The sequence below is a fragment of the Salmonella sp. 32082101201600294FB01SM01 genome (genome assembly GCF_017572865.1).
Lineage (GTDB): Bacteria > Pseudomonadota > Gammaproteobacteria > Enterobacterales > Enterobacteriaceae > Salmonella > Salmonella enterica.
Window position 1 is genome coordinate 115,344 of record NZ_JAGESB010000003.1, and the last position, 57,671, is coordinate 173,014.

Below are 57,671 nucleotides of genomic sequence, written 5' to 3' on the forward strand. Positions count from 1 at the left end.
TGGCCCTGGAAGTAAACCAGGTCGCCGCCATCCTGTTCGTTGCGCGCACGGAAGAAATGGTTGAAACAGACATCATAGATCGTGGCGGAAGACTGGAAGGACGCCATGTGGCCGCCCAACTCAAGGTCTTTTTTAGACGCGCGCAGCACGGTCATGATGGCGTTCCAGCGGATAGCAGAACGAATGCGACGTTCCAGCTCCAGATTGCCCGGGTATTCCGGTTCGTCTTCAACGGCAATAGTGTTGATGTAATTACTGGCCCCTGCGCCTGCCGCGACTTTCACGCCGCCTTTGCGAGCTTCAGAAAGCAGTTGGTCAATCAGATACTGAGCGCGCTCAACACCTTCTTCACGGATGACCGATTCGATCGCCTGTAGCCAGTCGCGAGTTTCGATCGGATCCACGTCATTTGGGAAACGTTCTGACATGGGGGTATTCCTTATCTATCTAATACGTTGAGTTATCTGGAACCTGTCCCATTAAACTTTCGTCAGAAAGCTTAATAAGACAGGTTCTGCGTTTAGTTGCCGCGCACATTTTTGCGCGTTATTCACAACATCTTCTGGTTAACGTTCTGCCAGAAAAAACTAATTCTTGCGCTGTTCCAGGCGGCGTAAAGCGCGTTCACGACGGCTCTCCTCACGGCTTCTGTCCAGCATAATCTCTTCGATAAACGCCAGATGTCGGTGTGACGCTTCACGCGCTTCTTCTGGTTTTCCGGCCATAATGGCTTCAAATATACGGGTGCGATGCGTACTCACCAGCGGCAGCATCTCCCGACGCGCATACAGCAATTCGAAGTTCTGCCGCACGTTTTGCGCCAGCATCGGCTCCATACACCTTAGCAGATGAAGCAATACCACGTTGTGCGCCGCTTCGGTGACGGCGATTTGATACTGGAGCACGGCTTCGGACTCGGCATCCAGATCGCCGGACTCTTGCGCCAGCTCAATAGCATGGTGCAGCTCGCGAATACGGTCTTTATCTTCATCGGTGCTGCGCAGCGCCGCGTAATAAGCCGCAATGCCTTCCAGAGCATGGCGCGTTTCGAGCAGGTCAAACTGGGATTCAGGGTGATCGGAGAGCAGTTCCACCAGCGGGTCGCTAAAGCTCTGCCACAGGCTGCTCTGCACGAAGGTTCCGCCGCCCTGACGACGAAGCAACAATCCCTTCGCTTCGAGACGTTGAATCGCCTCGCGCAAGGAGGGACGGGAGACGTCGAACTGTTTTGCCAGTTCACGTTCCGGTGGGAGTTTTTCTCCGGGACGCAATGTTCCCTCAAGGATTAAAAACTCCAGCTGCTGCTCGATCACATCGGAGAGTTTTGGTTGGCGGATTTTGCTGTAGGCCATGATTTCCTGTCTTAAGCCATTTGCCTGGAGTCAATTGGTCTTACCAATTTCATGTCTGTGACGCTAAAGTAACAAAGTATTCACCTTCTGTCCATACAGGTTTTGATTGAAATCAGTAAAGGAGGCACATTTTAACAATTTTACAGAAATCATGTTTCAAAACTGTAACTGTGCACAAATGTTAAATTTACCCACCAGGAGGTAGATTTAACGTATTTGAAACGATAAAAAATCTCATCTGAACCGATTCAACAGTAGATTAAATGCATTTTTATGCATAAATAATGAATAAAAACAAATTAACATCTGTAAGGGAAAATAAAAGGAGGTATTTACAAGTGCTTTCTTTTTACGCAACTCGTCATCACCCCTGCACAAAGCAGGTGCATTCGCGGCCACATACCATTATTCTGATCAAGACGAAAGAGTTGAAGTGACATTTTAAAAAACGATCTTGTAAATAAATCAATACAAAAAGCGGAATTGCAAACTTACACACGCACTACTGCATCGTTCAAAATAAGCGCGTTATGAATAAACCGCGCCCGATACACGAGGTTTTATAATGGACAGTCAGCAGCACGGCGAGCAGCTCAAGCGCGGCCTGAAAAACCGCCATATTCAGCTTATCGCATTGGGCGGCGCGATAGGGACAGGCTTGTTCCTGGGAAGCGCCTCCGTTATTCAGTCGGCGGGGCCAGGAATTATCCTGGGCTATGCGATTGCAGGCTTTATTGCCTTTCTGATTATGCGCCAGCTGGGGGAGATGGTGGTTGAAGAACCGGTCGCCGGCTCTTTTAGCCACTTCGCCTATAAATACTGGGGCGGCTTTGCCGGATTCGCTTCCGGCTGGAACTACTGGGTGCTGTACGTATTAGTTGCCATGGCGGAACTGACCGCAGTGGGTAAATATATCCAGTTCTGGTATCCGGAGATCCCCACCTGGGCTTCTGCGGCAGCCTTCTTTGTGATTATCAACGCCATCAACCTGACCAACGTTAAAGTGTTCGGTGAGATGGAGTTTTGGTTCGCCATTATTAAAGTGATCGCCGTCATCGCTATGATTCTGTTCGGCGCGTGGTTACTCTTCAGCGATACCGCTGGTCCGCAGGCAACCGTGCGCAACCTGTGGGAACAGGGCGGCTTTCTGCCGCATGGCTGGACCGGGCTGGTGATGATGATGGCCATTATTATGTTTTCGTTTGGCGGACTGGAGCTGGTAGGGATCACCGCCGCTGAAGCCGATAACCCGGAACAGAGCATCCCCAAAGCTACCAATCAGGTTATCTATCGCATCCTGATTTTTTATATCGGCTCGCTGGCGGTCCTGCTTTCGCTGCTGCCATGGACTCGCGTCACCGCCGATACCAGCCCGTTTGTCCTTATCTTCCATGAACTGGGCGATACGTTTGTCGCCAATGCGCTGAATATCGTGGTTCTCACCGCCGCGCTATCGGTTTATAACAGCTGCGTTTACTGCAACAGCCGTATGCTGTTCGGTCTGGCCCAGCAGGGAAATGCGCCGAAAGCGCTGCTGAACGTCGACAAACGCGGCGTGCCGGTGAGCTCCATTTTGGTTTCCGCCGTCGTGACGGCGTTGTGCGTGCTGCTCAACTACCTGGCCCCAGAGTCCGCATTCGGACTGCTGATGGCGCTGGTGGTCTCCGCGCTGGTCATTAACTGGGCGATGATTAGCCTTGCCCATATGATGTTCCGTCGCGCAAAACAGCAGCAGGGCGTGAAAACCCGCTTCCCGGCCCTGTTTTATCCGTTCGGCAACGTTCTCTGTCTGCTGTTTATGGCGGCGGTATTGATCATTATGCTGATGACGCCAGGTATGGCGATCTCCGTGTGGCTGATTCCGGTATGGCTGCTCATCCTGGGCGTCGGCTACCTGTGTAAAGAAAAAACGGCAAAAACGGTGAAAGCCCACTGATCGTGGCGTTACTTTTCCGCCCTCCCCGTCCGGGGAGGGTGTTATCTGTCTCACAGTTTCCCACGTATAACCATTTTATCCATATCAGCGGCGTGATCCTGCTACGCAAATAAAAGCTCGCAGGCGAATAATTACCGCCATCATCTGATGGGGAGAAGTCTCAATGGATAAGGGCAGACTTTCGGTAAGAGAGAAAATCGGGTATGGCATGGGTGACGCCGGATGTAACATTATTTTTGGCGCTATCATGCTGTTTGTTAATTATTTTTATACGGATATTTTTGGTCTTGCCCCGGCGTTAGTCGGTGTTTTACTCCTTTCAGTACGCGTTATCGATGCCGTTACCGATCCGGTGATGGGCGCGCTTGCCGATCGTACCCAAAGTAAATATGGTCGTTTCCGCCCCTGGCTACTGTGGATTGCATTTCCCTACGCGCTGTTCAGCGTGCTGATGTTCACGACGCCGGACTGGGGCTATAACAGCAAAGTTGTCTATGCTTTCGTCACCTATTTTCTGCTTTCCGTGACCTACACCGCCATCAATATTCCCTATTGCTCACTGGGCGGCGTGATCACCAACGATCCAAAAGAGCGCGTGGCCTGTCAGGCTTATCGCTTCGTGTTAGTCGGCATCGCGACGCTGTTGTTATCGTTAACGCTATTGCCGATGGTGGACTGGTTTGGCGGCGGCGACAAAGCCAAAGGCTATCAGTTGGCGATGACCGTGCTGGCGATTATCGGCATGGGTATGTTTCTGTTCTGCTTTGCCAGCGTCCGCGAACGCGTTCGCCCTGCCGTTCCGACGCACGATGATATGAAGAATGATTTCAAAGACGTGTGGAAAAACGATCAATGGGTACGCATTCTGCTATTGACCTTATGTAACGTCTGCCCGGGGTTTATCCGTATGGCGGCGACCATGTATTACGTCACCTGGGTGATGGGACAAAGCACCCATTTCGCTACGCTTTTTATTAGCCTTGGCGTGGTCGGTATGATGATCGGCAGTATGCTGGCAAAAGTCTTAACCGATCGCTGGTGTAAATTGAAGGTATTTTTCTGGACCAATATCGCGCTGGCGATTTTCTCCTGCGCGTTCTATTTCTTTGATCCGAAAGCTACCGTGATGATAGTGGCGCTCTACTTCCTGCTCAATATTCTGCATCAGATCCCTTCCCCGTTGCACTGGTCGCTGATGGCGGACGTCGATGATTACGGCGAATGGAAAACCGGCAAACGCATTACCGGTATTAGCTTCTCCGGTAATCTGTTCTTCCTGAAACTGGGCCTGGCGATTGCCGGGGCGATGGTCGGCTTTTTGCTCTCCTGGTACGGTTATGACGCCAGCGCCAAAGCGCAAAGCGCTTCGGCGATGAACGGTATTATGCTGTTGTTTACCGTTATCCCTGGCGTTGGCTATCTGATTACCGCAGGCGTGGTACGTCTGCTGAAAGTTGACCGTGAACTGATGAAAAAAATCCAGGACGATTTGGAAAAACGTCGCACTAATTACCGCGAATTGAGTGAGTTGCAGGAGCTCAAAGCCGCTGAAAGCGTAAGGAAAGCCTGATGGCAAACTGGCCAAACCCGTTTATTGAACAACGTGCCGATCCGTTTATTTTACGCGACGGCAGCGATTACTACTTTATTGCCTCCGTACCGGAATATGACAGGCTGGAAATCCGCCGGGCTGATTCGCTGGAAGGGTTGCGCGCCGCCGACCCCGTTGTCGTCTGGCGCAAACCGGAAAGCGGCCCGATGAGCCAGCTCATCTGGGCACCGGAAATGCACCGCATCAACGGTAAGTGGTACATCTATTTTGCCGCTACCCATACTCAAGCGCTTGATAAGCTGGGAATGTTCCAGCACCGCATGTTTGCCCTGGAGTGCGCCGATGCCGACCCACTCACCGGCAAGTGGACGGAGAAAGGTCAAATTAAAACACCGTTTGATACCTTCGCCCTCGATGCCACCACTTTTTATCATCAGGGAAAACAGTGGTATCTGTGGGCGCAAAAAGCGCCGGATATTGCCGGTAACTCAAATATTTATCTGGCTGAACTGGAAAACCCGTGGACGATTAAAGGCGAGCCGGTAAGACTCAGTAAGCCAGAGTACGACTGGGAGTGTCGGGGTTTTTGGGTTAACGAAGGTCCGGCCGTCGTGGTGCATGGCGACAAGCTGTTTATCAGCTATTCGGCCAGCGCCACCGATGAAAACTACTGTATGGGGTTACTGTGGATTAACGTAAACAACGATCCGCGCGATCCGGCCAACTGGCATAAATCACCGCGCCCGGTCTTTACCACCAGCTATGAAAATCGCCAGTATGGGCCGGGACACAACAGCTTTACGCAAACGCCGGAAGGTGAAGATGTACTGGTGTACCACGCGAGAAATTACACCGAAATTGAAGGCGATCCGTTGTACGATCCCAACCGCCATACGCGTCTGAAACGGGTGCGCTGGGACGAAAACGGGATGCCTGATTTTGGCGTACCGCCAGCCGATACGATCTAAGCCGTTGCACTGCCCGGTGGCGCTAACGCTTACCGGGCCTACAGATTTTTCCATTGTAGGCAGCATAAGCGTTAGCGCCATCGGCACAACGCTATACTAATGCCCCATAAATGGTGAGCAACGCAATAATCACCACCACCACAAACGAGGCCTTCTTCGCCATCGACACCGCCGCTTTGGGGGTTTCTACTTTGTCAGTATGTGGTTCGCGCGCCAGTGAGAACTGCGCCAGACGTGTGAGCACCTGATATTGCGAAGTATGCAGATCCGCCAGCGAGGCAAACCAGGCCGGCAACGCTTTCTCGCCATGCCCCAGTAATGCATACACTACGCCCGCCAGACGTACCGGAATCCAGTCCAGCACATGAAGAATAGCGTCAATGCCGGATTGCAAACGTTGGTGTGGCGTCTGATAGCGCGCCAGCCAGCTCTGCCAGGCCCGTAAAAACGCATAGCCCACCAGCGTTACCGGCCCCCACGGACCGCCAACGATAAACCAAAATAGCGGTGCGAGGTAAAAACGGAAATTTATCCATAACAACGCATTTTGCAGCTCACGCAAAAATTCACGCTCATTACAATCCGGCGGCACGCCGTGAATCAGCGTAAGCTCGCTGGCCATCGCCTCGCAAGGATGCGGATCGTTACGGGACGCCGCTTTCAGCCAGGCGTGATAATGTACTCGCACTTTGCCCGCGCCGATACACAGCACGCCCAGGAGAATCCACACCACCAGCGTTGGCACGTTAAATAGCAGCCCTTTTAACGCCTGGAGCAGTAGAAAAGTCACCACCATCGCGATCGCCGTCATTCCCATCGTGCGCAACATCGAAAAATGCGTAATCCGACGGAATAGCGCCTCCAGCCGATGATCGAGCTGCCAGTGCTCGCCCAGCTTAAACAGGCGCTCGACAATCAGCACCAGTAATGTCGTAAACAGCGTCATGTCATCTCCTTGTGCGACGAAAGGGCTACCAAAGCGCGAAAGCGCGGCCAGTCAAAGGCAGGGCCAGGGTCCGTTTTACGGTCAGGCGCAATGTTGCAGTGTCCGGTCATATTGTCGGCGATCGCCGGATAGCAAGCGATAAGCGTGCGCGTCACGGCGGCTAGCTGCTGATACTGCGCATCGGTATAAGCCAGCGTATCCGTCCCCTCCAGCTCAATACCAATGGAGAAATCATTACAACGTTCCCGCCCCTGATAGTTTGACACGCCCGCATGCCACGCACGCTTATCAAAAGGCACATACTGGACGATTTCACCGTCGCGACGAATCAGACAATGGGCCGAAACACGAAGATGAGCGATTTCTGCAAAAAAAGGATGGGCGTCTGGATCTATCGTTCCGGTGAATAATGCATCGATCCACGGACCGCCAAACTCGCCGGGGGGCAGGCTAATATTATGCACCACCAGCAAGGACGGTTTTTCGTCATCCGGACGGCAATCATAATGCGGAGAAGGGACGCGTCGCGCCTCTACCAACCAACCCTTATCTGGCAACATGCAGAGTCTCCTTTTGAGTGGTGCTTATAGCTGCTTCAGAGTAGCATGTTTCTACCTTATGATTCGTTAGCAATTTGGAGTTTTATCATGCCGCCTCGCCGTTATAACCCAGACGACCGACGTGACGCGCTACTGGAACGCATTAATCTCGATATCCCTGCCGCCGTTGCTCAGGCGCTGCGTGAAGATTTAGGTGGAGAAGTCGATGCTGGCAACGATATCACCGCGCAACTTTTGCCGGCAGATACGCAAGCCCATGCCACGGTGATCACTCGTGAAGACGGCGTTTTCTGCGGCAAGCGCTGGGTTGAAGAGGTCTTCATCCAACTGGCGGGCGATGATGTGCGCCTCACCTGGCATGTCGATGACGGCGACGCCATTTATGCCAACCAAACAGTGTTTGAACTGAACGGCCCCGCTCGCGTATTGCTGACCGGCGAGCGCACGGCGCTAAACTTTGTCCAGACCCTTTCCGGCGTCGCCAGTGAAGTACGCCGCTACGTTGGACTGCTGGCTGGCACCCAAACCCAATTGCTCGACACGCGTAAAACGCTGCCGGGTCTGCGCACCGCGCTCAAATATGCGGTTTTATGCGGCGGCGGCGCCAATCATCGTCTGGGCCTCACTGACGCGTTCCTGATTAAAGAAAACCATATCATCGCCTCCGGTTCGGTTCGTCAGGCGGTGGAAAAAGCGTTCTGGCTACATCCGGACGTGCCGGTAGAAGTCGAGGTCGAAAATCTGGATGAACTGGACGATGCGCTGAAAGCAGGCGCGGATATTATCATGCTGGATAATTTCAACACCGACCAGATGCGCGAGGCGGTGAAACGCGTCAACGGCCAGGCGCGGCTGGAAGTATCCGGCAACGTCACCGCGGAAACCTTACGCGAATTTGCTGAAACCGGGGTGGATTTCATCTCCGTTGGCGCGCTGACCAAGCACATACGCGCGCTCGATCTCTCCATGCGTTTTTGCTGATCCTCTCCGCCCGATGGCGCTGCGCTGTCGGGTCTATAAATCACCTGTCCGGCTATCCGCGTCGTGATTCGGTAAAATATTCGTAGCGCCTCGCAATAACGTTGCCGTGTCATGTAACGCAGCAAAAATCTTCAGAATCCGCCTTCCCGTTTTACTTTTTGCCGCTCGCCCGCTCTTTCCTCGTTTGCCACAGTAGCGCCAGCTAACTCAAGGAGCGAACAATGGAAAAACAACGCGGTTTCACGCTTATCGAATTGATGGTCGTTATTGGCATCATCGCCATTTTAAGCGCCATTGGCATTCCGGCTTACCAGAACTATCTACGTAAAGCGGCGCTGACGGATATGTTGCAAACGTTTGTCCCCTACCGTACCGCCGTCGAACTCTGCGCTCTGGAACATGGTGGGACGAGCACATGCGATGCGGGCGTCAACGGTATCCCCTCGCCCGTCATCACCCGTTATGTTTCGGGCATGAGCGTGGAAAAAGGCGTCATCACGCTTACCGGCCAGGAGAGTCTGAGCGGGCTTAACGTCATCATGACGCCCGCCTGGGACAATGCTAACGGCATTACCGGCTGGACGCGTAACTGCAATATTCAAAGCGACAGCGCGTTACAACAGGCTTGTGAAGATGTCTTCCGTTTTGACGCCAACTAAGGAGACAAAATGAAAGACGCTCAGCTCAACACCTTGTGTCAACGTCATCAGGCTGTACTGATCAATAGCGCCAGCAACAGTATCACTGTTGCTGTGGTCGACGCGCCCTCTCATGCGTTACTGGACGCTCTGCATTTCGCCACGCAAAAACAGATTGATATTGTGTGCTGGACTCGCCAGCAAATGGAAAATCATCGGCATAAGCCGGATCAGGCTCCCTCGGCAAACGCCGCGAAAGGCGGAGAAACCGCGGCCCAGCTTCTCAATCAGACATTACGCTCGGCGATGGCGAAACGCGCCTCTGATATCCATCTCGAACCAGGCGCCAGCCGCTACCGAATAAGACTCCGCATCGACGGCGTTCTTCATATTCTGCAGGACATCGCCAAAGAGACGGGGCTTGCGCTGACGGCCAGATTGAAAGTCCTGGGAAATTTGGACATCGCTGAACATCGACTGCCGCAGGACGGGCAATTTACCGTTGACCTGGCGGGCGACAGCATCTCTTTTCGTATCGCCACGCTTCCCTGTAAAGAAGGCGAAAAAGTCGTCTTACGGTTGTTGCATCAGGTTGAACAAACGCTGGATCTGGACACGCTGGGCATGTACGGGGCACAACTTACCGCTTTTAGACAAGCCCTACAGCAACCTCAGGGGCTGGTACTGGTGACTGGCCCCACCGGTAGCGGAAAAACAGTCACGCTATACAGCGCGCTACAAACCCGGAATACGCCGGGTATCAACCTCTGTAGCGTTGAGGATCCGATAGAAATTCCACTGGATGGGATTAACCAGACGCAGATCCATCCCCGCGCCGGACTCACCTTTCAAAATGTGCTGCGCGCGCTTTTACGCCAGGACCCTGACATCATCATGGTAGGTGAAATTCGTGACGGCGACACCGCAGAAATCGCCATTAAGGCGGCACAAACGGGCCATCTGGTACTTTCAACGCTCCATACAAACTCCACCAGCGAAACCCTGATACGTTTGCAGCAAATGGGCGTAGCACGCTGGATGATCTCATCGGCGCTTACGCTGGTGGTAGCGCAACGCCTGGTAAGGAAGCTTTGCCCGCACTGCAAACAGCGTCTGAGCGATCCCGTGGTGCTATCGCCCAATCTTTGGCCCAGCGCGCTACCGCGCTGGCAGGCAAGCGGCTGTCAGCATTGCTACCACGGCTTTTATGGCCGAACCGCGTTATTCGAAGTGTTAACCGTTACCCCGGCATTACGTCAGTTAATTGCGAGCGGCGCATCGGCGCAAGCACTGGAAGCCCACCTCCAACAGACCGGTACAGGGACGCTTTTTGAAAATGGCTGTCGCGCCGTTGAGCAAGGCATGACGTCCTTTGAAGAGATACTGCGCGTTCTGGGAATGCCCCATGAGCGTTAAACAGCTCTGGCGCTGGCAAGGCGTTAACGATAAAGGTCAACTGGAACAAGACGTTGTATGGGTGGACAATCGTCTGGCGCTGATCATCACCCTGCAACATCAGCGCATTATGCCGCTTCGCATCAAGCGCATGGGCGTTAACGCCGCACTGTGGAAAGAAGAGCAAAGCGCTGAAATTATTCATCAGTTGGCCACGCTCATTCATGCCGGACTGACGCTTTCTGAAGGGCTGGAACTCCTTGCGCAACAGCATCCCCACCGACAATGGCAAGCGTTGTTGCGCACGCTGGCTCACGAGCTTGAACAGGGCGTCCCTTTTTCCAGCGCATTAGTCTCCTGGCCGCAGGTATTTCCGCCGCTCTACCAGACGATGATCCGCACCGGAGAACTGACCGGCAAACTGGCCGAATGCTGCTTTGAACTGGCCCGTCAGCAAAAAGCGCAGCGGCAGATTACGGTTAGCGTGAAAAAGGCGCTGCGCTATCCCGCCATTATTCTGACAATGGCCGCTCTGGTCGTTTTCGCCATGCTGCACTTTGTTCTGCCGGAATTTGCCGCCATTTACCGTAGCTTCAATACCCCGCTCCCTCTTCTGACGCGCGGTATTATCGCGATAGCGCAATGGGGGTCGGCATGGGGTTGGCTCATCTTGTTCCTGGCGATGCTCGTTGCTATCGCTCACCGCAGGGTAAAACAAAAGCCGTCCTGGCAAGCGCAGCGGCAGCGTCTTCTGCTACGGCTTCCCGTGATGGGTCGCCTGATAAGAGGCCAGAAACTAGCGCAAATATTCACCGTACTGGCATTGACCCAAAGCGCAGGCATTCCTTTTCTTCAGGGACTGGAAAGCGCTATCGAGAGTCTCGGCTGCCCTTACTGGTCACAGCGTTTAACGCAGGTACATCAGGAGATCGCCGCGGGCAATCCGGTCTGGTTGGCGCTAAAAAATACCCAGGAATTTAGTCCGCTATGCCTGCAACTGGTCAGAACGGGCGAAGCGTCCGGCTCACTCGATATCATGCTGCATAATCTTGCCCGTCACCACAGTGACACTACGCTGGCGCTGGCCGATAATCTGGCGTCGCTGTTGGAACCGGCGTTATTGATCATCACCGGCTTAATTATCGGTACGCTGGTGGTGGCGATGTATTTGCCGATTTTTCATCTGGGAGACGCGATGAGCGGGATGGGATAAGGCTGGCGCACATTTACGCCAGCCAGAATATTAGAGGCTATTGAAAATGCGGTTTTCTTGTTCCTGCACCCGAATAAAGGTGGTGCGTTTGGTCAACTCTTTCAGGCGAGACGCGCCGACATAAGTGCAGGCTGAGCGCAAACCGCCCAGGATATCGCGGGCAGTATTGCCCACCGGCCCACGCAGCGGCAATTTAACCGTTTTACCTTCTGCCGCGCGGTATTTCGCGACGCCGCCGACATGACGGTTCATCGCAGATTCCGAACTCATGCCGTAGAACAGCATAAATTTCTCGCCGTTCTCTTCTACCACGCTGCCGCCGCTCTCTTCGTGACCCGCCAGCATGCCGCCCAACATAACGAAATCCGCGCCGCCGCCGAAGGCTTTTGCTACGTCGCCTGGCATGGTGCAGCCGCCATCGCTGACGATCATGCCGCCCAGGCCATGCGCCGCGTCAGCACATTCGATAACCGCCGACAGTTGCGGATAACCAACGCCGGTTTTTACACGCGTCGTGCATACGGAGCCGGGACCAATTCCCACTTTCACGATATCGGCGCCGGAGAGGATAAGCTCTTCGCACATCTCGCCAGTTACCACATTGCCTGCGCAGATTGTTTTTGTCGGCCATGCTTCACGTGCTTTCGCGACGAACTGCACAAAATGTTCTGAATAGCCATTGGCCACATCAATACAGACAAAGTTCAGCGCAGGATTCAGCGCCAGAATCTGCACGGTTTTTTCGAAATCAGCATCAGAGGTCCCGGTAGAAACCATCACATGCTTGAGAACATCAGCCGAAGCCTTGTTGATAAAAGCTGCCCACTCTTCAACGGTATAATGTTTATGTACAGCAGTCAGAATATCAAACCCGGCCAATGCTTGCGCCATTTCAAACGTCCCGACGGTATCCATATTGGCCGCGATAATCGGTACGCCAGACCAGGTCTGACCTGAGTGTTTAAAGGTGAATTGACGTTCCAGTTCGACATCGGAACGGCTTTTGAGGGTAGAACGTTTAGGACGGATAAGAACGTCTTTGAAACCTAACTTCAGATCTTCTTCAATACGCATGTGCGGATTCCTGGGGTTAATGGCGAAAAATCGAAACTCACAACTCCAGTGACGCTATCATACGCACTAATCATGGCCGTACAAGACTGCGAAATTCTCTTTTTTTACGTTACAATCCCATAAATTTACCTGGCGAATAGTAGGTTAATGCTCAGAGCGCATCGTCTTTGTATGTTTAAAATTTAACCTTTTGATTATCAAACTAAAATTCCGGAAGCTGGAGATATGAGGTATACCGTAGCCTTAACCGGCGGTATTGGCAGCGGTAAAAGTACCGTCGCTGATGCCTTCGCTGACCTCGGAATAACCGTCATCGACGCGGATATTATCGCGCGCCAGATGGTTGAGCCAGGGCAGCCCGCCCTGAACGCAATAGCGGAACATTTTGGTTCTGAACTTATCGCCGCCGACGGCACGTTACGTCGCCGGGCGCTGCGTGAGCGTATTTTTTCGCATCCGGAAGAAAAAGCCTGGCTTAACGCTCTGCTTCATCCCTTAATTCAGCAGGAAACCCAACGACAGTTTCAACAGGCTACGTCGCCCTATGTGTTATGGGTTGTGCCTCTGCTGGTTGAAAACAGGCTGTATCAAAAAGCCAACCGCGTACTGGTGGTTGACGTTACGCCCGAAACGCAGCTTATGCGCACAATGCAGCGTGATGATGTTACGCGCGAGCATGTTGAACACATTCTCGCTGCGCAGGCGACGCGTGAAGCGCGCCTTGCCGTGGCGGACGATGTTATTGATAATAACGGCGCACCGGATGCTATCGCATCAGATGTGGCCCGCCTGCACGCCAGTTATCTTAAGCTCGCGTCGCAGTTTGTCTCACAGGAAAAACCGTAATGCACACCCAGGTCCTATTTGAACACCCTCTCAATGAGAAGATGCGTACGTGGCTGCGCATAGAGTTTTTGATCCAACAGCTCTCCATCAACCTGCCAATTGCAGACCATGCTGGCGCACTGCATTTTTTCCGTAACATCAGCGATCTACTGGATGTGTTCGAACGGGGCGAAGTCCGTACCGAACTGCTGAAAGAACTGGAGCGCCAGCAGCGTAAATTACAGGCCTGGGTTGAGGTTCCCGGCGTCGATCAAGACCGTATTGAAGCCCTGCGCCAGCAGTTAAAATCCGCGGGCAGCGTGCTGATCTCCGCCCCGAGGATTGGCCAGCAGCTACGCGAAGATCGCTTGATTGCCCTTGTGCGTCAACGCCTAAGTATTCCTGGCGGCTGTTGCAGTTTCGATTTACCCACTCTGCATATCTGGTTGCACCTACAACAGGCGCAGCGCGACGCCCAGATTGAAAGCTGGCTTGCCAGCCTGAATCCCCTCACCCAGGCGCTGACGTTGGTGCTTGATCTGATCCGTAATTCAGCGCCTTTCCGTAAGCAAACCAGCCTGAACGGTTTTTATCAGGATAACGGGGACGACGCCGATTTGCTGCGTCTTATGCTGACGCTCGATTCACAACTTTATCCGCAAATTTCCGGCCATAAGAGCCGTTTTGCCATTCGCTTTATGCCGCTGGATAGTGAAAATGGTCTGGTGCCGGAGCGTCTTGATTTTGAACTGGCCTGTTGCTAAGGAGTAAAAATGTCTGACGTGACCGTCGTAAACTGTCCGACCTGCGGTAAACCGGTCGTCTGGGGAGAAATTAGCCCCTTCCGCCCATTTTGTTCTAAACGCTGTCAGTTAATTGATTTGGGCGAATGGGCCGCCGAAGAGAAACGAATCGCCAGCAGCGGCGACCAGTCTGATAGCGACGACTGGAGTGAAGAGCGCTAACGGTGATAGCTCTGTTGAGACGGCAATATCGCCTTATGACAAAAATAATCAATAAATACGCGTAGTTTTGGCGCCATATGCGCGCGGCCGGGATAATACCAATAAACCGGCGAGATTAGGCTATAACAGAAACGTAGCCGCCACTGCGCCAGAAAACCCTGGCGCGTTATCACTGACCCTAAGCCCGCAGGAGCTGACGGCAATTGAGGCGGTTTTTCCTCACGACGCCGCGGCCGGCCCCCGCTACTGGCCAGAAATTATGTCGACATTAAATCGCTAATAAGATCGATGGGGATCGTGTTGCGATCCCCCACTAAGGCGCAAATTGGCGTAATTTACGAATAATCGGTTCATTGGCCGGCGGAAAATCGTCCGTATTCAACGCGTTTTGCGCGATCCACCGTCCCGGCTGTCCTTCTTTCCCCCACGGTTCGCCCTCCCAGCGTTCAACCAGCCAAAACCACAGCGTAATGTGTCGGTCCGGGAATTGATATTCCAGAGTGTCGAATAATGTCACCTGTGTTGGCGTAATCCCCACCTCTTCCTGTAGCTCCCGGATCAACGCCTGCTCTGGTGTTTCGTCGGCTTCAATTTTTCCGCCGGGAAATTCCAGCTTGTTCGCCATATGCGCATCAGCGGCGCGTCGGGTAATAAAAATTTCATCGTTCGGGTTGCGGATAATCCCAACCGCGATTTGCAGTCTTTTCATCTTGTTGCATCCATAAAAAAGGCGCAGTCGCCTGCGCCTTTTTATCTGTGTTCAACGCCAGGCCGAATAAGCGTAGCGCCCTTCGGCAATAATGCCAGCACCGACCTGATGGCAACACATTATGTCTTATCAGGCCGGTAAGTTTATCGCATTAGCTCAGGCGACCGTGACACTGTTTGTATTTCTTACCGGAACCGCAAGGGCAAGGATCGTTACGTCCAATCTTACGTTCGCCTGTTTGGGCGGCCAGATCGGCAGCCACGGCGGTATCGTCATCCTGATGGCTTAGCTGCTGCATCTGCGCCAGGCGCTCCGCCTCTTCGCGACGCTGCATTTCCATCGCTTCGACCTCTTCCGGCATACGTACCTGGACTTTGCTCAGGGTGCTGATCACTTCATATTTCAGCGATTCCAGCATCGCGGCGAACATAGCGAAGGATTCGCGCTTGTATTCCTGCTTCGGATCTTTTTGCGCATAGCCGCGCAGATGAATACCCTGACGCAGGTAATCCATCGCCGCCAGGTGCTCTTTCCACAGGGAATCGAGCGTTTGCAGCATCACGCCTTTTTCGAAATGACGCATCATTTCAGCGCCAACCACCTCTTCTTTACGCTGATACACTTCGATAGACTGCGCCAGGATGCGCTCACGCAGCGTCTCCTCATGCAGCTCCGGCTCTTTATCCAGCCATTCGGCAATCGGCAGCTCCAGGTCGAAGTCGTTTTTCAGGCGTTCCTGCAAACCCGGGATGTCCCACATCTCTTCCAGCGACTGCGGCGGAATGTAGGCGTCGATAGTCGCCTTAAAGACATCTTCGCGAATGCTGTTAATGGTGTCGCTCACGTCAGACACATCCAGCAGTTCGTTACGCTGGGTATAAATTGCACGGCGCTGATCGTTCGCCACATCATCATATTCCAGCAGTTGCTTACGAATATCGAAGTTACGGCTTTCTACTTTACGCTGCGCGTTAGCGATAGCTTTCGTCACCCACGGGTGCTCAATCGCTTCGCCCGGCTTCATCCCCAGTTTACGCATCATACCGGAGACACGATCGGAGGCGAAAATACGCATCAGCGCATCTTCCATCGACAGGTAGAAACGGGAAGAACCCGGATCGCCCTGGCGACCGGAACGGCCTCGCAGCTGGTTGTCGATACGGCGGGATTCATGGCGCTCGGTGCCAATGATATGCAGACCGCCGGCAGCCAGAACCGCGTCATGGCGTACCTGCCAGTCCGCTTTAATCTGCGCAATCTGTTCTTCCGTCGGCGCTTCCAGCGCGGCGACTTCCGCCTGCCAGCTACCGCCCAGCATAATATCGGTACCACGACCCGCCATGTTGGTAGCGATAGTGACCGCCGCTGGATAACCAGCCTGCGCAACGATGCCTGCTTCGTTGGCGTGGAATTTTGCGTTCAGTACGTTATGTTTGATGCCCGCTTTGGTCAGCTCTCTGGAGACCACTTCAGATTTCTCGATAGAAATCGTCCCGACCAGCACTGGCTGACCGTTCGCGGTACGCTCTTTAATATCTTCGATAATGGCCTGGATTTTTTCTGCTTCGGTCATGTAGACCAGATCCGGCAAATCTTTACGGATCATCGGACGGTTGGTCGGAACAACGACGGTGTCCAGCTTATAGATAGAGCTAAATTCGAAGGCTTCAGTATCCGCCGTACCGGTCATACCGGCCAGCTTTTCATACAGACGGAAGTAGTTCTGGAAGGTGATAGACGCCAGCGTCTGGTTTTCATTCTGAATTTCAACGCCTTCTTTCGCTTCTACCGCCTGGTGCAGACCGTCAGACCAGCGACGCCCCTGCATGGTACGACCGGTATGTTCATCAACAATGATGACTTCGCCGTCTTTCACAATGTAATCCACGTCACGGGTAAACAGCGCGTGCGCGCGCAGCGCGGCGGTGACGTGATGCATCAGCATAATATTGCCAGGCGAGTAGAGCGACTCGCCTTCATCCATAATGCCTTCTTGCACCAGTAGCTCTTCGATCAGCACCAGACCGCGTTCGGTCAGGTTAACCTGGCGCGCTTTCTCATCAACGGAGAAGTGGCCTTCGCCCTGGAAAGTGTCAGAATCTTCTTTCTCCTGACGAATCAGGTGCGGAATGATTTTGTTCACTTTTTTGTACATTTCCGAGCTATCTTCCGCCGGGCCGGAAATAATCAGCGGCGTACGCGCTTCATCGATCAGGATGGAGTCGACCTCATCCACCAGCGCATAATGCAGTTTACGCTGCACGCGCTCTTCCGGGCTGAACGCCATGTTATCGCGCAGGTAGTCAAAACCGTATTCGTTGTTAGTGCCGTAAGTGATGTCGGCAGCGTAAGCTTCACGTTTGGCTGGCGCAGGCATACCTGGCAGGTTGATACCAACGGACATACCGAGGAATTCGAATAGCGGACGGTTGTTTTCGGCGTCACGCTGCGCCAGATAGTCGTTCACGGTTACCACATGAACGCCTTTGCCGGACAGCGCGTTCAGGTAGGCTGGCAGCGTTGCGGTCAGCGTTTTACCTTCACCAGTACGCATTTCGGCGATACAGCGATCGTTGAGCACCATACCACCCAATAGCTGAACGTCGAAGTGACGCATCCCAAAGACGCGTTTACTGGCTTCACGCACCACCGCGAACGCTTCCGGAATCAGGCTCTCTACGCTTTCGCCTTTTTCAATACGGGCGCGAAATTCGTTGGTTTTCGCTTTCAGTTCGTCATCGGAGAGTTTTTCCATCTCCGGTTCCATCGCATTAATAAGGCTGACGGCCTTACGCATACGACGCAGCGTACGATCGTTACGGCTACCGAATACTTTGGTTAATAATTTGATTAGCATAATAAAGTCTCAAATGCCCCGCGCCGCGGAGCTACAAATAAAGTAAAAGGGTCTTTTTTCGTTAGCTGAGACGTTGCGGACCGGCGCGGATACCCTGCGCCTGACTTATCCAGGCCGGGATGCTAAATGCGGTTTGTGGCGCAAAATACGCCAGGGAGAGGCGGCGAACAATCGCCGGCGGCGTGCCCTCCTGCGTGAGCATCGCGCTGAGCGTATTCAGTAAGGCGATATGATGCGCCTGTAATGGCGAAGGCGCATCGGCAACGGGCAGCGTTTGCGGCGCCATTGCAAAAGAAAGGTGGCGAATCACCGTGCGAATAGCGTGCTGATGCCAGTAATCTACGGTGAAATTGGGACGACGGTTAGAGGCTTCTAACAGCGCAAGATGGCTAAAGTTAACTTTAGACGCGGTGCTGGCGGTCGTCCTTGCAGGCGTATTGGTTTCGGCGGCGTTACTGAGCGCGGGCAAACCAAAACTCGCCGCGACCATCCCTAATAAGAGATGCGGCCAGAAGTATCGTCTGCCTAACTGTCGCCAGCGCGTCAGTATTCCACTCACGTCATTGCCACCTGATATGCCCCTCATGGGCTTACGGAATCAAAACAATTTGCGCACAAATCTTATCATTAAAGCGTACGCGCTACAGCAGTAATGACGAGAAGCTAAGGTGAAAATCGGCTAAGAAAACAGCGAACGCGCCGTGTTTCCATTTAACCCTGTCAAAATGGCTGTATTAAGGAAAGCGCAGATAAAGAATAGTAAAAAAAACGACTGGCTCGCCTGGCCGGAGAGAGTGCCAGGTTAACCAGTCGAATTTTATACGACAGCGTATGTCGTTATGCCAGTACCGTCGAAGGCGCTTTGAAAGCCAACGGCAGTTCTGCGTCGTCCTGGAAGGTCACAAATTCCCAGGCTTCCTGTTTTGCCAGGACTGCCTGTAACAATTTGTTATTCAATGCGTGACCGGATTTATACGCGGTAAACGCACCAATAATATTGTGACCACACATGAACAAGTCACCGATCGCGTCAAGCATTTTGTGACGAACGAATTCATCTTCAAAACGCAGGCCGTCTTCGTTCAATACGCGATAATCGTCAACAACGATGGCACAATCGAAGCTGCCGCCCAGGCACAGGCCGCGGGACTGCAGATATTCGATATCACGCATAAAACCGAAGGTACGCGCACGGCTGATCTGGCGCATGAACGCATCCGCAGAGAAGTTCATCGCGTAGCGCTGGCTGCTGGAATCGATCGCCGGATGGTTAAAGTCGATGGTGAAATCCAACGTAAAACCATTGTACGGTCTGAATTCAGCCCATTTATCGCCATCTTCAACCCGAACAGTCTCTTTGATGCGTACGAATTTTTTGGCGCAGTTCAGTTCATCAATACCGGCATCAAGCAGCAGGTAGACAAACGGAGCGGCACTGCCATCCATGATCGGGATTTCCGGGGCATTAACCTCAATAACGATGTTATCGATACCTAAGCCCGCCAGAGCAGCGTTCAGGTGCTCAACGGTTGAAATCCGTACATCATGCTCATTCACCAGACACGTACAGAGCATGGTATCACGCACAGATTTGGCATCGGCCGGGAAATCTACCGGTGGATTCAAGTCGGTGCGACGATAGATGACCCCGGTATTGGCCGGCGCAGGGCGTAATGTCAGGGTGACTTTTTTGCCGGTGTGTAAACCGACGCCAGTCGCCTGAACGATACGTTTAAGTGTCCTTTGTTTGATCATCGTATAATCTCGCCAAATTACCTATCCAACCGAAGTGTACTATACATTCGGCGGGCCAGTTTAGCACAAAGAGCCCAGAATCCCAAATTCCAGCTAATTCTTAATCAGCTTGCTTACGCAGGAATGCGGGGATATCCAGATAATCCGGCTCTTTCGCCGCCTGTGGTGTATTGTCGTTAACCACTTTCGCGACCGTTTTTTGCTCCTGCGTCAACGGCGCCATACCGTGCTGCTGATAACGATCCAACACCGGCTGCTGCACCTGTTTATTGGTGACCAGGGTGATTTCCGGACGTTTGTCCATACCAATACCGGTCGCCACTACCGTCACGCGCAGTTCATCATTCATATCCGGGTCCAGAGAGGTACCGATAACCACGGTGGCGTTATCCGACGCAAACGCGCGAATGGTGTTACCGACGGTTTCAAACTCGTCCAGACGCAGGTCGAAGCCCGCAGTAATGTTGACCAACACGCCGCGCGCGCCGGACAGGTCGATATCTTCCAGCAGCGGAGAAGAAATAGCCATTTCAGCCGCTTCTTCCGCACGGTCTTCACCGCTCGCCACGCCGGAGCCCATCATTGCGTAGCCCATTTCAGACATCACGGTACGCACGTCAGCAAAGTCGACGTTCATCAGGCCCGGGCGGGTGATCAGCTCTGCGATACCCTGAACCGCGCCTTTCAGCACGTCGTTAGCCGCGCCGAACGCGTCGAGCAGGGAGATACCACGGCCCAGCACTTTCAGCAGCTTGTCGTTCGGGATGGTGATCAACGAGTCCACATGCTTGGACAGCTCGGTGATACCCTGCTCCGCAAATGCCATGCGCTTTTTGCCTTCAAAATTGAAAGGCTTAGTCACCACGGCAACGGTCAGAATACCTAAATCTTTTGCCACTTCAGCAACCACTGGCGCCGCGCCGGTTCCGGTACCGCCGCCCATGCCTGCCGCGATAAATACCATGTCTGCGCCTTCAAGCGCCGCACGCAGCGCTTCACGGTCTTCGTCCGCCGCGTTACGACCGACTTCCGGGTTAGCGCCGGCGCCCAGACCTTTGGTAATACCGCTACCAATTTGAATGGTCTGGCCAACCGCCGTTTTACGCAACGCCTGAGCGTCGGTATTCACCGCGAAGAATTCAACACCTTCGATGCGCTCGCGCACCATGTGTTCAACAGCGTTACCGCCGCCACCACCGACGCCGATGACTTTAATCACCGCGTCGTTGGTTAGTTCCATAGGTTCAAACATAATCTCTCTCCGTCATGTGCCTGTCGCCTGAGGCCGTAATATCTGGCGGCCTCATAAAAAATTAAAACTCTTTTCGCAGCCAGCTATTAAGTCGCTTGATCCACGAGCCAACTGATGCCGTAACACGTTTTTCCACTTCTGCTTCACCGTTTAAGTGGGACTCTTTCCCGTAGTGAAGCAATCCCACCGCCGTTGAGTAATACGGCTCCTGGGCATAATCCGTCAGACCGGTAATATTCAGCGGCGCGCCGATACGCACCTGCGTATGAAACACGCGCTGAGCGCAAGCAGCAAGCCCTTCGATTTGCGCCGCGCCGCCGGTTAACACAATCCCCGCCGCCAGGTGATGTTTTACCCCTTGTTGGCGAAGCTGTTCCTGTAATTGCAATATCTCTTCGTTGACCAGATTGAGCAGCTCGGTGTAACGCGGCTCAATCACTTCCGCCAGCGTCTGACGTTGCAGGCTGCGCGGCGGACGCCCGCCTACGCTCGGTACTTCAACGCTCTCGTCTTTACCGACGATGGAACCCAGCGCGCAACCGTGGCGGACTTTAATGGCTTCAGCATCGCTCGGCGGTGTACCAAAGGCATAAGCGATATCGCTGGTCACCACGTTCCCCGCGTAAGGGATCACTTTGGTATGACGCAGCGCGCCGCCAGTATAAACGGCGATATCCATTGTACCACCGCCGATATCCACGACACAGACGCCCAGTTCACGTTCATCTTCCGTTAACACGGAATAACTGGCCGCCAGTCCGGCAAATATCAGTTGGTCAACTTTCAGACCACAACGTTCAACAGCTTTGACAATGTTTTTTGCCATATCGTTGTGGCAGGTAATCAAATGTACTTTCGCCTGCATACGCACGCCGGAAAGACCGACCGGATTTTTAATGCCTTCCTGGTAGTCAATGGCGTACTCCTGAGGAATCACATGCAGCACGCGATGTTCATCGCGCACGCGCACTGACTTCGCAGTATGCACGACGTTTTCCACATCTTCTTGCGTCACTTCCTCTTCGGAAATGGGCACCATACCAATTTCATTCTGACAGCTAATATGTTTGCCGGAAAGCGCCAGATATACCGAGGAGATCTGGCAATCAGCCATCAATTCCGCCTGGTCAATGGCGCGCTGAACGCATTTCACCACTGACTCAAGGTCATTCACCCCGCCTTTATCCATACCCCGCGATGGGCAACTGCCCACGCCAATGATATTGACCATACCGTCGGGCAGAACTTCCCCTACTAAAGCGGCAACCTTCGCGGTGCCAATCTCCAGTCCTACTACCAGTTTTCTGTCCGTCGCCTTGATCATTGTTGTTCTGCCTGTGCCTGATTCTGTTGCTGATTAGATTCCTCAGGGGGGAGCGGCGCCCAGCCAACTGCCGCACCTGAGTCATAACGCAAATCAACGTAGCTAATCCGTTTGCCATCGGTTTGCGCCTGCTGCTGTAAAACCGGATAGAGTTCTACAAAGCGAGCCAACCTTTTCATCGTATCGCCCCTGCCGAGATTGAGCTTAATGCCGTTATTAAGCGTCAATTGCCAGGAGCGACGTGCGGTCATCGCCGCTTCCTTTAGAGTGAATTTATCCTTAGCCAGCACCTGCCCCATCTCGCGGTATCCCTGCAACACTTCACTCGCGCTGCCTTCCGGGCCATACAACATGGGTAAAACCTGTTTGCCGATGCGGTCTGACGGCACGCTGAAGGTGTTCCCTTCAGCATCGACCATATGTTGATCATTCCAACGCGCAATCGGCACATATTCAACCAGATGAATCTTCAATTCATCAGGCCACTGTTTTCTGACGCTGGCCTGTTTAATCCACGGCAAACGCTCAATCTGGCTCTGGATAATGTTCACATCCTGCGTCATGAAGGTTCCCGGCGCGCCCAGAGCCAGTATCGCCTGACGGATATCATCGTTACGCGTGTAGTGACGCTCGCCGGTTAATACCAGCTTTGATAACGGTAAACGCTGCGCATCTTCCATCCACCCTAACACGACCCACCCGCTAACAAACACGGTGCACAGTACCGTCAGCAGGAATAAAATTCCTGCAAGACGCGTTCCATTATTGCGGCGTGAAGAAGGCGTCTCTTCATCACTGTTTCGCGTGTTCAGCGCAGCCTGCGACATATCAGTCCGCCAACTCCAGAATTCGTACCACTAACTGCGAGAAGCTCATTCCCGCCTGACGCGCCGCCATCGGCACCAGACTATGGCTGGTCATCCCCGGAGATGTATTGGCTTCCAGCAGATAAAACTGACCATCGCTGTCCAGCATGACGTCAATACGCCCCCATCCCGTGCAGCCTAAAGCTTTCCATGCCTGCAGGACGAGAGACTGTAGCGCGGCTTCCTGGGACGCTTCTAAACCAGCAGGGCAGAAATACTGAGTCTCATCAGAGAGATACTTCGCCTCATAATCATAGAAGGTTCCTGCCGGTTGGATACGAATTGACGGTAAAATTTCTTCGCCAACTATCGCCACCGTAAATTCCGGACCGCACAGCCATTTCTCAATCAGTATTTCGTCATCATGCTGAAAAGCCAATGATAACGCACCCTGTAAAGCATTTTCTTCTACTACTTTCGTCATACCGACGCTGGAGCCTTCACGGCTGGGTTTGACAATTAGCGGTAAACCCAGCGCCGAAATTCGCGCTTTTTGTTCTTCGCTAAGGCCTTTTTCAAACTCAGCGCGCGTCAGCGCGACCCACGGCGCAACCGGTAAGCCTGCGCCCTGCCACAGCAATTTACTGCGCAGTTTATCCATGGAAAGCGCCGAGGCCATCACGCCGCTACCGGTATAAGGCAGGCCGAGCAGCTCAAGCATTCCCTGTAAGGTGCCATCTTCACCGCCGCGGCCATGCAACGCAATAAAGACCTTCTGAAAGCCCATTGCTTTAAGCTGCGCGACATCGACCTCTTGCGGATCGACGGGATGCGCATCAATGCCGCCTTCACGTAACCCGGCCAACACTGCCGCGCCGGAATTTAACGAAACGTCCCGCTCCGCAGAGGTTCCGCCCAACAGGACCGCGATTTTATCAGCCATGTTGTTCTTCCTCCTGGATTTGCGGCTTCAGCTTGATTTCAGATAAGTAACGCGCAATTTTGCCAACATTTCCTGCGCCTTGCACTAATATCAAGTCGTTACCCGTCAGCACCGGCGCTAACATTGTCGCAACCTGAGCCGGATCGGAAACCAGAATCGGGTCAATTTTTCCCCGATTACGAATCGTACGACATAAAGAACGGCTATCCGCTCCCGGAATCGGCGCTTCGCCCGCCGGGTAAACGTCCAGCATCAGCAGCGCATCAACCTGGGTCAGCACATTGGCGAAATCGTCATACAGATCGCGCGTGCGCGTGTAACGGTGCGGCTGAAACAGCATCACCAGTTTTTTATCCGGCCACCCTGCTCGCGCAGCTTTAATGGTGGCGTCTACTTCAGTCGGATGATGGCCATAATCATCCACCAGCATCGCCGTCCCGGCTTTACCATTCACCGGCTCAAGCGGGAACTCGCCGAGGAAGTCAAAACGACGCCCGGTCCCCTGGAAGCTTTCCAGCGCGCGCAGGATAGCGTCATCGGCGATGCCTTCTTCGGTCGCTACCGCCACTGCCGCGGCGGCATTCAGAGCATTGTGGCGACCCGGCGCATTCAACGTGACATGCAGATCCGGCATTCCCTGGCGCAACAGCGTAAAGTGCCCCTGCGGCCCTATCTGCTGATAATCTTCTACGCGGACGTCAGCATCCTCGCTAAAGCCATACGTCGTGGTCTGACGCCCCACCCGCGGCAGCAACTCGCGGATGACCGGATCGTCGACGCACATTACCGCGCGACCGTAGAACGGCAGGTTATGCAGGAAGTTAATAAACGTCTGCTTTAAATTTTCAAAGTCGCCATGATAGGTATCCATATGGTCGGCTTCGATGTTGGTGACGATCGCGACCATCGGCTGCAAATGCAGGAAGGACGCGTCGCTCTCATCTGCCTCGGCAATCAGGTAACGACTATGGCCCAGACGCGCATGAACGCCTGCGGCTTTCACCAGTCCGCCATTCACGAAAGTCGGGTCCAGCCCCGCTTCGGCATAAATACTGGACACCATCGCGGTCGTTGTGGTTTTTCCGTGCGTCCCGGCAATGGCGATGCCGTGGCGAAAACGCATCAGTTCCGCCAGCATTTCCGCACGGCGAATAACCGGAATACGCGCTTCATGCGCCGCGACAATTTCCGGGTTATCCGCGGAAATTGCGCTGGAAACGACGACCACGCTGGCATCACGCACATTTTCCGGACGATGGTTAAAGAAAATCGTCGCCCCCAGGCTCGTCAACTGCTGGGTCACCGGATTCGGCGCTAAATCGGAACCACTGATCTGATACCCTTCATTGGCCAGAACTTCGGCAATACCGCCCATACCAGCACCACCGATGCCGACAAAGTGAATGTGCCGAACGCGACGCATTTCGGGCACGATGGAACGCAGTTTTGCCAGTTGTTGTGTATTCATTCTTTACGCCATTAACTCCAATACCCGCCATACTTCAAATTGCAGATGCGTTGGCTTGCCTGCAACCCAAATTATTGAGGGTAGAAAAACCCTGCGATGCAAAAGGCACCGCCACAAATTATGTCCGGGCAACCCGGCTGACTTCACTGGCGACGCGCTCGGTAGCATCCGGAATGGATACCGCGCGGGCACGCTCCGCCATGGTTAACAACGCCTCGCGCGACCACCCCGCCAGGGTGTCGGCGACAGCCTCTACAGTAAACTGCGGCTGCTCAAAAATCTTAGCTGCGCCGGCGTTTTCTAACGGCAGCGCATTCCAGTACTGCTGCCTGTCTTTATGCTGAAACGGCACAAATATCGCCGGTAATCCGGCGGCGGCGATCTCGCTCACCGTTAAAGCGCCGGAACGACATACCACCACATCCGCCCACGCATAGGCGGCGGCCATGTCATCGATAAATTCCGTTACCTTATGCTGCGGTTGTCCCGCCCCGGCATATGCCTGCTCTACCGTGAGCTGCGCGCCTTTTCCGCTTTGATGCCAGATTGTAACCGTATCGCCCAGTCTGGCGGCAACCTGCGGCATCGTCTGGTTCAGGACTCGCGCCCCCTGAGAACCGCCGACCACCAACACGCGAATCGGGCCGTCACGACCGGCCAGACGCACCTGCGGCAACGGCAACGCCAGTACGTCGGTACGCACCGGGTTACCCACCACTTCCGCGTTCGGAAACGCACCGGGAAACGCCTGCATCACCGTGGTCGCGATTTTGGCCAGCCACTGATTGGTCAGCCCGGCGATACCGTTTTGCTCATGCAAAACGACCGGAATACCCAATGACCAGGCAGCAAGACCGCCGGGGCCGGAAACATAACCGCCCATTCCCAGCACGACATCCGGCTTAAACCGCTTCATGATCACCCGCGCCTGCCGCCAGGCGTTAAAAATCCGCAGCGGCGCCGCCAGAAGCGCTTTTACGCCTTTGCCGCGCAGACCGGAGATCCGAATAAAGTCAATATCGATGCCATGCTTCGGCACTAAATCCGCTTCCATACGATCGGCGGTACCCAGCCAGCGAACCTGCCAGCCCTGGGCCATTAAATGATGCGCAACGGCCAGTCCCGGGAACACGTGCCCGCCGGTACCGCCCGCCATCACCATTAACCGCTTCGGTTGACCACTCATCGAGAACCTCGTGTAAACGCCTGCGCTTTTTCCAGACGCGTTTCATAATCAATACGTAATAAAAACATAATGGCCGTCGACATAATCAACAGACTCGACCCGCCATAACTGATCAGCGGCAGCGTAAGACCTTTGGTCGGCAGCATCCCCGCGGCCGCGCCAACGTTTACCAGCGCCTGGAAACTAAACCAAATACCGATAGAACACGCTAAAAATCCGGAAAAACGGTGGTCAATCTCCAATGCCTTACGGCCAATCGACATCGCGCGAAAAGCGACGAAGAATACCATTAAAAGCGCCAATACCACACCGATATAACCCAGTTCTTCCCCAATAATGGCGAAGATGAAATCGGTGTGCGCCTCCGGCAAATACTCCAGTTTCTGCACCGAATTCCCCAGCCCTTGCCCCCATATCTCACCGCGACCAAAAGCCATCAGCGACTGCGTCAGCTGATAACCGCTGCCGAACGGATCTTCCCAGGGGTTCCAGAACGAGGTAACGCGGCGAATACGATACGGTTCGGCGAGGATTAACAGAATCACCGCCGAGATGCCCATCCCGATAATGGCGATGAACTGCCATAATTTCGCCCCGGCGAGAAACAGCATCGCCAGCGTGGTGACAAACAGTACGACCACCGTCCCGAGGTCAGGTTGCGCCAGCAGTAACACCGCCAGCACCAGAATCACGCCCATTGGTTTTAAAAAGCCGCGCAGGTTATTTCGCACCTCATCAACCTTACGCACCAGATAGTTCGCGAGGTAGCAGAACAGCGACAGCTTGGTAAACTCCGCAGGCTGAATACGCAGCGGCCCCAGCGCAATCCAGCGCGACGCCCCGTTAACCGAGCTCCCGACGACCAGCACGATAAGCAGCATAATGATCGACGCAATCAGCATCGTCGTGCTGTATTTTTGCCAGAAGGTCATGGGCAAACGTAGCGTGACCATCGCCAGACAAAATGCCAGGAAGATATAGAGCGCATCACGTTTGGCAAACAAAAACGGATCGTTCGCCAGGCGCTGCCCGACTGGCATGGAGGCCGACGTCACCATGACAAAACCAATCGCCGCCAGCCCGAAGGTCAGCCATAGCAGCGTGCGGTCATACATGATCAGACTGTCGGCGTCTTTATCGCGCGAAGCCATCACCCAGCCTTTAAGCGCCGCAAACAGCCAGGCCAGGAGGCCAAAGCCTGGTACGCGCGGCATTCTCAGACGGGGGAGAGATAAACGCATCAACCTAACTCCTTCGCCAGACGGGTAAAGACATCGCCCCGTTGCTCAAAATTTTTAAACTGATCGAGGCTGGCGCAGGCGGGCGACAACAGCACCATATCACCCGGCTGAACGTGCGGCGCCAGCAAACGCATCGCCTCTTCCATCGTCTCAGTCTGTTGGGCGATTTCCGGACGCAGTGCGGCAAGCTGCGCGCCATCGCGCCCAAAGCAATACAGGCGGATACGATCGCCGGTCAGATAGCGCGCCAGCGGAGAAAAGTCTGCCGACTTACCGTCGCCTCCCAGCAGCAGATGTAGCGTACCGTCCACATGCAAACCGTTTAGCGCCGCTTCGGTACTGCCGACGTTGGTCGCTTTCGAGTCATTGATCCAACGTACGCCGTTATGCTCCAACGCCAGCTGGAAGCGATGCGCCAGACCGGTAAATGTCGTCAACGCCTTCAAACTGCTGGCGCGCGGCAAACCTACGGCATCCGCCAGCGCCAGCGCCGCTAACGCATTGGTATAGTTATGCTGACCGGAAAGCTTCATCTCTTTCACGTTCAGCACCTTCTCGCCTTTGACTCGTAGCCAGGTTTCGCCCTGCTGACGATTAAGGTGATAATCACCCATATTGACGCCAAAGCTGACGCAGCGCTCATCGGCCCCGCGTACCGGCATCGTCAACGCGTCATCGGCATTCACCACGCACACTTTCGCCTTCTCGTAGACGCGCAGTTTCGCCGCCCGGTACTGTTGCAAACCAAACGGATACCGGTCCATATGATCTTCAGTGACGTTGAGCACCGTTGCCGCCGCCGCTTGCAAACTTGACGTGGTTTCCAGTTGGAAACTGGATAATTCCAGCACGTACAATTCGCGATCGGCATCCAGCAGCATCAGCGCCGGAAGACCGATATTGCCGCCAACGCCGACATTGACGCCCGCCGCTTTCGCCATCTCGCCCACTAAGGTGGTCACGGTGCTTTTGCCGTTTGAGCCGGTGATGGCCACAATCGGCGCTTGCGCTTCGCGGCAAAACAGTTCGATATCGCCGACAATTTCCACTCCAGCGCTGGCGGCAGCGCTAAGAGAGGGATGTGCCAGAGCAATACCAGGGCTGGCGACGATTAAATCCGCCGCTAAGAGCCACTCGTCGTTCAGGCCGCCAACGTGACGCTCAACCTCTTGCGGCAGCTTATCCAGACCCGGCGGCGTCACGCGAGTATCCATCACCCGCGGCGTCACGCCGCGGGCAAGGAAAAAGTCCACGCAAGAGAGTCCGGTTAAGCCCAGACCAATAATGACGACGTTTTTGTCCTGGTAATCAGCCATGATTAACGTACCTTCAGCGTTGCCAGGCCAATCAGGACCAGCATCAGCGAAATAATCCAGAAGCGCACAATCACGCGCGGTTCCGGCCAGCCTTTCAGTTCATAGTGGTGATGGATAGGCGCCATACGGAAAATACGCTGTCCGCGTAGTTTAAAGGAACCCACCTGCAGGATGACCGACAGAGTTTCCACCACAAAGACGCCGCCCATGATCACCAGCAGAAATTCCTGACGCAGCAGCACGGCGATAATGCCCAACGCGCCGCCCAACGCCAGCGATCCGACATCGCCCATAAAAACCTGCGCCGGATAGGTGTTAAACCACAAGAATCCTAATCCCGCGCCGACAATCGCCGTACAGACAATCACCAGCTCCCCCGCATGGCGTAAATACGGAATATGCAGGTAATTGGCGAAGTTCATGTTCCCGGTCGCCCAGGCCACCAGCGCAAAGCCGGCGGCAACGAAAACAGTCGGCATAATCGCCAGACCATCAAGCCCGTCGGTCAGGTTTACGGCGTTACCCGTACCGACGATGACAAAGTAGGACAGCAAAATGTAAAACAGCCCCAATTGCGGCATAACATCTTTAAAGAACGGCACCACCAGTTGGGTCGCGGGCGTGTCTTTCCCGACGAGATAAAGCGCAAAGGCCACGCCGAGCGCGATAACCGACATCCAGAAATATTTCCAGCGCGCAATCAGCCCTTTGGTATCTTTCCGCACCACTTTGCGATAGTCATCGACAAAACCGATAATGCCGTAGCCGATCAATACCACCAGCACGCACCAGACGTACGGGTTAGACGGGTAAGCCCATAACAGAACGGAAATCACAATCGCCGTAAGGATCATGATGCCGCCCATCGTCGGCGTACCGCGTTTACTGAAGTGCGATTCCGGGCCATCGTTACGTACCACCTGGCCAAAAGAGAGTTTTTGCAGACGAGCGATCATACGCGGGCCCATCCATAAAGAGATGAACAGCGCGGTCAACAGGCTGACGATGGCGCGAAACGTCAGATAAGAAAAGACGTTAAAGCCGGAATAATATTTGACCAAATGCTCGGCCAGCCAAACTAACATGAACCTTTCTCCTGTAACGCATGAACCACATCTTCCATCGCGGCGCTGCGTGATCCTTTCACTAAAATAGTCATCATTGGTTGCTCCTGAAGCAGAGCGTGTAAACGCGCAATGAGCGCGGCTTTATCGGCAAAATGTTCGCCGACGCCGCTGGCGTGGCTGATAGCCTGACTGAGTTTTCCGGTGCTTAACACGCGATCAATACCCGCCGCTTTTGCGGCCTCGCCAACCTGGAGGTGGCACGCTTCGCTTTCTGCGCCCAGCTCGGCCATATCGCCTACCACCAGCACGCGGTAGCCGGGCATTTCAGAAAGGACCTGCACAGCGGCGGTCATCGAACCGACGTTGGCGTTATAAGCGTCATCCAGTACCAGTTGGTTTTCACTTAGCTGAATCGGGAACAGACGCCCGGGTACAGCTTTTAACGCCGCCAGCCCTGCTTTAACCGCCGTCAGCGTCGCCCCCACCGCCATTGATAAAGCAGCGGCCGCCAGCGCGTTGGCAATATTGTGCCGCCCCGGCAACGGCAGCAGCACATCAATGCTGCCCATCGGCGTTTGCAGGGTAAATTCGGTACCGTGTGACGTCACGTGGATATTCGCAGCGGTAAAGTCGCTGTTTGCCGCATTCGGCGAAAAGCGCCACACCTGACGATCGCCAATAATGCTTTGCCAGTTCAGCCAGTCATTATTATCGGCATTCATAATCGCGATACCGTTCTCAGGCAAACCGGTATAGATTTCGCCTTTCGCTTTCGCCACGCCGGCCAACGAGCCGAAACCTTCCAGATGCGCCGCCGCCAGGTTATTGACCAGCGCCGCTTCCGGGCGCGTCAGGCTAACGGTCCAGGCGATTTCTCCCTGGTGATTAGCGCCTAACTCGATTACCGCATAGTCATAATCATGGTTTAAGCGCAGCAGCGTTATCGGCACGCCGATGTCGTTGTTAAAATTGCCTGCGGTATACAAAGTATTTCCGCACTGGCTAAGAATCGCGGCGGTCATCTCTTTGACCGAGGTTTTGCCGGACGAACCGGTTAACGCCACCACCCGCGCCGGTACCTGCATACGTACCCAGGCGGCCAGTTGGCCAAATGCCTGACGCGTGTCTTTTACAATCACCTGCGGAAGATCGATATCCAGAGGACGATTGACCAGCAGGGCGCCAGCGCCGTTCGCTTTTGCTTTATCAGCAAAATCATGCGCATCAAAGCGTTCCCCTTTCAGCGCCACGAACAGGCATCCCGGCGTCACTTTCCGTGTGTCGGTAATGACCGTATTGAGCGTGAGATCCGCCCCGCGGTGTTCGGCGCCAAGGACATCGGCAATTTTGCTGAGCGTTACGCTAATCATGCGATCACCCCCAGCAAACGCGCTGCGGTCACGCGGTCTGAATAATCAAGACGCTGCGTGCCGACAATCTGGTAATCCTCGTGCCCTTTACCTGCAATCAGCACAACGTCATTGTCTTTTGCCTGCATAATGGCATTGGTTACCGCCTCAGCGCGGCCTTCCATTACCCTGACCTGCCCGGCGTCCAGCATTCCGGCCAGAATATCGTTGATAATGGCGCGCGGCTCCTCGGTACGCGGGTTATCGTCAGTCACCACGACGATATCCGAGAATTCTTCGGCAATGGCCCCCATGAGTGGGCGCTTACCTTTGTCACGATCCCCGCCACAGCCAAAGACGCACCACAATTTTCCGGCGCAGTGCAGGCGCGCCGCCTGCAACGCTTTTTCCAGCGCATCCGGCGTGTGCGCGTAATCCACCACCACCGTCGGTTTGCCTGGCGCAGTGAACACTTCCATACGCCCGCAAACCGGCTGCAAACGCGCGGCGGTTTTCAGCAAATCCGTTAACGGATAGCCCAGCGCCAGTAGCGTCGCCAATGCCAGCAGTAAGTTGCTGACGTTAAACGCGCCCATCAGGCGGCTTTCGATTTCGCCTTCACCCCAGCTTGAAGCAAAACGAATCGTCGCTCCGCGGTCGTGGTACTCCACCGCCTCCGCTTTCAGCCAACGACCGTGACAGTTAGGGTTGATATGCCCTTCCATTGATACCGCGACCGCATCGGGTAGCGACGCCAGCCAGCGGCGTCCAACTTCATCATCGGCGTTGACGATTGCCTGACCGTGATGGTGGGTGGAATAAAGCATCCATTTTGCCGCCTCGTAATGCGCCATATCGCCATGATAGTCGAGATGGTCGCGGCTCAAATTAGTAAACACGGAGGCGGCAAATTTCAGCGCTGCCACGCGATGCTGCACCAGGCCGTGAGAAGAGACTTCCATCGCGCCGAAGGTCGCGCCCTGCGCAACCAGACTGGCCAGCACATGCTGAACATCCACTGCGGAACCGGTTGTGTTCTCCGTCGGGATCACTTTACCCAACAGTCCGTTACCTACCGTCCCCATCACTGCGCTGGTTTCGCCGAGCAACTGGCTCCACTGCGCCAGTAGTTGGGTGGTGGTGGTCTTGCCATTGGTGCCGGTCACCGCCACCAGACGCATGTTTTCAGATGGCTCATGGTAAAAGCGGCCCGCCAGCGCAGATAAACGCTCATTGAGCTGGCTGAGATAGACGACCGGTACGCCGTGCATTTCGCGAATCTCACCGTCGCTCGCCTCGTCTTTCGCCTCTGCAATAATGGCAGCTACGCCTTGCGCTATCGCCTGCGGGATATATCGACGCCCGTCCGCCTGATGACCCACCACTGCCACAAAGAGATCGCCCGCCGCAGCCACACGGCTGTCGAGCGTCATCTCTCGCAGTTCTCGCGCGGGTAGTCCAGCCACCCACGGAGCAAGAAGGTCGCGCAAATTACGATCTGCCACCTGTTCCCTCGCCTTGATTAATTACGAATTCATTTTTTTCGCCCGTTGCCAGCGCGTCCGGTTCGATGTTCATGGTGCGCAGAACGCCGCCCATGATGGCACCAAATACCGGCGCGGAAACGGCGCCGCCGTAGTATTTACCCGCCTGCGGATCGTTGATGACAACCACCAGCGCGAAGCGCGGCTGACTCGCAGGCGCGACGCCTGCGGTGTAAGCAATGTATTTGTTGATGTAGCGACCGTCCGGCCCCACTTTTTTCGCCGTACCGGTTTTAATCGCGATACGGTAGCCTTTAATTGCCGCCTTCACGCCGCCGCCGCCCGGCAGCGCCACGCTTTCCATCATATGCACCACGGTGCGTACGGTGGATTCAGGGAAGATGCGTTCGCCGGGTACAGGCGGATCAACTTTGGTAATCGACAGCGGGCGATAAATGCCATAGCTGCCGATCGTTGCATAGACTCGCGCTAACTGTAACGGCGTTACCATTAGCCCGTAGCCGAAAGAGAAGGTGGCCCTCTCTATGTCGGACCACCGTTGTTTTTGAGGATATAAGCCACTGCGTTCTCCGACCAACCCCAAATTGGTCGCCTTTCCTAGCCCAAAACGTGAGTAAGTATCTACTAACGCTGAGGACGGCATCGCTAACGCCAGTTTGGATACACCGACGTTACTCGACTTCTGCAGAACCCCGGTCAGGGTTAATTCGCTGTAGCGCGCCACGTCTTTAATTTCGTGGCCGTTAATTCGGTATGGAACGGTATTCAACACCGTATTTTCGTTGACGATACCGCGCTGAAGCGCAGTCATCACCACCATCGGCTTAACCGTAGAACCCGGTTCAAACACGTCGGTGATGGTACGGTTACGCATCGCGTCTTTCGGCGTACCGGCAAGGTTGTTGGGGTTATAGGAAGGGCTATTCGCCATCGCCAGTACTTCACCGGTATTGACATCGACCAGCACCGCGCTACCGGATTCCGCCTTGTTAAACGCCACCGCGTTGTTCAGTTCGCGGTAAACCAGCGCCTGTAAGCGTTCATCAATGCTTAACGCCAGGTTGTGCGCTGCCTGACTGTCAGTGGAGGAGATATCCTCAATCACGCGACCATAGCGGTCTTTACGCACGATTCGCTCGCCAGGCTGACCGGTAAGCCACTTATCAAAACTCTTTTCAACGCCTTCAATCCCCTGGCTGTCGACGTTGGTAAAACCGATGAGGTGAGCGGTTACTTCTCCTGACGGGTAGTAGCGGCGGGACTCTTCACGCAAATGAATCCCCGGCAGTTTGAGTTTTTTGATGTAGTCCGCCATGTCAGGATTTACCTGGCGCGCCAGATAAATAAAACGCCCTTTCGGGTTGGCGTTGATACGGGCGGAGAGCTGATCGAGCGGGATATTTAGCGCAGTAGAAAGCGCTTTCCAGCGATCGCCGACGCTGATGCCGCCAGCGTCATGAACTTCTTTCGGGTCGGCCCAAATCGCCTTAACCGGTACGCTGACCGCCAGTGGACGCCCGGAACGGTCGGTAATCATACCGCGTGAGGTGGAGACTTCCTGAACACGCAGCGAACGCATATCGCCCTGACGCACCAGCATATCCGGGGCGATAATCTGTAGCCACGCCGCGCGTCCAAGTAAAAAAACCAGCGCCAGTAAAATACAGCCGCACAGCAACGCAAAACGCCAACTGATGAAGTTGGTCTGTTCTTCCTGGCGTTTCGATTTTTGCGTTTTTGCCGCTGCTTTCATGCGTCGCGTTTATCCTTATTTTTGCACTACGATATTTTCTTGGGACGGATCAACATGCTGCATTTGCAGCTTTTCCGTTGCGATCCGCTCTACCCGGCTGTGATCGCCGAGCGCATTTTCTTCAAGGATCAGGTTGCGCCATTCAATGTCCAATGCATCGCGCTCCAGAACCAGTTGTTCACGCTGCGCGGTGAGTAAACGAGTATGGTGCGCCGTCGTGACCACCGTCACCGCCGTTAAAATGATGCAAATGAACAAGCAGAGTGGCAGCTTCCCGAACCGCAAAAGATCGTCACCGATCACGCCAGGCAAGGCATGGCGCTCGTTGCTTCCTATCGATCCCTTAACTTTGCTTAGGGCTTCTGTCACTCTGCTGATCATGCGTTCGTCCTCTCTGCGATACGCAGAACTGAACTACGGGCCCGAGGATTTTCAGCTACCTCTTTTTCACCCGGCATCAACTTGCCTAACGCTCGTAACTCACGACCGCCCAGTTTTTTGAGCTGCGCTTCCGTCATCGGTAATCCCGCCGGTACCTGCGGACCGCGGCTTTGCTCACGCATAAAGCGTTTCACAATACGGTCTTCCAGCGAGTGGAAACTGATGATTGAAAGCCGCCCGCCTGGGGCCAGTACGCTGAGCGAGCTTTTTAGCGCCTGCTCTATCTCCTCCAGTTCACTGTTTACCCAGATGCGCACCGCCTGGAAGGTACGGGTCGCGGGATGTTTGAATTTGTCTTTTACCGGGGTCGCCGCCGCAACCACTTCCGCCAGCTCTTTGGTGCGGGTCATCGGCTGTTCGCGATTGCGCTCAACAATGGCGCGAGCAATACGTTTGGCAAAACGCTCCTCGCCGAATGTTTTCAGCACCCAGGCGATATCCGCCTCCTCCGCCGTTTGTAACCACTCGGCGGCAGACTGGCCGCGCGTGGGGTCCATTCGCATATCCAGCGGACCGTCGCGCATGAATGAAAAACCGCGCTCCGCATCGTCAAGCTGCGGAGAAGAGACGCCAAGATCGAGAAGGATCCCGTCAATCTTGCCGGTAAGCTCGCGCTCGGCTACATAATCAGCCAACGCGGAAAAAGGTCCATGAATGATGGAGAAGCGAGGATCATTAATGGTCTGCGCAACAGCGATCGCCTGCGGATCGCGATCGATCGCCAGCAAGCGCCCCTCTTCGCCCAGTTGCGAGAGGATCAGGCGCGAGTGGCCGCCGCGACCAAATGTGCCATCAATATAGATACCATCCGGACGAATATTCAGCCCATTAACGGCTTCATCCAACAGTACCGTAGTGTGTTTAAAATTTTCCATCATCTTATAGAGACAAGTCCTGCAGCCGCTCCGATAACGTTTCGGTAGCTGACTGTTCAGCGTCGATATCTTCCTTGACCTGTTGATACCAGGTCGTTTCATCCCACAGCTCAAATTTGTTGAACTGTCCAACCAGCATCACTTCTTTCGTCAGTCCGGCATGTTGCCGCAGAACTGGCGCGATCAGTAATCGACCTGCACCATCCATCTGACATTCGCTGGCATGGCCCAACAGTAAACGCTGTACGCGACGTTCTACCGGGTTCATGCTCGACAGACGAGATAACTTTTGCTCAATAATTTCCCATTCAGGCAGGGGGTAAAGCAGCAGGCATGGGTGATGGATGTCAATGGTACATACCATTTGACCGGTAGCGCTCTCGATCAGTTGCTCCCGATAACGGGTCGGCACGGTCAGGCGCCCTTTACTGTCGAGATTGACTAACGTTGCCCCCCGGAACATGCCAGTCTCACCCCTTCTTACCACTTTATCCCACAAATTCCCACTCGAAGGAGTTTACGGAGCGGAGGAAAAGCTTGTCAAGCAAGTCACAACGCTTACCGAAGTAAAAAAGCCAATGTTTACGGCGAATATCTGCGTTGATTAATTTCCGTCCAGCGCGCAAGCCAAATTAACGTTATGAATATTTGTAAGAAAAAAACCAAAGACCCACCGCCGTTTAAAACGGACTCAATATAATCCGAGAAAAATATAAAGTGTCAGTTTGCGACGCGAGCGGCATTTTAGGACATATTGCACCGTGTTAACAGTGCCTGTTTAACGTGTGCAACGCCTGCTATACCAGCGCCTACGAGCGACTGTCGCGCCAAAGACAAAAAGTGGCTGTTAATTCGACGATTTCTTGCCTGCTTGTAACAAAACAAGACAAAGGAAAAGACTCGTTACGTCTTAATTAGTGGAATATGGACGATTTCGGACAAAAGAAAGGTAATAAAAAAGAATTTTCGGATAATTTTAAGGAATAATCTTAATTATTTGAGGGATATTTTTACTGATACGCATTTGTTTGACGGCGGCAGAAGAGAGAGTCTTTTTACCGCCGGTCCTTTAGCTACGGCTCAGAATGCCGCGACGATACAGGTTTCGCCGAATACGCGTTAAGCCGGGTTTCGGTTTACGCGGTTCATCAAGACTTGCCAGCACAATCTCCAGCACGCGTTCCGCGACATCACGATGACGCTGCGCCACCGCCAGTACCGGGCATTGCAGAAAATCCAGCAGCTCATGATCGCCGAAGGTCGCAATCGCTAAATCCGAGGGCAGTTTTCCATCGCGCCGCAGCGTAACGTCCATCACGCCCTGTAATAGCGCGAACGATGTCGTAAAGAGCGCCTGCGGCATAGGATGCGTTTCTAGCCATTTCTCAAACAACTGCGCGGCGGCTTCGCGCTCATAGCTGTTGGCATATAAGAAACTCACCTCCCGCGGATCGTCTTTCCATGCGGTGCGGAACCCCTGCTCGCGCAGGAAACTGACGGACAACTCCGGCAGCGCGCCCAAATAAAGCACCGTTTCCGCCGGGAATTTACGCAGCTCTTCCGCCAGCATCTCGGCATCATCCTGATCGGCGCCGACCACGCTGGTGAAATGTTCGCGATCCAGCGCGCGGTCGAGCGCGACGATGGGGAACGGATCGTTGGCCCAGCGCTGATAGAAGGGATGCTCCGGCGGTAACGAAGTTGAAACAATGATTGCATCCACCTGGCGTTGCAAAAGGTGCTCAATGCAGCGCATTTCGTTATCCGGCTGATCTTCAGAACAGGCGATCAGCAGTTGGTAGCCACGCTGGCGTGCCTGGCGCTCAAGATAGTTTGCGATACGGGTGTAGCTCGTGTTTTCAAGGTCCGGGATCACCAGACCAATGGAACGTGTGCGTCCAGCACGCAGCCCGGCAGCCACAGCGTTAGGATGGTAATTGTGCTCACGCACTACCGCCATGACTTTTTCTACGGTTTTGTCGCTCACGCGGTATTGCTTTGCTTTACCGTTTATAACGTAGCTTGCAGTTGTGCGCGAGACACCGGCCAGCCGAGCGATTTCATCCAGTTTCACAATTGCCCCTTGTGTAAATTGTACAAACCATAACCTTTATGTCGGCATGGGTTAAAATCGTTAACATCTAAGCGCAGTTTGATCACTCCGGCAACCGCTTTTATTCCGGGTTACCACGGATTTCGCAAAAAAAAGCCCAACCGGTGATATTGGGTTGGGCGATAATTCCTGTTGGCTGATATCCGGCAAACCTGCCTGATGGCGTTACGCTTATCGGACCTGGGCCAGATATCAGCCTGTAGACCGGATAAAACGCAACCACGTCGTCATCCGGCGAATCTGCTCAGCGCATAATCTTATCGCCGCGCGAAAGCCCGACGACGCCTGAACGCGCCACTTCAACAATTTTCGCCACGTCGCGCAGCGAGGCCAGAAAAGCATCCAGTTTATCGCTGGTACCCGCCAGTTGAACGGTATACAGCGTTGGCGTAACGTCAATAATCTGACCACGGAAAATTTCCGTATTACGCTTCACCTCTTCCCGTCCGTAGCCGCTGGCCTGGATTTTCACCAGCATGATTTCCCGCTCAACGTGCGCTCCCTGTCCCAGCTCGCTGACGCGCAGCACATCAACCAGCTTGTGCAGTTGCTTTTCAATTTGCTCAAGCACTTTTTCATCGCCTACCGTCTGGATAGTCATGCGCGACAACGTCGGATCGTCCGTCGGCGCGACGGTCAGGCTTTCAATATTATATCCGCGTTGCGAAAAGAGGCCGATAACCCGCGATAACGCCCCAGATTCGTTTTCCAGTAATACCGATAAAATCCGGCGCATCATCAGGTCCTCTCCGTTTTGCTTAACCACATTTCGTCCATCCCGCCCCCGCGAATCTGCATTGGATAGACATGCTCGCTGCCATCAACGGTGACATCGACGAACACCAGTCGGTTATTACGCACATGCTCAAGGGCTTCGCTGAGTTTACTTTCCAGCTCATCCGGACGGTTAATCTGCAGCCCGACATGGCCATATGCTTCCGCCAGGCGCACAAAATCCGGTAACGACTGCATATAAGACTGAGAATGGCGACCAGAATAGATCATATCCTGCCACTGTTTCACCATCCCCAGATAACGGTTGTTCAGGTTCAGAACCAGTACCGGCAGTTCATACTGTAAGGCTGTCGACAGCTCCTGAATGTTCATCTGTATGCTGCCATCGCCGGTCACGCAGACCACCATTTCTTTCGGCAGGGCCATTTTAACGCCCAGCGCAGCCGGTAGGCCAAAACCCATCGTGCCGAGCCCGCCGGAATTAATCCAGCGACGTGGTTTATCGAACGGGTAATAGAGAGCGGCAAACATCTGGTGTTGTCCTACATCGGACGTCACGTACGCGTCGCCCTTCGTCAGACGCCAGAGGGTTTCAATCACCGCCTGGGGTTTAATGCTTTCGCTTTCCGCGTCATATTTCAGGCACTGACGGGCGCGCCAGCTCTCTATCTGCTGCCACCAGTCGCGAATATCATCCTGCGGCTGAGACGGCGCATCCTGCGCCAGTAGCTCCAGCATTTGTTCCAGTACCAGGCGGGCATCGCCCACCACCGGGATATCAGCGTTAACCGTTTTGGATATGGACGTCGGGTCAATGTCGATGTGTAATACCGTCGCGTTCGGACAATATTTAGCGAGATTATTCGTCGTGCGGTCGTCAAATCGTACGCCAACAGCGAAAATCACGTCGGCGTTATGCATGGTCATATTGGCTTCATAAGTGCCATGCATTCCCAGCATTCCTAACGACTGGCGATGAGTAGCAGGAAACGCGCCCAGTCCCATTAATGAAGAGACCACCGGCAGGTTAAAGGTTTCAATGATGTGGCGCAGCGGCGTATAGCAGGCCGCGCTTATCGCCCCTCCCCCAACATAGACCACCGGCTTTTTTGCCGACGCCAGCGTTTGCAAGGCACGCTTAATTTGTCCTTTATGACCTGATGTTGTGGGATTGTAAGAGCGCATACTGACCGTTTCCGGCCAGGCATACGGCATTTTTTTCGCCGGATTCAAAATATCTTTTGGCAAATCCACGACCACCGGCCCAGGACGTCCGCTTGCCGCCAGCCAGAAGGCCTTTTTAAGCACCTGGGGAATATCTTCCGTCTGTTTGACCAGGAAGCTATGTTTGACCACCGGTCGGGAAATCCCCACCATGTCGCACTCCTGAAAGGCATCATAGCCAATCAATGAGGTGGCGACCTGGCCGGAAAGAATCACCAGCGGAATAGAATCCATATAGGCCGTAGCAATCCCGGTAATCGCATTGGTCGCTCCCGGTCCGGAAGTCACCAGCACCACGCCAACCTCGCCAGTAGCTCGCGCCAGGCCATCCGCCATATGCACCGCGGCCTGCTCATGACGCACCAGCACATGATCGATCCCTCCAACGGTATGTAGCGCATCATAAATATCAAGCACTGCGCCTCCAGGATAGCCGAACACCTGCTTTACGCCTTGATCGATAAGCGATCGGACGACCATCTCGGCTCCAGACAACATCTCCACGGCTTGCCTCCACTTTATACCTGTCATCACGGTTTGACGGACACCTTAACCGCTCGCTATCACGCCTGGCAATTGGGTGGAATGACCTAAAGATGGGGAAGGTTAGAATAATCAGGAGGCAAGAAGAGAAGAAATGGAGAAATACTCCGTCTGAATCACACCAGGTAATAAATAATCGCTTATAAATGCAGACTTACAGCAATTCATCTATTTTTCACAGCGACGAAAAGAATCGCTCACCGTTAATTCAGCATAAAATTTTTGATATACGCTAAAAAGCAGAATAAACCAGAATTTGTTTCTGATTTATTCTGCCCGGTTTTATCGCTTACAAACAGAAACTAATAAATCTTCCATCCATTGGTGCCCTTTATCACGCCCAGCCGCTTCATGCCAGGAAAGGTAGCATGTCCGGCTATTCAGTTTTAAAGGCAACGGCAATATTTGCAGCTCCAGCGACTCCGCAAACTCTTCCACCAGCCAGCGCGGGGCAATAGCGACCAAATGCGTCTGCGAGACCACATTCAGAACGCTGATAAGCGCCATGCCCTGATAAGCCACGCTCGACTGTTTATCCGGCGTGTCATACCACGGCTGACTAAATGACGCATAACGATCGAGAGAAACAACCGCATGTTGTTCATTATAAACATCGCCTTCCAGTAGCGGGCCGCTAATACGCGGGTGTTTACGGCTGGCGACTAAAACCATTTCATCTTTAAATAGCGGTACGCTGGTAAACTCAGGGCGACGGAATTCTTCATAACTAATAACGAACTCGGTTTCCTGATAGCGTAACTGATGCTCAGTATTCTGATTCAACGACGCTTTAAAAACGACATGAATATTTGGCGCAATTTTTTCTACACGATTATAAATCTGTGACGTCAGGATATTATCCAGCGGACTGCACACGCAAAGATTGAATACACGTTCGCTGCTGGTCGGCTCAAACCCCGATCCCGGCAATTCATTTTGCACCAATTGCAACGCCTGACGGACTGAACCAAATAACTGAAATGCACGGGCAGTCGGCTGAATTCCTCGTCCATATCGAACAAAAAGTTCGTCATTAAACATAACCTTCAGACGCGCTACGGCGTTACTAACCGCAGGCTGCGACATTCCCAGCGTGTGGGCGGCGCGCGTAATATTCTGCTCTTGCATTACCGCATCGAACACGGTCAATAGGTTCAAATCAACCATGCGAAGCTGTGGTTTGCCCATATCTAAAAGATGCGGCTTTTCGGTTTTGACCTCTGGCATATTTAACTCCACTGTCACGCTTAACTCCCTTTTTCTGGCTGAAGGCAGAAATAATTCCTGAAAATATGATTTACCATGCATATAAAATAAGAAAAAGGGAAAGCGTTAAAATTCGGAAAACATAAAGACGCTGACAGAGACAAATAGAATGCCAGCGCAAGCGTAATGTGTCCTGAGTCACACCATTGCGATTCATAATGTTTAAATTACGCAAGCAATATAACCATAACTATGGCGAATACACAATCATACACCAAGTGAATGATCATTTAAGTTTCAATTAAATGTTTATATTATTAATAGCTAAAAAGTTAACATTAATTTATCAATAACTTTATCCTTATCCATTAAGTAAACAAGGTTATTTGTTAAAATACAAAACAAATCAAAAAGATAAACCAAACCTTTAGCATACCTTTAACAGGCCATTCCCCTAACCAATTTGCAAACAAAAATGCCTAAATATTTCAAACAATGAAAAGTATGAATGTCCACTCGTTCTTTTATCCTTTATTGGACGCGCAGCCCAGCACAATTAGCTAAAGTACGTATCCGGATATGGTCAACAAAATGCAATGGCGACAGAAAATAGAGTTGACATTAAACGGCATATCCAGTACCACTAAAAGCATAACGTATTCGCTGGAGCTGAATTAATGTCACATATCGTTCGTTTCACTGGGCTACTACTACTCAACGCATTTATTGTGCGCGGTAGACCGGTGGGCGGCATTCAACATTAAGTCAGCTCGAAGTCAAACAAAAACCCGCGCCGTTGCGCGGGTTTTTTTATGCCTGACGCAAGGCGCCCCTGGAGACAAGGACCACATCATGAGCCAGCAAGTCATTATTTTTGATACGACCTTACGCGACGGCGAACAAGCGTTACAGGCCAGCCTGAGCGCGAAAGAGAAGCTGCAGATTGCCCTGGCCCTTGAGCGCATGGGTGTTGATGTCATGGAAGTAGGCTTCCCGGTCTCTTCTCCGGGTGATTTTGAATCTGTCCAAACCATCGCCCGCACCATTAAAAACAGCCGCGTTTGCGCCCTGGCGCGTTGTGTAGAAAAAGACATCGACGTCGCGGCACAGGCGCTGAAGGTCGCCGACGCGTTTCGCATCCATACTTTTATCGCCACCTCGCCAATGCACATCGCCACCAAGCTGCGCAGCACGCTGGATGAGGTCATCGAACGCGCGGTATACATGGTTAAGCGGGCGCGTAATTACACTGATGACGTGGAGTTCTCCTGCGAAGATGCTGGCCGGACGCCTGTTGACGATCTGGCGCGCGTGGTGGAAGCCGCTATAAACGCCGGCGCGAGAACCATTAATATTCCCGATACCGTGGGCTATACCATGCCGTTTGAGTTCGCGGGAATCATTTCCGGCCTGTATGAACGTGTCCCCAATATCGACAAAGCTATCATCTCCGTTCATACCCACGACGATTTAGGGATAGCAGTAGGCAACTCGCTGGCGGCAGTACATGCGGGCGCGCGTCAGGTTGAAGGCGCGATGAACGGTATCGGAGAACGTGCCGGTAACTGCGCACTGGAAGAAGTGATCATGGCGATTAAAGTGCGCAAAGACATCATGAACGTACACACCAACATCAATCACCACGAAATCTGGCGCACCAGCCAGACCGTCAGCCAGATCTGTAACATGCCGATCCCGGCCAACAAAGCAATTGTCGGCAGCGGCGCTTTCGCCCACTCTTCCGGCATCCACCAGGATGGCGTCCTCAAGAACCGCGAAAACTATGAAATCATGACGCCAGAGTCCATCGGTCTGAACCAGATACAGCTGAACCTGACCTCCCGCTCTGGCCGTGCCGCCGTGAAACATCGCATGGAAGAGATGGGTTACAAGGACACAGACTACAACATGGACCACCTGTACGACGCGTTCCTGAAGCTGGCGGACAAAAAAGGCCAGGTGTTCGACTATGACCTGGAAGCGCTGGCGTTTATTAATAAACAGCAAGAAGAACCAGAGCATTTCCGTCTGGATTACTTCAGCGTGCAGTCCGGCTCCAGCGATATCGCCACTGCTTCCGTGAAGCTGGCCTGTGGTGAAGAGATCAAGGCCGAGGCGGCGAACGGCAACGGCCCGGTCGACGCCATCTATCAGGCGATTAACCGCATCACTGGCTACGACGTTGAGTTGGTTAAATACGACCTGAACGCCAAAGGCCAGGGCAAAGACGCGCTGGGTCAGGTCGATATCGTCGTGAACCATCATGGTCGCCGCTTCCACGGCGTCGGGCTGGCGACGGATATCGTCGAATCCTCCGCCAAAGCGATGGTGCACGTACTGAACAATATCTGGCGCGCAGCCGAAGTTGAAAAAGAATTGCAACGCAAAGCTCAAAATAAAGAGAACAACAAGGAAACCGTGTAATGTCGAAGAACTATCATATTGCCGTACTGCCGGGCGACGGTATCGGCCCGGAAGTCATGGCGCAAGCCCTGAAAGTTATGGATGCGGTACGCAGCCGTTTTGATATGCGTATCACCACCAGCCACTATGACGTCGGCGGTATTGCTATCGACAATCATGGTCATCCACTGCCGAAAGCCACCGTTGAAGGGTGCGAGCAGGCGGATGCCATTCTGTTTGGCTCCGTCGGCGGCCCGAAATGGGAAAATTTGCCCCCGGAAAGCCAGCCGGAGCGCGGCGCCCTGCTGCCGCTGCGCAAACATTTCAAATTATTCAGTAATCTGCGTCCGGCGAAACTGTATCAGGGACTGGAAGCATTTTGCCCGTTGCGCGCCGATATCGCCGCTAACGGTTTCGATATCCTGTGCGTGCGCGAGCTGACCGGCGGGATCTATTTCGGACAGCCAAAAGGCCGTGAAGGCAGCGGTCAGTACGAAAAAGCCTTTGATACCGAAGTTTATCACCGCTTTGAGATCGAGCGCATTGCCCGTATCGCCTTTGAATCGGCGCGTAAACGCCGCCGTAAAGTCACCTCTATTGATAAAGCCAACGTACTGCAAAGCTCTATCCTGTGGCGTGAGATCGTCAATGATGTCGCGAAAACGTATCCCGATGTGGAACTCGCGCACATGTATATCGATAACGCCACCATGCAGTTGATTAAAGACCCGTCGCAGTTTGACGTACTGCTGTGTTCTAACCTGTTCGGCGACATTCTGTCCGACGAATGCGCCATGATCACCGGCTCAATGGGGATGTTGCCCTCCGCCAGCCTGAACGAGCAAGGGTTTGGCCTGTATGAACCGGCTGGCGGCTCCGCGCCGGATATCGCCGGGAAAAATATCGCCAATCCAATTGCGCAGATCCTGTCGCTGGCGCTGCTGCTGCGCTACAGCCTGGATGCCAACGATGCGGCAACGGCCATTGAACAGGCGATCAATCGCGCATTAGAAGAGGGCGTTCGCACCGGCGATTTAGCCAGGGGCGCTGCCGCAGTCAGTACCGATGAGATGGGCGATATTATCGCCCGCTATGTCGCAGAAGGGGTGTAATCATGGCCAAAACGTTATACGAAAAATTATTTGATGCCCACGTGGTCTTTGAGGCGCCAAACGAAACGCCGCTGCTGTACATCGACCGCCACCTGGTGCATGAAGTCACCTCTCCGCAGGCGTTTGACGGTCTGCGCGCGCACCATCGTCCGGTACGTCAGCCAGGGAAAACCTTCGCCACGATGGATCACAACGTCTCGACGCAGACTAAAGACATTAATGCCTCCGGTGAAATGGCGCGTATCCAGATGCAGGAGCTGATTAAGAACTGTAACGAGTTCGGCGTCGAGCTGTATGACCTGAATCACCCATATCAGGGCATCGTCCATGTGATGGGGCCGGAACAGGGCGTCACCCTGCCGGGCATGACCATCGTCTGCGGCGACTCCCACACCGCCACCCACGGCGCGTTTGGCGCGCTGGCCTTCGGCATCGGCACTTCTGAGGTAGAACATGTACTGGCGACGCAAACTCTGAAACAGGGGCGCGCTAAAACCATGAAGATTGAAGTCACGGGCAACGCCGCACCGGGCATTACCGCCAAAGACATCGTGCTGGCGATCATCGGTAAAACCGGCAGCGCCGGCGGCACCGGGCACGTGGTTGAATTTTGCGGCGACGCTATCCGCGCGCTGAGTATGGAAGGCCGCATGACGCTGTGCAATATGGCGATTGAGATGGGCGCCAAAGCCGGTCTGGTCGCCCCGGATGAAACCACTTTTAACTACGTAAAAGGGCGTTTGCACGCGCCGAAGGGCCGCGATTTTGACGAAGCCGTCGAGTACTGGAAAACGCTGAAAACCGATGACGGCGCGACCTTTGATACTGTCGTCACCCTGCGAGCAGAAGAGATCGCGCCGCAGGTGACCTGGGGCACGAATCCGGGCCAGGTGATTTCCGTCACCGACATCATCCCCGATCCCGCCTCTTTTAGCGATCCGGTTGAGCGCGCCAGCGCCGAAAAAGCGCTGGCTTATATGGGCTTACAGCCGGGCGTACCGTTAACGGACGTTGCTATTGATAAAGTCTTTATCGGCTCTTGTACCAATTCGCGTATTGAAGATTTGCGCGCGGCGGCGGAAGTCGCCAAAGGGCGCAAAGTCGCGCCTGGCGTGCAGGCGCTGGTAGTGCCGGGTTCAGGTCCGGTGAAAGCGCAGGCGGAAGCGGAAGGTCTGGACAAGATCTTTATCGAAGCAGGATTTGAATGGCGCTTACCGGGCTGTTCCATGTGCCTGGCCATGAATAATGACCGCCTGAACCCGGGCGAGCGCTGCGCATCCACCAGCAACCGTAACTTTGAAGGCCGTCAGGGCCGCGGGGGTCGCACGCATTTAGTCAGCCCGGCGATGGCCGCCGCTGCCGCCGTTACCGGCCACTTCGCCGACATTCGCAGCATCAAATAAGGAAACTACCATGGCAGAGAAATTTACCCAGCATACCGGCCTGGTTGTCCCACTGGATGCCGCCAACGTCGATACCGATGCAATTATCCCTAAACAGTTTTTGCAAAAGGTTACGCGCACCGGTTTTGGCGCCCATCTGTTTAACGACTGGCGTTTCCTGGACGAAAAGGGCCAACAGCCAAATCCGGAATTCGTGTTGAACTTTCCGGAATATCAAGGCGCGTCGATACTGCTGGCGCGGGAAAACTTTGGCTGCGGCTCGTCACGCGAGCACGCGCCGTGGGCGTTGACCGATTACGGCTTTAAAGTGGTGATCGCGCCAAGCTTCGCCGACATCTTCTACGGCAACAGTTTCAATAATCAACTGCTGCCGGTAACCCTGAGCGACGCACAGGTCGATGAGCTGTTTGCCCTGGTGAAAGCCAATCCGGGCATTAAATTTGAAGTGGATCTGGAAGCACAGGTGGTGAAAGCAGGCGATAAGACCTACAGCTTTAAAATCGACGACTTCCGCCGCCACTGCATGTTGAACGGTCTGGACAGCATTGGGCTGACGCTGCAGCACGAAGACGCGATTGCCGCCTACGAAAATAAACAACCGGCATTTATGCGGTAACCCTTCACGCCTTACCGGGCCTACAGGTTATGCAATATCACCCGGTTGCCATTATATTCTGTAGGCCTGATAAGCGTAGCGCCATCAAGCTCCGGGTTACTCATCAGTCGCTCATGCCGGGGATATTCCGGCATTTTTTATACGATTTTTACTCGCCCGGTCACCACCTGCGTGACCACAGAAACAGCCGAAATAAAAAAAGCCAGCAGGTATTATCTGCTGGCGGGTGATTTTAGGCTATCGCCTACACCAATACTCAGTCACACATGATGTCTGCAATTGGCTTCAATCGGTCGCCTCCCACTGCATCAGTTCCGCGAGCATTTTTAAGCGCTGCGGCGCGCTCAGGCAAGCCAGCCAGGACGTTTTTTCCGTCGCGGCAAAATATCTCAACCAGAACTGGTGCATAGTGACCTCTTCCTCTTGCTTCATCGAAAGATATTATTGGCCTAATATAGGGATAATAAAATTGCTGAGTTTTTCATCGGAGTTCCCCTTTTATGCCCTCAGGTCGCCTGCAACAACAATTTATCCGTCTCTGGCAATGTTGTGACGGTAAAACGCAAGACACCACGCTTAATGAGCTGGCGGATCTGCTGAACTGTTCGCGTCGCCATATGCGTACGCTGCTAAATACGATGCAGGCGCGCGGTTGGCTAACATGGGAAGCCGAAGTTGGACGCGGAAAGCGTTCGCGTCTGACGTTCCTGTATACCGGACTGGCGCTGCAACAGCAGCGGGCGGAAGACCTGCTGGAACAAGATCGAATCGATCAACTGGTACAACTGGTCGGCGATAAAAGCGCTGTCAGGCAAATGCTGATTTCCCATCTGGGACGCAGCTTCCGCCAGGGGCGGCATATTCTGCGGGTTCTTTACTATCGTCCGATGCACAATCTCCTGCCGGGAACCGCATTACGTCGCTCGGAAACTCATATTGCCCGGCAAATTTTCAGTTCGCTCACGCGGGTAAATGAGGAAAACGGGGAACTGGAAGCGGACATTGCGCACCACTGGCAGCAAATTTCCCCTTTACTGTGGCGCTTCTACCTGCGCCCCGGCATTCATTTTCATCATGGCCGCGAGCTGGAGATGGAAGATGTCATCGCCTCGCTGACGCGTATCAATACGCTTCCGCTTTACTCGCACATCACAAAAATAGATTCCCCTACCGCGTGGACGCTGGATATTCATCTTTCCCAGCCGGATCGCTGGTTGCCGTGGCTGCTGGGCCAGGTCCCGGCGATGATTTTGCCGCGGGAGTGGGAAACGCTGGCTAATTTCGCCAGCCACCCAATCGGCACCGGGCCTTATGCCGTGCGGCGTAATACGCCGAACCAGCTCAAGATACTCGCCTTTGATGACTACTTCGGCTATCGGGCGTTGATAGACGAAGTGAACGTCTGGGTACTGCCGGATATCAGTGAAGAACCGGCCTGCGGATTGATGCTGGAAGGGCCGATACAAGGCGGTGAAAAAGCGATAGAAAGCCGACTGGAAGAGGGGTGCTATTACCTGCTATTCGACGCCAGAACGCCGCGCGGCGCGCATCCGCAGGTCCGAGAATGGGTAAGCCACGTCCTCTCCCCCACCAATTTACTCTATCATGCCGATGAACCGCTACAGCAGCTCTGGTTCCCGGCCTATGGGCTTTTACCGCGCTGGCATCACGCCCGTCCAGGCCCGGGCGAAAAACCCGCCGGGCTGGAAACCCTCACGCTGACCTTCTATCGCGAACACATTGAGCACCGGGTTATCGCCCGTATCATGAGCGCGCTTCTGGCTGAACATCAGGTGCATCTGCATATTCAGGAGATCGACTACGATCAATGGCACGCCGGCGAGATCGAAAGCGATATCTGGCTCAATAGCGCTAACTTTACGCTGCCGCTGGATTTCTCGCTGTTCGCGCACCTGTGCGAAGTACCGCTCTTGCAGAACTGCATTCCGCGCGACTGGCAGGACGACGCCGCGCAGTGGCGCGCTGGCGAGATGAACCTGGCGAACTGGTGCCAGCAACTGCTGGCCAACAAAGCGATTGTGCCGCTGATCCACCACTGGCTGATTATCCAGGGACAGCGCAGTATGCGCGGGCTGCGCATGAATACCCTCGGCTGGTTTGATTTTAAATCGGCGTGGTTTGCGCCGCCGGACCCTTAAAAGCCAGCTCTTAATTGCTGCCCGGCAACAAAATCACTACACTAACGCCGAACTCAACGGGGTGCCGCGCTCATGCGCGCGCTGAGAAAATACCCGTCGAACCTGATCCGGATAATGCCGGCGAAGGGATTTGAGGCTACCTCTCAAGTCCTTTGCCACTCTTTAACTGAGGTGCAAAGTGTTAAAAAAATATCTTCCGCTTTTACTCCTGTGCGCGGCGCCTGCTTTCGCCAAACCCGTTCTCACCGTCTATACCTACGACTCGTTCGCCGCCGACTGGGGGCCAGGCCCGGCGGTGAAAAAAGCGTTTGAAGCCGATTGCAACTGCGAGCTGAAACTGGTGGCGCTGGAGGATGGCGTTTCGCTGCTCAACCGCCTGCGGATGGAGGGGAAGAACAGCAAAGCCGATGTGGTGTTGGGGCTGGACAACAATCTGCTGGAAGCGGCCACGCAAACTAAGCTCTTTGCCAAAAGCGGCGTGGCGAATGAGGCGGTCAAGGTGCCCGGCGGCTGGAAAAACGACACATTTGTGCCGTTCGATTACGGCTATTTCGCCTTTGTCTACGATAAAAGTAAGCTGAAAAATCCGCCGAAAAGCCTGAAAGAACTGGTCGAGAGCGATCAAAAATGGCGGGTGATTTATCAGGATCCGCGTACCAGTACGCCAGGGCTGGGGCTATTACTGTGGATGCGCAAAGTCTATGGCGATAACGCGCCGCAGGCCTGGCAAAAACTGACGGCCAAAACGGAGACGGTGACGAAAGGCTGGAGCGAGGCCTACGGTTTATTTCTGAAAGGTGAAAGCGATTTAGTGCTCAGTTACACCACCTCTCCGGCGTATCACATTATTGAAGAGAAGAAGGACAATTACGCCGCCGCGAACTTCAGCGAAGGCCATTACTTACAGGTAGAAGTCGCGGCGCGTACCGTCGCCAGTAAGCAGCCGGAACTGGCGGAGAAATTTCTCAAATTTATGGTTTCTCCGGCGTTTCAGAACGCCATACCCACCGGCAACTGGATGTACCCGGTAGCGGACGTCGCCTTACCCGCAGGGTTTGAATCATTGGCCAAACCCGCCACAACGCTGGAATTCACGCCGCAACAAGTGGCAGCACAACGCCAGGCATGGATTAGCGAATGGCAACGCGCCGTCAGCCGTTAATTCCCGGCTGGCTGATTCCGGGGCTGTGCGCCGCCGCGCTGATGATAACCGTCGCGCTGGCGGCCTTTCTGGCGCTTTGGCTGAACGCGCCGGCGGGCGCGTGGTCGACAATCTGGCGGGATAGCTATCTGTGGCATGTGGTGCGCTTCTCATTCTGGCAGGCGTTTCTGTCCGCAGTGCTGTCTGTGGTCCCGGCGGTTTTTCTCGCCCGCGCGCTTTATCGACGCCGTTTTCCTGGGCGTCTGGCGCTGCTGCGTCTGTGCGCCATGACGCTGATTCTGCCGGTACTGGTTGCCGTGTTCGGCATTCTTAGCGTGTATGGCCGTCAGGGCTGGCTGGCCTCGCTGTGGCAAATGCTGGGGCTTCAGTGGACATTCTCCCCCTACGGCTTGCAGGGCATTTTACTGGCGCACGTCTTTTTTAACCTGCCAATGGCGAGCCGTTTGTTGCTGCAATCGTTGGAAAGCATTCCCGGCGAGCAGCGCCAGCTCGCCGCCCAGCTCGGTATGCGCGGCTGGCATTTTTTCCGTTTTGTCGAATGGCCGTGGCTGCGCCGCCAAATTCCGCCCGTCGCGGCGCTGATTTTTATGCTCTGCTTCGCCAGTTTCGCAACGGTACTGTCGCTCGGCGGCGGCCCGCAGGCCACCACTATCGAACTGGCTATCTTTCAGGCGCTCAGTTATGACTACGATCCTGCCCGCGCGGCGATGCTGGCATTAATCCAGATGGTCTGCTGCCTGGCGCTGGTACTGCTAAGCCAACGGTTGAGCAAAGCGATTGCGCCGGGGATGACGCTGACGCAGGGTTGGCGCGATCCTGACGATCGTCTCCACAGCCGTCTGACGGACGCCTTATTAATCGTGCTGGCGCTGCTGCTGCTGCTTCCGCCGCTGGTCGCCGTGGTGGTCGATGGCGTCAACCGCAGCCTGCCGGAGGTGCTGGCGCAACCCATTCTGTGGCAGGCTGTCTGGACATCGCTACGCATTGCGCTGGCGGCGGGCGTTCTGTGTGTGGTGCTGACCATGATGCTGCTGTGGAGTAGCCGCGAGCTACGCCAACGCCAGCAACTATTCGCCGGACAAACGCTGGAACTCAGCGGGATGTTGATCCTCGCGATGCCGGGGATCGTGCTGGCGACAGGCTTCTTTTTACTGCTCAATAGCAGCGTTGGCTTACCGGAATCCGCCGACGGCATCGTGATTTTCACCAATGCGCTGATGGCAATCCCCTACGCGCTAAAAGTCCTGGAAAACCCAATGCGCGATATTACCGCCCGTTATGGAATGCTGTGCCAGTCATTAGGAATTGAAGGCTGGTCGCGGTTAAAGGTCGTGGAACTGCGGGCGCTGAAACGTCCGCTGGCGCAGGCGCTGGCGTTTGCCTGCGTACTTTCTATCGGTGATTTTGGCGTCGTCGCGCTTTTCGGCAATGACAATTTCCGCACGCTGCCGTTTTATCTGTATCAGCAGATCGGCTCCTACCGCAGCCAGGACGGCGCGGTGACCGCGCTGATACTATTGCTGCTCTGCTTTACGTTATTTACCCTCATAGAGAAACTACCGGGCCGACATGCTAAAACTGATTGATATCACCTGGCTTTACCATCATTTGCCGATGCGTTTTACGCTGGCGGTAGAACGCGGCGAGCAGGTGGCGATTCTTGGCCCCAGCGGCGCGGGGAAAAGCACGTTGTTGAATTTAATTGCCGGTTTTCTTGCACCTGCCAGCGGTACGTTACTGATTGCCGGTGAAGATCATACGCTTACGCCGCCCTCACGCCGTCCGGTCTCAATGCTGTTTCAGGAGAATAATTTATTCAGCCACCTGAATGTGCAGCAAAATATCGGTCTGGGGCTAAACCCCGGGTTAACGCTCAACGCCAGCCAGCGGGAAAAACGGGACGCTATCGCACATCAGATGGGCATTGAGAGTCTGATGACGCGTTTACCGGGCGAACTGTCCGGCGGCCAGCGTCAGCGGGTAGCGCTGGCGCGCTGCCTGGTACGTGAACAGCCGGTACTGCTGCTGGATGAACCGTTCTCCGCGCTCGATCCCGCGCTGCGCCAGGAGATGCTGACGTTGGTCAGCGATATCTGCCGCGAGCGACAGCTCACGCTGTTGATGGTCTCGCACAGCGTGGAAGATGCGGCGCGAATTGCGCCCCGGTCAATCGTCGTGGCCGACGGGCGTATCGCGTGGCAAGGCAAAACAGACGAGCTACTAAGCGGTCAAGCCAGCGCCTCAGCGCTATTGGGCATCAAATCCCATATTTTGTAGGCCGGATAAGGCGAAGCTGCCATCCGGCAAAGGAATCGTTAGTAACCCACAACTTTGCGCAGAATATCGATATATACCGGCATCAGCGGGTGGCGAACCAGCACCACCAGCGCGACCACGCCGATCCCGAGCGTCAACGGCGCCAGATACAGCAAACGGCTGCGGGGGAAATACGCGGTTAAACGATCGACTGCCGCTTTGCCGCTGCGCCACAGCCGCCAGCATAGCCAGCCTCCGACCCACAGCAGCAACGCCGTCGCCAGCAGCAGCCATTTGAAATCTCCGCTCTGCATATCGGAAGGAATATCGATTGCCGCTCCCGCCAGAATGCCCGGCAGGAAATAAAACGGCGGCCACAGCAAACAGCCAATCAAGTTCGGCCCAATAAATTTCGCCACGGGAAGATCCAGCATCCCTGCCACCATCGGCACCAGCGGCCTCGTCGGGCCGACAAAACGTCCGACCAGGATCGTGAACATACTGTGCTGATGCAGCGCGTGTTCGGTTTTATCCAGCAGCGACTTGTTCTTTTTCATAAAAGACCAGCGGTGTAGCGGCTTTTTAAAGCGCCACCCCAGCCAGAACGAAATCCAGTCGCCCATCAGACAGCCGATAATACCCACCAGCCAGGCATGCCAAAAATTGAGCTCGCCGCTGCCGATAAGCGCGCCCAGCCCCGCCATCAGTACCGTACCGGGTAAAATCAACCCCACCAGCGCCAGCGATTCCAGGAAGGCTACCAGCAACACGGCGATAAGCGAATACAGAGTGGATTGGGTGATAAAGTGTTCCAGCAGTGCTTGCATAGTGTGTCCGTCAGCGTGATGAAGCAGGGATTCTGCTTACCCCGCCCCCCTTCGTCAAGCCGTCAATTATCCGAATAGTTACGGCTTATGACATCTTTGTGGACACATCATTCACTTTTTATTCACATCCGGCCCTGAACTCGCTAGGACTTGCCCCGGTGCATTTTTTAAATACCCGCGAAAAATAGAGCTGATCGTCAAATCCAACATTGCGCCCAACGGTCGCTATCGGCATTCGCGTGGTGCTAAGCAGGAGTTTCGCCTGGCTGATACGCTGATCTTCGCGCCAACTCAATACGCTAATGCCTAACTGCTGGCGGAACAGATGCGATAACCGGGAGGGCGACAGGCAGACATGCTGGGCGACGCTGGCGATATCAAAATGGCTGTCCGCCAGATGGTCGCTGATATACTGGCAGGCATCGCGCACACGGCTATCCATCGGCGGATGCAACGACTCATTAATTACCGCCATACGTCTGAGCAACAACTGCTCCAGCAGATTGATCGCCAGTAGCTCAGAATAGCGACCTTCCCCTTGCCCGGCGCTGATGATCTGCCCGAACAGTTCGCTGAAATGCGGCTGGCGCGCCTCGTCCGGGCGGAAAAATCCTGTCTGGGCAAAGATTGTCGGCCAGGTCAGCCACTCCTGCCAGTAGGCGCGAGGCCGGAAATAAACCCACTGGTGATACCACTCGCTGGCGTCCGGATGCCGTCCATAGTGATGAATCTCGCCCGGCGGAAACAATAATATATCGCCAGGCCGACAGACAAACTGCTCGCCATTATTATTAATGACGCCTTCTCCGCGGATGGTCAGGTTAAGAATATATCCCTTCATGCCCAACGGACGATCGATAAAAAAATCCAGATATCCATTCGCTTCAATCGGCGTCAGCCCGGCGACCAGATGGGCATTAAATGAATATCCCGGCAATAGCGGATCATTTTGCGTTTCAGCCATGATTTATCTACCCCCCGATGTTCAGAGAAGAAACAAATTGTCCATATTGACCAGGACGACAGTGCTTACGTCTCCGCAAGACTTTGCGCTTGATGAAAGCACGTATCAACCCCGCTTGTGAAAAGCGCTTTGTAACAAAAGCGTACAGTTCAGGCGATAAAATTAAGTAACAGAAGTGTCTATAACTATGGCTGGAATGTCCACATTGAATATTTGCACAGCGTCACACTTTGCAAAGCATTAGCATTTTTGTCCATAAGATTAGCGAATCCTGCCTGACGGTTTTTGCCGCGACTCTCTACTGTTTCTCCATACCTGTTTTTCTGGATGGAGTAAGACGATGGCAATTGCAATTGGCCTCGATTTTGGCAGTGATTCAGTGCGCGCTCTGGCAGTGGACTGCGCCACCGGCGACGAGATCGCCACCAGCGTAGAGTGGTATCCGCGCTGGCAAGAAGGCCGTTATTGCGACGGCCCGAACAACCAGTTCCGTCATCATCCGCGCGACTACATGGAGTCAATGGAGGCCGCGCTGAAAGCCGTTCTGGCACAATTAAGCTCCGCGCAACGCGCAAATGTCGTTGGCATTGGCGTTGACAGCACCGGTTCTACGCCAGCGCCGATTGACGCCGACGGTAACGTCCTGGCGCTGCGTCCGGAGTTCGCCGAGAACCCGAATGCGATGTTTGTACTGTGGAAAGATCACACCGCCGTGGAAGAGGCCGACGAAATCACCCGTCTGTGCCATAAGCCAGGCAAGGTCGACTACTCCCGCTATATTGGCGGCATTTACTCCAGCGAATGGTTCTGGGCGAAGATTCTGCACGTCACCCGTCAGGATAGCGCCGTCGCGCAGGCCGCCGTCTCGTGGATTGAGCTGTGTGACTGGGTGCCGGCGCTGCTTTCCGGCACCACTCGCCCGCAGGATATCCGCCGTGGCCGCTGCAGCGCCGGGCACAAAACGCTGTGGCATGAAAGCTGGGGCGGCCTGCCACCCGCGAGCTTCTTTGATGAACTCGATCCGTGCATTAACCGTCATCTGCGCTACCCGTTATTTAGCGAAACCTTCACCGCCGATCTGCCCGTGGGCACCCTGTGCACCGAATGGGCGCAGCGCCTCGGCTTGCCGGAAAGCGTAGTGATTTCCGGCGGCGCGTTCGACTGTCACATGGGCGCGGTCGGCGCGGGCGCGCAGCCCAATACGCTGGTAAAAGTCATCGGCACGTCTACCTGCGACATTCTGATTGCGGATAAACAGAGCGTCGGGGATCGCGCCGTGAAAGGCATTTGCGGTCAGGTTGATGGCAGCGTGGTGCCGAACTTTATCGGTCTGGAAGCGGGCCAGTCCGCTTTCGGCGACATCTACGCCTGGTTTAGCCGCGTGTTGAGCTGGCCGCTGGAGCAACTTGCCGCGCAGCACCCGGAACTGAAAACCCAGATTAACGCCAGCCAGAAGCAGCTACTGCCAGCGCTCACCGACGCCTGGGCGAAAAATCCGTCCCTGGATCACCTGCCGGTGGTGCTCGACTGGTTTAACGGTCGCCGCACGCCAAACGCTAATCAGCGTCTGAAAGGCGTCATTACCGATCTCAATCTCGCCACCGACGCGCCAGCGCTGTTTGGTGGTCTGGTCGCCTCGACCGCCTTCGGCGCGCGCGCCATTCAGGAGTGTTTTACCGATCAGGGTATCGCGGTCAATAACGTGATGGCGCTTGGCGGCATCGCCCGTAAAAATCAGGTCATTATGCAGGTCTGCTGCGACGTACTGAATCGTCCGTTGCAGATCGTCGCTTCCGACCAGTGCTGCGCATTAGGCGCCGCTATCTTTGCCGCCGTCGCTGCGAAAGTCCATGCCGATATTCCTGCCGCCCAGCAAAGCATGGCGAGCGCGGTAGAACGCACTCTGCGCCCCCGCCCTGAACAGGCTCAACGCTTCGAACAGCTTTACCGCCGCTACCAGCAGTGGGCGCTAAGTGCAGAACAACATTATCTTCCGACTGCCGCGCCGGCGCCAACGACCCCGGCCAATCAGGCAATCCTGACTCATTAAGGACACGACAATGACGATTTTTGATAATTATGAAGTATGGTTTGTGATTGGCAGCCAGCATTTGTATGGCGCAGAAACCCTGCGTCAGGTCACTCAACATGCCGAGCATGTGGTCAACGCGCTGAATACCGAAGCCAAACTGCCATGTAAACTGGTATTAAAACCGCTGGGCACCTCGCCGGATGAGATTACCGCCATTTGTCGTGACGCCAATTATGACGATCGCTGCGCGGGGCTGGTGGTCTGGCTGCACACCTTCTCCCCGGCCAAAATGTGGATCAACGGGCTGAGTATCCTTAACAAACCACTACTGCAATTCCATACCCAATTTAACGCCGCCCTGCCGTGGGACAGCATCGATATGGACTTTATGAACCTGAACCAGACTGCGCACGGCGGCCGCGAGTTCGGCTTCATCGGTGCGCGGATGCGCCAGCAGCACGCGGTCGTCACTGGCCACTGGCAGGATAAAGAGGCCCATACGCGTATCGGCGCCTGGATGCGCCAGGCGGTCTCTAAACAGGATACTCGCCAGCTAAAAGTCTGCCGCTTCGGCGACAATATGCGTGAAGTCGCAGTGACTGACGGTGATAAAGTGGCCGCGCAAATCAAATTTGGCTTTTCGGTCAATACCTGGGCGGTCGGC

52 protein-coding genes, 2 pseudogenes and 1 riboswitch (2 of these 55 cut by a window edge) are annotated in these 57,671 nt (G+C 54.3%); of the genes and pseudogenes, 22 read left to right on the forward strand and 32 right to left on the reverse strand.

All coding sequences use genetic code 11. The features are described from left to right. Nucleotides 1-428, reverse strand: the start of a protein-coding gene (gene aceE / locus J4645_RS13825) for a pyruvate dehydrogenase (acetyl-transferring), homodimeric type (protein ID WP_023214751.1). 2,236 nt of this gene lie to the left of the window's left edge; 428 of the gene's 2,664 nt are visible here — the first part of the coding sequence; its start codon is at nucleotides 426-428; its stop codon lies beyond the left edge, outside the window. Between the two features lie 159 nt (nucleotides 429-587). After that, nucleotides 588-1,352 (reverse strand): pyruvate dehydrogenase complex transcriptional repressor PdhR, encoded by a 765-nt coding sequence (pdhR, locus tag J4645_RS13830; RefSeq protein WP_000331771.1) that lies wholly within the window; start codon nucleotides 1,350-1,352, stop codon nucleotides 588-590. 562 nt (nucleotides 1,353-1,914) lie between these two features. Between pdhR and aroP the strand changes: the two genes are divergently transcribed. From aroP to J4645_RS13845, 3 genes are all read left to right on the forward strand, one after another. Next, entirely contained in the window at nucleotides 1,915-3,288 is a 1,374-nt protein-coding gene (aroP, locus tag J4645_RS13835) for an aromatic amino acid transporter AroP (protein WP_000969487.1), read from the forward strand. Between the two features lie 163 nt (nucleotides 3,289-3,451). Next, nucleotides 3,452-4,858 (forward strand): MFS transporter, encoded by a 1,407-nt coding sequence (locus tag J4645_RS13840; RefSeq protein WP_000357539.1) that lies wholly within the window; start codon nucleotides 3,452-3,454, stop codon nucleotides 4,856-4,858. Next, the gene (locus tag J4645_RS13845) at nucleotides 4,858-5,808 is read left to right on the forward strand and encodes a family 43 glycosylhydrolase (protein ID WP_023214750.1); all 951 of its coding nucleotides are present in this window, start codon (nucleotides 4,858-4,860) and stop codon (nucleotides 5,806-5,808) included. Before J4645_RS13840 ends, J4645_RS13845 begins: the two co-directional genes overlap by 1 nt. Before the next feature lie 91 nt (nucleotides 5,809-5,899). Here the strand turns inward: J4645_RS13845 and ampE are convergent, their stop codons facing one another. Together ampE and ampD are read right to left on the reverse strand one after the other, a co-directional pair. Continuing rightward, complete coding sequence (gene ampE / locus J4645_RS13850; protein ID WP_023214749.1) at nucleotides 5,900-6,754, reverse strand: beta-lactamase regulator AmpE; 855 nt, start codon at nucleotides 6,752-6,754, stop codon at nucleotides 5,900-5,902. Beyond that, nucleotides 6,751-7,314, reverse strand: coding sequence for a 1,6-anhydro-N-acetylmuramyl-L-alanine amidase AmpD (ampD, locus tag J4645_RS13855; protein WP_000936326.1), 564 nt, complete (start codon nucleotides 7,312-7,314; stop codon nucleotides 6,751-6,753). The genes ampE and ampD overlap by 4 nt, the downstream gene beginning before the upstream one ends. Nucleotides 7,315-7,401: 87 nt before the next feature. On the opposite strand from ampD, the gene nadC reads away from it, so the two are divergent. The 4 genes from nadC (at nucleotide 7,402) to hofC (ending at nucleotide 11,541) form a co-directional block, all read left to right on the forward strand. Beyond that, nucleotides 7,402-8,295, forward strand: a complete 894-nt coding sequence (gene nadC, locus J4645_RS13860; RefSeq protein ID WP_023214748.1) for a carboxylating nicotinate-nucleotide diphosphorylase — start codon at nucleotides 7,402-7,404, stop codon at nucleotides 8,293-8,295. 221 nt (nucleotides 8,296-8,516) lie between these two features. After that, the gene (gene ppdD / locus J4645_RS13865; RefSeq protein WP_000414988.1) at nucleotides 8,517-8,954 is read left to right on the forward strand and encodes a prepilin peptidase-dependent pilin; all 438 of its coding nucleotides are present in this window, start codon (nucleotides 8,517-8,519) and stop codon (nucleotides 8,952-8,954) included. Nucleotides 8,955-8,963: 9 nt separating this feature from the next. Next, on the forward strand, nucleotides 8,964-10,349 hold the full coding sequence (gspE, locus tag J4645_RS13870) for a type II secretion system protein GspE (protein WP_000650596.1): 1,386 nt from the start codon (nucleotides 8,964-8,966) through the stop codon (nucleotides 10,347-10,349). Then, nucleotides 10,339-11,541 (forward strand): protein transport protein HofC, encoded by a 1,203-nt coding sequence (hofC, locus tag J4645_RS13875; protein ID WP_023220750.1) that lies wholly within the window; start codon nucleotides 10,339-10,341, stop codon nucleotides 11,539-11,541. Before gspE ends, hofC begins: the two co-directional genes overlap by 11 nt. A 30-nt stretch (nucleotides 11,542-11,571) precedes the next feature. Here hofC and J4645_RS13880 read toward each other — a convergent pair whose 3' ends face one another. Then, nucleotides 11,572-12,615, reverse strand: a complete 1,044-nt coding sequence (locus J4645_RS13880; protein ID WP_001217361.1) for a GMP reductase — start codon at nucleotides 12,613-12,615, stop codon at nucleotides 11,572-11,574. Between the two features lie 225 nt (nucleotides 12,616-12,840). On the opposite strand from J4645_RS13880, the gene coaE reads away from it, so the two are divergent. Genes coaE through yacG form a run of 3 tightly spaced genes read left to right on the forward strand, consistent with a single transcriptional unit; the run spans nucleotide 12,841 to nucleotide 14,405 of the window. Continuing rightward, nucleotides 12,841-13,461 (forward strand): dephospho-CoA kinase, encoded by a 621-nt coding sequence (gene coaE / locus J4645_RS13885; protein ID WP_001270914.1) that lies wholly within the window; start codon nucleotides 12,841-12,843, stop codon nucleotides 13,459-13,461. Then, nucleotides 13,461-14,204, forward strand: coding sequence for a cell division protein ZapD (gene zapD / locus J4645_RS13890; RefSeq protein WP_000557441.1), 744 nt, complete (start codon nucleotides 13,461-13,463; stop codon nucleotides 14,202-14,204). The genes coaE and zapD overlap by 1 nt, the downstream gene beginning before the upstream one ends. 9 nt (nucleotides 14,205-14,213) lie before the next feature. Next, nucleotides 14,214-14,405 (forward strand): DNA gyrase inhibitor YacG, encoded by a 192-nt coding sequence (gene yacG / locus J4645_RS13895; RefSeq protein ID WP_001286419.1) that lies wholly within the window; start codon nucleotides 14,214-14,216, stop codon nucleotides 14,403-14,405. Here yacG and J4645_RS13900 read toward each other — a convergent pair. Beyond that, a pseudogene (locus J4645_RS13900) lies at nucleotides 14,402-14,509 on the reverse strand (LysR family transcriptional regulator); the annotation flags it as partial. The gene yacG and the pseudogene J4645_RS13900 overlap by 4 nt on opposite strands. Nucleotides 14,510-14,556: 47 nt before the next feature. Here J4645_RS13900 and J4645_RS22255 point away from each other — a divergent pair. Beyond that, nucleotides 14,557-14,685: pseudogene (locus tag J4645_RS22255) on the forward strand (aldo/keto reductase); the annotation flags it as partial. A 33-nt stretch (nucleotides 14,686-14,718) separates the two neighbouring features. Here the strand turns inward: J4645_RS22255 and mutT are convergent. The 23 genes from mutT to leuO all read right to left on the reverse strand — a co-directional run bounded on the left by mutT (nucleotide 14,719) and on the right by leuO (nucleotide 42,094). After that, nucleotides 14,719-15,114 carry an 8-oxo-dGTP diphosphatase MutT gene (mutT, locus tag J4645_RS13905; protein WP_000826474.1) on the reverse strand — a complete coding sequence of 132 codons (396 nt, stop codon included), beginning with the start codon at nucleotides 15,112-15,114 and terminating at the stop codon, nucleotides 14,719-14,721. Nucleotides 15,115-15,265: 151 nt separating this feature from the next. Beyond that, nucleotides 15,266-17,971: a preprotein translocase subunit SecA gene (gene secA, locus J4645_RS13910; protein WP_000905755.1), complete on the reverse strand. Its 2,706-nt coding sequence runs from the start codon at nucleotides 17,969-17,971 to the stop codon at nucleotides 15,266-15,268. A 61-nt stretch (nucleotides 17,972-18,032) separates the two neighbouring features. Then, nucleotides 18,033-18,530, reverse strand: coding sequence for a secA translation cis-regulator SecM (gene secM / locus J4645_RS13915; protein WP_000014336.1), 498 nt, complete (start codon nucleotides 18,528-18,530; stop codon nucleotides 18,033-18,035). 278 nt (nucleotides 18,531-18,808) lie between these two features. Further along, nucleotides 18,809-19,726, reverse strand: a complete 918-nt coding sequence (gene lpxC, locus J4645_RS13920; RefSeq protein WP_000595487.1) for a UDP-3-O-acyl-N-acetylglucosamine deacetylase — start codon at nucleotides 19,724-19,726, stop codon at nucleotides 18,809-18,811. Nucleotides 19,727-19,826: 100 nt separating this feature from the next. Continuing rightward, on the reverse strand, nucleotides 19,827-20,978 hold the full coding sequence (gene ftsZ, locus J4645_RS13925; protein WP_000462785.1) for a cell division protein FtsZ: 1,152 nt from the start codon (nucleotides 20,976-20,978) through the stop codon (nucleotides 19,827-19,829). 61 nt (nucleotides 20,979-21,039) lie between these two features. Continuing rightward, nucleotides 21,040-22,302, reverse strand: coding sequence for a cell division protein FtsA (ftsA, locus tag J4645_RS13930; protein WP_000588463.1), 1,263 nt, complete (start codon nucleotides 22,300-22,302; stop codon nucleotides 21,040-21,042). Next, the gene (gene ftsQ, locus J4645_RS13935; protein WP_000075728.1) at nucleotides 22,299-23,129 is read right to left on the reverse strand and encodes a cell division protein FtsQ; all 831 of its coding nucleotides are present in this window, start codon (nucleotides 23,127-23,129) and stop codon (nucleotides 22,299-22,301) included. The genes ftsA and ftsQ overlap by 4 nt, the downstream gene beginning before the upstream one ends. Nucleotide 23,130: 1 nt before the next feature. Next, nucleotides 23,131-24,051, reverse strand: a complete 921-nt coding sequence (locus J4645_RS13940; protein ID WP_000763895.1) for a D-alanine--D-alanine ligase — start codon at nucleotides 24,049-24,051, stop codon at nucleotides 23,131-23,133. Further along, the gene (gene murC / locus J4645_RS13945; RefSeq protein WP_001096069.1) at nucleotides 24,044-25,519 is read right to left on the reverse strand and encodes a UDP-N-acetylmuramate--L-alanine ligase; all 1,476 of its coding nucleotides are present in this window, start codon (nucleotides 25,517-25,519) and stop codon (nucleotides 24,044-24,046) included. The genes J4645_RS13940 and murC overlap by 8 nt, the downstream gene beginning before the upstream one ends. Before the next feature lie 118 nt (nucleotides 25,520-25,637). Beyond that, nucleotides 25,638-26,705, reverse strand: coding sequence for an undecaprenyldiphospho-muramoylpentapeptide beta-N-acetylglucosaminyltransferase (gene murG / locus J4645_RS13950; protein ID WP_023214746.1), 1,068 nt, complete (start codon nucleotides 26,703-26,705; stop codon nucleotides 25,638-25,640). Then, nucleotides 26,702-27,946 (reverse strand): cell division protein FtsW, encoded by a 1,245-nt coding sequence (gene ftsW / locus J4645_RS13955; protein WP_001239803.1) that lies wholly within the window; start codon nucleotides 27,944-27,946, stop codon nucleotides 26,702-26,704. The genes murG and ftsW overlap by 4 nt, the downstream gene beginning before the upstream one ends. Next, on the reverse strand, nucleotides 27,946-29,262 hold the full coding sequence (gene murD, locus J4645_RS13960; protein WP_000796441.1) for a UDP-N-acetylmuramoyl-L-alanine--D-glutamate ligase: 1,317 nt from the start codon (nucleotides 29,260-29,262) through the stop codon (nucleotides 27,946-27,948). The genes ftsW and murD overlap by 1 nt, the downstream gene beginning before the upstream one ends. Nucleotides 29,263-29,264: 2 nt before the next feature. Next, on the reverse strand, nucleotides 29,265-30,347 hold the full coding sequence (gene mraY / locus J4645_RS13965) for a phospho-N-acetylmuramoyl-pentapeptide-transferase (protein ID WP_000964138.1): 1,083 nt from the start codon (nucleotides 30,345-30,347) through the stop codon (nucleotides 29,265-29,267). After that, the gene (murF, locus tag J4645_RS13970; RefSeq protein WP_023214744.1) at nucleotides 30,341-31,699 is read right to left on the reverse strand and encodes a UDP-N-acetylmuramoyl-tripeptide--D-alanyl-D-alanine ligase; all 1,359 of its coding nucleotides are present in this window, start codon (nucleotides 31,697-31,699) and stop codon (nucleotides 30,341-30,343) included. Before murF ends, mraY begins: the two co-directional genes overlap by 7 nt. Beyond that, complete coding sequence (gene murE / locus J4645_RS13975; protein ID WP_023214743.1) at nucleotides 31,696-33,183, reverse strand: UDP-N-acetylmuramoyl-L-alanyl-D-glutamate--2,6-diaminopimelate ligase; 1,488 nt, start codon at nucleotides 33,181-33,183, stop codon at nucleotides 31,696-31,698. The genes murF and murE overlap by 4 nt, the downstream gene beginning before the upstream one ends. Then, nucleotides 33,170-34,936, reverse strand: a complete 1,767-nt coding sequence (gene ftsI / locus J4645_RS13980; RefSeq protein WP_000642235.1) for a peptidoglycan glycosyltransferase FtsI — start codon at nucleotides 34,934-34,936, stop codon at nucleotides 33,170-33,172. Before ftsI ends, murE begins: the two co-directional genes overlap by 14 nt. 15 nt (nucleotides 34,937-34,951) lie before the next feature. Next, nucleotides 34,952-35,317: a cell division protein FtsL gene (ftsL, locus tag J4645_RS13985; RefSeq protein ID WP_000625651.1), complete on the reverse strand. Its 366-nt coding sequence runs from the start codon at nucleotides 35,315-35,317 to the stop codon at nucleotides 34,952-34,954. Next, on the reverse strand, nucleotides 35,314-36,255 hold the full coding sequence (gene rsmH, locus J4645_RS13990) for a 16S rRNA (cytosine(1402)-N(4))-methyltransferase RsmH (RefSeq protein ID WP_000970444.1): 942 nt from the start codon (nucleotides 36,253-36,255) through the stop codon (nucleotides 35,314-35,316). Before rsmH ends, ftsL begins: the two co-directional genes overlap by 4 nt. Nucleotide 36,256: 1 nt before the next feature. After that, entirely contained in the window at nucleotides 36,257-36,715 is a 459-nt protein-coding gene (gene mraZ, locus J4645_RS13995; RefSeq protein ID WP_000488294.1) for a division/cell wall cluster transcriptional repressor MraZ, read from the reverse strand. Nucleotides 36,716-37,321: 606 nt separating this feature from the next. Further along, nucleotides 37,322-38,326 carry a catabolite repressor/activator gene (cra, locus tag J4645_RS14000; RefSeq protein WP_000762407.1) on the reverse strand — a complete coding sequence of 335 codons (1,005 nt, stop codon included), beginning with the start codon at nucleotides 38,324-38,326 and terminating at the stop codon, nucleotides 37,322-37,324. Nucleotides 38,327-38,609: 283 nt separating this feature from the next. Continuing rightward, nucleotides 38,610-39,101, reverse strand: a complete 492-nt coding sequence (gene ilvN / locus J4645_RS14005; protein ID WP_001563086.1) for an acetolactate synthase small subunit — start codon at nucleotides 39,099-39,101, stop codon at nucleotides 38,610-38,612. 2 nt (nucleotides 39,102-39,103) lie between these two features. Beyond that, complete coding sequence (gene ilvI / locus J4645_RS14010) at nucleotides 39,104-40,828, reverse strand: acetolactate synthase 3 large subunit (RefSeq protein WP_000425624.1); 1,725 nt, start codon at nucleotides 40,826-40,828, stop codon at nucleotides 39,104-39,106. Nucleotides 40,829-41,149: 321 nt separating this feature from the next. Further along, nucleotides 41,150-42,094 (reverse strand): transcriptional regulator LeuO, encoded by a 945-nt coding sequence (gene leuO, locus J4645_RS14015; protein WP_023137254.1) that lies wholly within the window; start codon nucleotides 42,092-42,094, stop codon nucleotides 41,150-41,152. A gap of 656 nt (nucleotides 42,095-42,750) precedes the next feature. Here leuO and leuL point away from each other — a divergent pair. The 5 genes from leuL (at nucleotide 42,751) to leuD (ending at nucleotide 47,607) form a co-directional block, all read left to right on the forward strand. Beyond that, nucleotides 42,751-42,837 (forward strand): leu operon leader peptide, encoded by an 87-nt coding sequence (leuL, locus tag J4645_RS14020; RefSeq protein ID WP_001575587.1) that lies wholly within the window; start codon nucleotides 42,751-42,753, stop codon nucleotides 42,835-42,837. Nucleotides 42,838-42,925: 88 nt separating this feature from the next. Then, complete coding sequence (gene leuA / locus J4645_RS14025) at nucleotides 42,926-44,497, forward strand: 2-isopropylmalate synthase (RefSeq protein WP_000082819.1); 1,572 nt, start codon at nucleotides 42,926-42,928, stop codon at nucleotides 44,495-44,497. Further along, a complete protein-coding gene (gene leuB / locus J4645_RS14030; protein WP_000042325.1) occupies nucleotides 44,497-45,588 on the forward strand; it encodes a 3-isopropylmalate dehydrogenase in 1,092 nt (363 codons plus the stop codon). Before leuA ends, leuB begins: the two co-directional genes overlap by 1 nt. 2 nt (nucleotides 45,589-45,590) lie before the next feature. Beyond that, nucleotides 45,591-46,991, forward strand: a complete 1,401-nt coding sequence (gene leuC, locus J4645_RS14035; protein WP_001140632.1) for a 3-isopropylmalate dehydratase large subunit — start codon at nucleotides 45,591-45,593, stop codon at nucleotides 46,989-46,991. 10 nt (nucleotides 46,992-47,001) lie between these two features. Then, nucleotides 47,002-47,607, forward strand: a complete 606-nt coding sequence (gene leuD / locus J4645_RS14040) for a 3-isopropylmalate dehydratase small subunit (protein ID WP_000818267.1) — start codon at nucleotides 47,002-47,004, stop codon at nucleotides 47,605-47,607. A gap of 285 nt (nucleotides 47,608-47,892) precedes the next feature. On the opposite strand, the gene sgrT is transcribed toward leuD, so the two are convergent. Continuing rightward, nucleotides 47,893-48,015 (reverse strand): glucose uptake inhibitor SgrT, encoded by a 123-nt coding sequence (gene sgrT / locus J4645_RS14045; protein ID WP_000553886.1) that lies wholly within the window; start codon nucleotides 48,013-48,015, stop codon nucleotides 47,893-47,895. A 92-nt stretch (nucleotides 48,016-48,107) separates the two neighbouring features. Here sgrT and sgrR point away from each other — a divergent pair, with 92 nt between their 5' ends. The 4 genes from sgrR (at nucleotide 48,108) to thiQ (ending at nucleotide 53,205) form a co-directional block, all read left to right on the forward strand. Then, the gene (gene sgrR, locus J4645_RS14050) at nucleotides 48,108-49,766 is read left to right on the forward strand and encodes an HTH-type transcriptional regulator SgrR (protein ID WP_001139028.1); all 1,659 of its coding nucleotides are present in this window, start codon (nucleotides 48,108-48,110) and stop codon (nucleotides 49,764-49,766) included. Between the two features lie 47 nt (nucleotides 49,767-49,813). Beyond that, nucleotides 49,814-49,913, forward strand: a riboswitch (TPP riboswitch). 31 nt (nucleotides 49,914-49,944) lie between these two features. After that, a complete protein-coding gene (thiB, locus tag J4645_RS14055) occupies nucleotides 49,945-50,928 on the forward strand; it encodes a thiamine ABC transporter substrate binding subunit (protein ID WP_208208983.1) in 984 nt (327 codons plus the stop codon). Continuing rightward, nucleotides 50,904-52,514: a thiamine/thiamine pyrophosphate ABC transporter permease ThiP gene (gene thiP / locus J4645_RS14060; RefSeq protein ID WP_023214742.1), complete on the forward strand. Its 1,611-nt coding sequence runs from the start codon at nucleotides 50,904-50,906 to the stop codon at nucleotides 52,512-52,514. Before thiB ends, thiP begins: the two co-directional genes overlap by 25 nt. After that, nucleotides 52,498-53,205, forward strand: coding sequence for a thiamine ABC transporter ATP-binding protein ThiQ (gene thiQ, locus J4645_RS14065; protein ID WP_000915970.1), 708 nt, complete (start codon nucleotides 52,498-52,500; stop codon nucleotides 53,203-53,205). The genes thiP and thiQ overlap by 17 nt, the downstream gene beginning before the upstream one ends. A gap of 38 nt (nucleotides 53,206-53,243) precedes the next feature. Here the strand turns inward: thiQ and J4645_RS14070 are convergent, their stop codons facing one another. Together J4645_RS14070 and araC are read right to left on the reverse strand one after the other, a co-directional pair. Next, a complete protein-coding gene (locus tag J4645_RS14070) occupies nucleotides 53,244-54,011 on the reverse strand; it encodes a DedA family protein (RefSeq protein WP_001148369.1) in 768 nt (255 codons plus the stop codon). 118 nt (nucleotides 54,012-54,129) lie between these two features. Next, entirely contained in the window at nucleotides 54,130-54,975 is an 846-nt protein-coding gene (araC, locus tag J4645_RS14075) for an arabinose operon transcriptional regulator AraC (protein ID WP_000852387.1), read from the reverse strand. A 340-nt stretch (nucleotides 54,976-55,315) separates the two neighbouring features. Between araC and araB the strand changes: the two genes are divergently transcribed. Beyond that, nucleotides 55,316-57,025 (forward strand): ribulokinase, encoded by a 1,710-nt coding sequence (gene araB / locus J4645_RS14080; RefSeq protein ID WP_023214741.1) that lies wholly within the window; start codon nucleotides 55,316-55,318, stop codon nucleotides 57,023-57,025. A 10-nt stretch (nucleotides 57,026-57,035) separates the two neighbouring features. Beyond that, on the forward strand, nucleotides 57,036-57,671 hold the beginning of the coding sequence (gene araA, locus J4645_RS14085; RefSeq protein WP_000151696.1) for an L-arabinose isomerase. Its footprint extends 867 nt past the window's final position; 636 of the gene's 1,503 nt are visible here — the first part of the coding sequence; the start codon lies at nucleotides 57,036-57,038; the stop codon falls past the right edge of the window.

What these genes read in the sequence shown, in the direction of transcription:
- pdhR (WP_000331771.1), bottom strand. Translation starts at nt 1,352, where the DNA reads ATGGCCTACAGCAAAATCCGCCAACCAAAACTCTCCGATGTGATCGAG.
- J4645_RS13840 (WP_000357539.1), top strand. Translation starts at nt 3,452, where the DNA reads ATGGATAAGGGCAGACTTTCGGTAAGAGAGAAAATCGGGTATGGCATG.
- J4645_RS13845 (WP_023214750.1), top strand. Translation starts at nt 4,858, where the DNA reads ATGGCAAACTGGCCAAACCCGTTTATTGAACAACGTGCCGATCCGTTT.
- ampE (WP_023214749.1), bottom strand. Translation starts at nt 6,754, where the DNA reads ATGACGCTGTTTACGACATTACTGGTGCTGATTGTCGAGCGCCTGTTT.
- ampD (WP_000936326.1), bottom strand. Translation starts at nt 7,314, where the DNA reads ATGTTGCCAGATAAGGGTTGGTTGGTAGAGGCGCGACGCGTCCCTTCT.
- nadC (WP_023214748.1), top strand. Translation starts at nt 7,402, where the DNA reads ATGCCGCCTCGCCGTTATAACCCAGACGACCGACGTGACGCGCTACTG.
- ppdD (WP_000414988.1), top strand. Translation starts at nt 8,517, where the DNA reads ATGGAAAAACAACGCGGTTTCACGCTTATCGAATTGATGGTCGTTATT.
- gspE (WP_000650596.1), top strand. Translation starts at nt 8,964, where the DNA reads ATGAAAGACGCTCAGCTCAACACCTTGTGTCAACGTCATCAGGCTGTA.
- hofC (WP_023220750.1), top strand. Translation starts at nt 10,339, where the DNA reads ATGAGCGTTAAACAGCTCTGGCGCTGGCAAGGCGTTAACGATAAAGGT.
- J4645_RS13880 (WP_001217361.1), bottom strand. Translation starts at nt 12,615, where the DNA reads ATGCGTATTGAAGAAGATCTGAAGTTAGGTTTCAAAGACGTTCTTATC.
- coaE (WP_001270914.1), top strand. Translation starts at nt 12,841, where the DNA reads ATGAGGTATACCGTAGCCTTAACCGGCGGTATTGGCAGCGGTAAAAGT.
- zapD (WP_000557441.1), top strand. Translation starts at nt 13,461, where the DNA reads ATGCACACCCAGGTCCTATTTGAACACCCTCTCAATGAGAAGATGCGT.
- yacG (WP_001286419.1), top strand. Translation starts at nt 14,214, where the DNA reads ATGTCTGACGTGACCGTCGTAAACTGTCCGACCTGCGGTAAACCGGTC.
- mutT (WP_000826474.1), bottom strand. Translation starts at nt 15,114, where the DNA reads ATGAAAAGACTGCAAATCGCGGTTGGGATTATCCGCAACCCGAACGAT.
- secA (WP_000905755.1), bottom strand. Translation starts at nt 17,971, where the DNA reads ATGCTAATCAAATTATTAACCAAAGTATTCGGTAGCCGTAACGATCGT.
- lpxC (WP_000595487.1), bottom strand. Translation starts at nt 19,726, where the DNA reads ATGATCAAACAAAGGACACTTAAACGTATCGTTCAGGCGACTGGCGTC.
- ftsZ (WP_000462785.1), bottom strand. Translation starts at nt 20,978, where the DNA reads ATGTTTGAACCTATGGAACTAACCAACGACGCGGTGATTAAAGTCATC.
- ftsA (WP_000588463.1), bottom strand. Translation starts at nt 22,302, where the DNA reads ATGATCAAGGCGACGGACAGAAAACTGGTAGTAGGACTGGAGATTGGC.
- ftsQ (WP_000075728.1), bottom strand. Translation starts at nt 23,129, where the DNA reads ATGTCGCAGGCTGCGCTGAACACGCGAAACAGTGATGAAGAGACGCCT.
- J4645_RS13940 (WP_000763895.1), bottom strand. Translation starts at nt 24,051, where the DNA reads ATGGCTGATAAAATCGCGGTCCTGTTGGGCGGAACCTCTGCGGAGCGG.
- murC (WP_001096069.1), bottom strand. Translation starts at nt 25,519, where the DNA reads ATGAATACACAACAACTGGCAAAACTGCGTTCCATCGTGCCCGAAATG.
- murG (WP_023214746.1), bottom strand. Translation starts at nt 26,705, where the DNA reads ATGAGTGGTCAACCGAAGCGGTTAATGGTGATGGCGGGCGGTACCGGC.
- ftsW (WP_001239803.1), bottom strand. Translation starts at nt 27,946, where the DNA reads ATGCGTTTATCTCTCCCCCGTCTGAGAATGCCGCGCGTACCAGGCTTT.
- murD (WP_000796441.1), bottom strand. Translation starts at nt 29,262, where the DNA reads ATGGCTGATTACCAGGACAAAAACGTCGTCATTATTGGTCTGGGCTTA.
- mraY (WP_000964138.1), bottom strand. Translation starts at nt 30,347, where the DNA reads ATGTTAGTTTGGCTGGCCGAGCATTTGGTCAAATATTATTCCGGCTTT.
- murF (WP_023214744.1), bottom strand. Translation starts at nt 31,699, where the DNA reads ATGATTAGCGTAACGCTCAGCAAAATTGCCGATGTCCTTGGCGCCGAA.
- ftsI (WP_000642235.1), bottom strand. Translation starts at nt 34,936, where the DNA reads ATGAAAGCAGCGGCAAAAACGCAAAAATCGAAACGCCAGGAAGAACAG.
- ftsL (WP_000625651.1), bottom strand. Translation starts at nt 35,317, where the DNA reads ATGATCAGCAGAGTGACAGAAGCCCTAAGCAAAGTTAAGGGATCGATA.
- rsmH (WP_000970444.1), bottom strand. Translation starts at nt 36,255, where the DNA reads ATGATGGAAAATTTTAAACACACTACGGTACTGTTGGATGAAGCCGTT.
- mraZ (WP_000488294.1), bottom strand. Translation starts at nt 36,715, where the DNA reads ATGTTCCGGGGGGCAACGTTAGTCAATCTCGACAGTAAAGGGCGCCTG.
- ilvN (WP_001563086.1), bottom strand. Translation starts at nt 39,101, where the DNA reads ATGCGCCGGATTTTATCGGTATTACTGGAAAACGAATCTGGGGCGTTA.
- leuO (WP_023137254.1), bottom strand. Translation starts at nt 42,094, where the DNA reads ATGCCAGAGGTCAAAACCGAAAAGCCGCATCTTTTAGATATGGGCAAA.
- leuL (WP_001575587.1), top strand. Translation starts at nt 42,751, where the DNA reads ATGTCACATATCGTTCGTTTCACTGGGCTACTACTACTCAACGCATTT.
- leuA (WP_000082819.1), top strand. Translation starts at nt 42,926, where the DNA reads ATGAGCCAGCAAGTCATTATTTTTGATACGACCTTACGCGACGGCGAA.
- leuB (WP_000042325.1), top strand. Translation starts at nt 44,497, where the DNA reads ATGTCGAAGAACTATCATATTGCCGTACTGCCGGGCGACGGTATCGGC.
- leuC (WP_001140632.1), top strand. Translation starts at nt 45,591, where the DNA reads ATGGCCAAAACGTTATACGAAAAATTATTTGATGCCCACGTGGTCTTT.
- leuD (WP_000818267.1), top strand. Translation starts at nt 47,002, where the DNA reads ATGGCAGAGAAATTTACCCAGCATACCGGCCTGGTTGTCCCACTGGAT.
- sgrT (WP_000553886.1), bottom strand. Translation starts at nt 48,015, where the DNA reads ATGCACCAGTTCTGGTTGAGATATTTTGCCGCGACGGAAAAAACGTCC.
- sgrR (WP_001139028.1), top strand. Translation starts at nt 48,108, where the DNA reads ATGCCCTCAGGTCGCCTGCAACAACAATTTATCCGTCTCTGGCAATGT.
- thiP (WP_023214742.1), top strand. Translation starts at nt 50,904, where the DNA reads ATGGCAACGCGCCGTCAGCCGTTAATTCCCGGCTGGCTGATTCCGGGG.
- thiQ (WP_000915970.1), top strand. Translation starts at nt 52,498, where the DNA reads ATGCTAAAACTGATTGATATCACCTGGCTTTACCATCATTTGCCGATG.
- J4645_RS14070 (WP_001148369.1), bottom strand. Translation starts at nt 54,011, where the DNA reads ATGCAAGCACTGCTGGAACACTTTATCACCCAATCCACTCTGTATTCG.
- araC (WP_000852387.1), bottom strand. Translation starts at nt 54,975, where the DNA reads ATGGCTGAAACGCAAAATGATCCGCTATTGCCGGGATATTCATTTAAT.
- araB (WP_023214741.1), top strand. Translation starts at nt 55,316, where the DNA reads ATGGCAATTGCAATTGGCCTCGATTTTGGCAGTGATTCAGTGCGCGCT.